The 57,671-nt window shown below is 56.8% G+C and carries 52 protein-coding genes (2 of these 52 running past the window's edge); 28 read left to right on the plus strand and 24 right to left on the minus strand.

The features are described 5' to 3' along the window. Window positions 1-2,394: the 3' portion of a DNA mismatch repair protein MutS gene (mutS, locus tag EQV93_RS00805; RefSeq protein WP_240890718.1), read on the plus strand. The gene continues 186 nt to the left of window position 1, outside the view; only the last 2,394 of its 2,580 coding nucleotides appear in the window; its start codon lies off the left edge, out of view; its stop codon occupies window positions 2,392-2,394. A 129-nt stretch (window positions 2,395-2,523) separates the two neighbouring features. Beyond that, window positions 2,524-2,847 (plus strand): ferredoxin FdxA, encoded by a 324-nt coding sequence (fdxA, locus tag EQV93_RS00810; protein WP_122784713.1) that lies wholly within the window; start codon window positions 2,524-2,526, stop codon window positions 2,845-2,847. Window positions 2,848-2,945: 98 nt separating this feature from the next. Here the strand turns inward: fdxA and EQV93_RS00815 are convergent, their stop codons facing one another. The 3 genes from EQV93_RS00815 to EQV93_RS00825 form a co-directional block, all read right to left on the minus strand. Then, window positions 2,946-3,575 carry a CoA transferase subunit B gene (locus tag EQV93_RS00815; protein ID WP_122784714.1) on the minus strand — a complete coding sequence of 210 codons (630 nt, stop codon included), beginning with the start codon at window positions 3,573-3,575 and terminating at the stop codon, window positions 2,946-2,948. Window positions 3,576-3,577: 2 nt separating this feature from the next. Continuing rightward, window positions 3,578-4,276, minus strand: a complete 699-nt coding sequence (locus tag EQV93_RS00820; protein ID WP_122784715.1) for a CoA transferase subunit A — start codon at window positions 4,274-4,276, stop codon at window positions 3,578-3,580. Between the two features lie 390 nt (window positions 4,277-4,666). Beyond that, complete coding sequence (locus EQV93_RS00825; RefSeq protein ID WP_122784716.1) at window positions 4,667-5,299, minus strand: TetR family transcriptional regulator; 633 nt, start codon at window positions 5,297-5,299, stop codon at window positions 4,667-4,669. 265 nt (window positions 5,300-5,564) lie between these two features. Here EQV93_RS00825 and EQV93_RS00830 point away from each other — a divergent pair, with 265 nt between their 5' ends. From EQV93_RS00830 to EQV93_RS00840, 3 genes are read left to right on the plus strand one after another with little or no spacing between them, the layout of a single operon-like run. After that, window positions 5,565-6,716, plus strand: coding sequence for an efflux RND transporter periplasmic adaptor subunit (locus EQV93_RS00830; protein WP_240890719.1), 1,152 nt, complete (start codon window positions 5,565-5,567; stop codon window positions 6,714-6,716). A gap of 3 nt (window positions 6,717-6,719) precedes the next feature. Next, on the plus strand, window positions 6,720-9,875 hold the full coding sequence (locus EQV93_RS00835) for an efflux RND transporter permease subunit (RefSeq protein WP_122784718.1): 3,156 nt from the start codon (window positions 6,720-6,722) through the stop codon (window positions 9,873-9,875). Then, a complete protein-coding gene (locus EQV93_RS00840; protein ID WP_122784719.1) occupies window positions 9,872-11,323 on the plus strand; it encodes an AdeC/AdeK/OprM family multidrug efflux complex outer membrane factor in 1,452 nt (483 codons plus the stop codon). The genes EQV93_RS00835 and EQV93_RS00840 overlap by 4 nt, the downstream gene beginning before the upstream one ends. A 208-nt stretch (window positions 11,324-11,531) precedes the next feature. Here the strand turns inward: EQV93_RS00840 and pcaC are convergent, their stop codons facing one another. The 8 genes from pcaC to pcaR form a co-directional block, all read right to left on the minus strand. Beyond that, a complete protein-coding gene (gene pcaC / locus EQV93_RS00845) occupies window positions 11,532-11,924 on the minus strand; it encodes a 4-carboxymuconolactone decarboxylase (RefSeq protein ID WP_122784720.1) in 393 nt (130 codons plus the stop codon). Window positions 11,925-11,934: 10 nt separating this feature from the next. After that, entirely contained in the window at window positions 11,935-12,735 is an 801-nt protein-coding gene (gene pcaD / locus EQV93_RS00850) for a 3-oxoadipate enol-lactonase (protein WP_240890720.1), read from the minus strand. 13 nt (window positions 12,736-12,748) lie between these two features. Beyond that, entirely contained in the window at window positions 12,749-14,113 is a 1,365-nt protein-coding gene (locus tag EQV93_RS00855) for a 3-carboxy-cis,cis-muconate cycloisomerase (protein ID WP_240890721.1), read from the minus strand. Between the two features lie 47 nt (window positions 14,114-14,160). Next, on the minus strand, window positions 14,161-15,453 hold the full coding sequence (locus EQV93_RS00860; RefSeq protein ID WP_122784723.1) for an MFS family transporter: 1,293 nt from the start codon (window positions 15,451-15,453) through the stop codon (window positions 14,161-14,163). 119 nt (window positions 15,454-15,572) lie between these two features. Then, window positions 15,573-16,778, minus strand: coding sequence for a 3-oxoadipyl-CoA thiolase (gene pcaF / locus EQV93_RS00865; protein WP_240890722.1), 1,206 nt, complete (start codon window positions 16,776-16,778; stop codon window positions 15,573-15,575). Further along, window positions 16,775-17,557, minus strand: coding sequence for a CoA-transferase subunit beta (locus EQV93_RS00870; protein ID WP_208727498.1), 783 nt, complete (start codon window positions 17,555-17,557; stop codon window positions 16,775-16,777). Before EQV93_RS00870 ends, pcaF begins: the two co-directional genes overlap by 4 nt. Further along, window positions 17,554-18,411, minus strand: coding sequence for a CoA transferase subunit A (locus tag EQV93_RS00875; RefSeq protein ID WP_122784726.1), 858 nt, complete (start codon window positions 18,409-18,411; stop codon window positions 17,554-17,556). The genes EQV93_RS00870 and EQV93_RS00875 overlap by 4 nt, the downstream gene beginning before the upstream one ends. Window positions 18,412-18,608: 197 nt before the next feature. Continuing rightward, window positions 18,609-19,451, minus strand: coding sequence for a pca regulon transcriptional regulator PcaR (gene pcaR, locus EQV93_RS00880; RefSeq protein ID WP_240890723.1), 843 nt, complete (start codon window positions 19,449-19,451; stop codon window positions 18,609-18,611). Window positions 19,452-20,107: 656 nt separating this feature from the next. Here pcaR and EQV93_RS00885 point away from each other — a divergent pair. Together EQV93_RS00885 and EQV93_RS00890 are read left to right on the plus strand one after the other, a co-directional pair. Further along, the gene (locus tag EQV93_RS00885; RefSeq protein ID WP_122784728.1) at window positions 20,108-20,311 is read left to right on the plus strand and encodes a hypothetical protein; all 204 of its coding nucleotides are present in this window, start codon (window positions 20,108-20,110) and stop codon (window positions 20,309-20,311) included. A 339-nt stretch (window positions 20,312-20,650) separates the two neighbouring features. Further along, a complete protein-coding gene (locus EQV93_RS00890; RefSeq protein WP_122784729.1) occupies window positions 20,651-22,123 on the plus strand; it encodes an inorganic phosphate transporter in 1,473 nt (490 codons plus the stop codon). 224 nt (window positions 22,124-22,347) lie between these two features. On the opposite strand, the gene ccoM is transcribed toward EQV93_RS00890, so the two are convergent. From ccoM to EQV93_RS00900, 3 genes are all read right to left on the minus strand, one after another. Beyond that, window positions 22,348-22,458, minus strand: coding sequence for a cytochrome c oxidase subunit CcoM (gene ccoM / locus EQV93_RS22440; protein ID WP_280116024.1), 111 nt, complete (start codon window positions 22,456-22,458; stop codon window positions 22,348-22,350). A 143-nt stretch (window positions 22,459-22,601) separates the two neighbouring features. Next, complete coding sequence (locus EQV93_RS00895) at window positions 22,602-22,763, minus strand: hypothetical protein (RefSeq protein ID WP_122784730.1); 162 nt, start codon at window positions 22,761-22,763, stop codon at window positions 22,602-22,604. A 78-nt stretch (window positions 22,764-22,841) separates the two neighbouring features. Then, window positions 22,842-23,159 carry an aspartate-semialdehyde dehydrogenase gene (locus EQV93_RS00900; RefSeq protein WP_240890724.1) on the minus strand — a complete coding sequence of 106 codons (318 nt, stop codon included), beginning with the start codon at window positions 23,157-23,159 and terminating at the stop codon, window positions 22,842-22,844. Between the two features lie 129 nt (window positions 23,160-23,288). Between EQV93_RS00900 and rapA the strand changes: the two genes are divergently transcribed. Beyond that, entirely contained in the window at window positions 23,289-26,135 is a 2,847-nt protein-coding gene (gene rapA / locus EQV93_RS00905) for an RNA polymerase-associated protein RapA (protein WP_122784732.1), read from the plus strand. Window positions 26,136-26,317: 182 nt separating this feature from the next. Here the strand turns inward: rapA and EQV93_RS00910 are convergent, their stop codons facing one another. After that, entirely contained in the window at window positions 26,318-26,623 is a 306-nt protein-coding gene (locus tag EQV93_RS00910; RefSeq protein ID WP_122784733.1) for a DUF2288 domain-containing protein, read from the minus strand. 356 nt (window positions 26,624-26,979) lie between these two features. Between EQV93_RS00910 and EQV93_RS00915 the strand changes: the two genes are divergently transcribed. The 9 genes from EQV93_RS00915 (at window position 26,980) to nhaA (ending at window position 36,679) form a co-directional block, all read left to right on the plus strand. Beyond that, entirely contained in the window at window positions 26,980-28,107 is a 1,128-nt protein-coding gene (locus EQV93_RS00915) for a branched-chain amino acid ABC transporter substrate-binding protein (RefSeq protein WP_240890890.1), read from the plus strand. Between the two features lie 249 nt (window positions 28,108-28,356). Further along, the gene (gene livH, locus EQV93_RS00920; protein ID WP_003443109.1) at window positions 28,357-29,280 is read left to right on the plus strand and encodes a high-affinity branched-chain amino acid ABC transporter permease LivH; all 924 of its coding nucleotides are present in this window, start codon (window positions 28,357-28,359) and stop codon (window positions 29,278-29,280) included. Beyond that, a complete protein-coding gene (locus tag EQV93_RS00925) occupies window positions 29,277-30,533 on the plus strand; it encodes a high-affinity branched-chain amino acid ABC transporter permease LivM (RefSeq protein ID WP_240890725.1) in 1,257 nt (418 codons plus the stop codon). The genes livH and EQV93_RS00925 overlap by 4 nt, the downstream gene beginning before the upstream one ends. Further along, entirely contained in the window at window positions 30,530-31,297 is a 768-nt protein-coding gene (gene livG / locus EQV93_RS00930; RefSeq protein WP_122784736.1) for a high-affinity branched-chain amino acid ABC transporter ATP-binding protein LivG, read from the plus strand. Before EQV93_RS00925 ends, livG begins: the two co-directional genes overlap by 4 nt. Beyond that, complete coding sequence (locus EQV93_RS00935) at window positions 31,298-31,999, plus strand: ABC transporter ATP-binding protein (RefSeq protein ID WP_122784737.1); 702 nt, start codon at window positions 31,298-31,300, stop codon at window positions 31,997-31,999. It abuts the gene before it with no gap. Between the two features lie 135 nt (window positions 32,000-32,134). Continuing rightward, window positions 32,135-32,734: a short chain dehydrogenase gene (locus EQV93_RS00940; RefSeq protein ID WP_122784738.1), complete on the plus strand. Its 600-nt coding sequence runs from the start codon at window positions 32,135-32,137 to the stop codon at window positions 32,732-32,734. A gap of 71 nt (window positions 32,735-32,805) precedes the next feature. Next, window positions 32,806-33,477, plus strand: coding sequence for a COG3650 family protein (locus EQV93_RS00945; protein ID WP_411172350.1), 672 nt, complete (start codon window positions 32,806-32,808; stop codon window positions 33,475-33,477). 109 nt (window positions 33,478-33,586) lie between these two features. Continuing rightward, the gene (locus EQV93_RS00950) at window positions 33,587-35,197 is read left to right on the plus strand and encodes an NAD(P)/FAD-dependent oxidoreductase (protein WP_122784740.1); all 1,611 of its coding nucleotides are present in this window, start codon (window positions 33,587-33,589) and stop codon (window positions 35,195-35,197) included. 300 nt (window positions 35,198-35,497) lie between these two features. Next, complete coding sequence (gene nhaA / locus EQV93_RS00955; RefSeq protein WP_122784741.1) at window positions 35,498-36,679, plus strand: Na+/H+ antiporter NhaA; 1,182 nt, start codon at window positions 35,498-35,500, stop codon at window positions 36,677-36,679. 78 nt (window positions 36,680-36,757) lie between these two features. Here the strand turns inward: nhaA and EQV93_RS00960 are convergent, their stop codons facing one another. The 7 genes from EQV93_RS00960 to dinG form a co-directional block, all read right to left on the minus strand. Then, complete coding sequence (locus EQV93_RS00960; RefSeq protein ID WP_122784742.1) at window positions 36,758-37,222, minus strand: glycine zipper 2TM domain-containing protein; 465 nt, start codon at window positions 37,220-37,222, stop codon at window positions 36,758-36,760. A 194-nt stretch (window positions 37,223-37,416) separates the two neighbouring features. Then, window positions 37,417-38,064 carry a pyridoxamine 5'-phosphate oxidase gene (gene pdxH, locus EQV93_RS00965; protein ID WP_146384073.1) on the minus strand — a complete coding sequence of 216 codons (648 nt, stop codon included), beginning with the start codon at window positions 38,062-38,064 and terminating at the stop codon, window positions 37,417-37,419. 23 nt (window positions 38,065-38,087) lie between these two features. Continuing rightward, window positions 38,088-39,089 (minus strand): OmpA family protein, encoded by a 1,002-nt coding sequence (locus tag EQV93_RS00970; RefSeq protein ID WP_122784744.1) that lies wholly within the window; start codon window positions 39,087-39,089, stop codon window positions 38,088-38,090. A 108-nt stretch (window positions 39,090-39,197) separates the two neighbouring features. Further along, entirely contained in the window at window positions 39,198-40,343 is a 1,146-nt protein-coding gene (locus EQV93_RS00975) for a serine hydrolase domain-containing protein (RefSeq protein ID WP_240890726.1), read from the minus strand. Window positions 40,344-40,575: 232 nt separating this feature from the next. Continuing rightward, window positions 40,576-41,721, minus strand: a complete 1,146-nt coding sequence (locus EQV93_RS00980) for a serine hydrolase domain-containing protein (protein WP_240890727.1) — start codon at window positions 41,719-41,721, stop codon at window positions 40,576-40,578. A gap of 113 nt (window positions 41,722-41,834) precedes the next feature. Beyond that, window positions 41,835-44,186 carry a beta-galactosidase gene (locus EQV93_RS00985; RefSeq protein ID WP_122784747.1) on the minus strand — a complete coding sequence of 784 codons (2,352 nt, stop codon included), beginning with the start codon at window positions 44,184-44,186 and terminating at the stop codon, window positions 41,835-41,837. 98 nt (window positions 44,187-44,284) lie between these two features. Beyond that, a complete protein-coding gene (gene dinG, locus EQV93_RS00990; RefSeq protein ID WP_122784748.1) occupies window positions 44,285-46,429 on the minus strand; it encodes an ATP-dependent DNA helicase DinG in 2,145 nt (714 codons plus the stop codon). A gap of 98 nt (window positions 46,430-46,527) precedes the next feature. Here dinG and EQV93_RS00995 point away from each other — a divergent pair, with 98 nt between their 5' ends. Beyond that, window positions 46,528-46,992 (plus strand): CopD family protein, encoded by a 465-nt coding sequence (locus EQV93_RS00995; protein ID WP_122784749.1) that lies wholly within the window; start codon window positions 46,528-46,530, stop codon window positions 46,990-46,992. A 42-nt stretch (window positions 46,993-47,034) separates the two neighbouring features. On the opposite strand, the gene EQV93_RS01000 is transcribed toward EQV93_RS00995, so the two are convergent. Next, window positions 47,035-47,793 (minus strand): collagen-like protein, encoded by a 759-nt coding sequence (locus EQV93_RS01000; RefSeq protein WP_122784750.1) that lies wholly within the window; start codon window positions 47,791-47,793, stop codon window positions 47,035-47,037. Beyond that, on the minus strand, window positions 47,786-48,064 hold the full coding sequence (locus EQV93_RS01005; RefSeq protein WP_122784751.1) for a DUF1145 domain-containing protein: 279 nt from the start codon (window positions 48,062-48,064) through the stop codon (window positions 47,786-47,788). The genes EQV93_RS01000 and EQV93_RS01005 overlap by 8 nt, the downstream gene beginning before the upstream one ends. A 228-nt stretch (window positions 48,065-48,292) precedes the next feature. Here EQV93_RS01005 and EQV93_RS01010 point away from each other — a divergent pair, with 228 nt between their 5' ends. From EQV93_RS01010 to EQV93_RS01055, 10 genes are all read left to right on the plus strand, one after another. Beyond that, a complete protein-coding gene (locus tag EQV93_RS01010) occupies window positions 48,293-48,790 on the plus strand; it encodes a DUF6231 family protein (protein ID WP_122784752.1) in 498 nt (165 codons plus the stop codon). Between the two features lie 4 nt (window positions 48,791-48,794). Continuing rightward, window positions 48,795-49,271 carry a YchJ family protein gene (locus EQV93_RS01015; protein WP_122784753.1) on the plus strand — a complete coding sequence of 159 codons (477 nt, stop codon included), beginning with the start codon at window positions 48,795-48,797 and terminating at the stop codon, window positions 49,269-49,271. A gap of 29 nt (window positions 49,272-49,300) precedes the next feature. After that, entirely contained in the window at window positions 49,301-49,786 is a 486-nt protein-coding gene (locus tag EQV93_RS01020) for an LEA type 2 family protein (protein ID WP_199750880.1), read from the plus strand. A gap of 7 nt (window positions 49,787-49,793) precedes the next feature. Then, the gene (locus EQV93_RS01025; RefSeq protein WP_122784755.1) at window positions 49,794-50,006 is read left to right on the plus strand and encodes an SEC-C metal-binding domain-containing protein; all 213 of its coding nucleotides are present in this window, start codon (window positions 49,794-49,796) and stop codon (window positions 50,004-50,006) included. Between the two features lie 173 nt (window positions 50,007-50,179). Further along, window positions 50,180-50,821 carry a glutathione binding-like protein gene (locus EQV93_RS01030; protein WP_122784756.1) on the plus strand — a complete coding sequence of 214 codons (642 nt, stop codon included), beginning with the start codon at window positions 50,180-50,182 and terminating at the stop codon, window positions 50,819-50,821. A 244-nt stretch (window positions 50,822-51,065) separates the two neighbouring features. Further along, window positions 51,066-53,528 (plus strand): penicillin acylase family protein, encoded by a 2,463-nt coding sequence (locus EQV93_RS01035; protein ID WP_240890728.1) that lies wholly within the window; start codon window positions 51,066-51,068, stop codon window positions 53,526-53,528. Between the two features lie 202 nt (window positions 53,529-53,730). After that, window positions 53,731-54,750, plus strand: coding sequence for a ligase-associated DNA damage response exonuclease (locus tag EQV93_RS01040; protein ID WP_122784758.1), 1,020 nt, complete (start codon window positions 53,731-53,733; stop codon window positions 54,748-54,750). Continuing rightward, window positions 54,747-56,405, plus strand: coding sequence for an ATP-dependent DNA ligase (locus EQV93_RS01045; RefSeq protein WP_240890729.1), 1,659 nt, complete (start codon window positions 54,747-54,749; stop codon window positions 56,403-56,405). Before EQV93_RS01040 ends, EQV93_RS01045 begins: the two co-directional genes overlap by 4 nt. Before the next feature lie 196 nt (window positions 56,406-56,601). Next, entirely contained in the window at window positions 56,602-57,384 is a 783-nt protein-coding gene (locus EQV93_RS01050) for an ABC transporter substrate-binding protein (RefSeq protein ID WP_122784760.1), read from the plus strand. Between the two features lie 57 nt (window positions 57,385-57,441). After that, window positions 57,442-57,671, plus strand: the 5' portion of a protein-coding gene (locus EQV93_RS01055) for an ABC transporter permease (RefSeq protein WP_122784761.1). It continues 499 nt past the right edge of the window; only the first 230 of its 729 coding nucleotides appear in the window; it begins with the start codon at window positions 57,442-57,444; the stop codon falls past the right edge of the window.

The raw sequence follows: 57,671 nt of genomic DNA on the forward strand, positions 1-57,671 counted from the left end.
GCCGGGCAGGCTATCCCCATGTGCGGGATTCCTTACCATGCAGCTGAAGGTTATTTGGCCAAGCTGGTAAAACTTGGCGAGTCGGTGGTCATTTGTGAGCAGGTGGGCGACCCGGCAACCAGTAAAGGGCCGGTCGATCGTCAAGTGGTGCGCATCATCACACCGGGCACGGTCAGCGACGAAGCGTTGATGGATGAACGCCGCGACAACCTGATTGCCGCCGTACTGGGCGACGAGCGCTTGTTTGGACTCGCGGTGCTGGACATCACCAGTGGCAACTTCTCGGTACTGGAGATCAAAGGCTGGGAGAACCTGCTGGCCGAACTGGAGCGTATTAACCCGGTTGAGCTGATGATCCCGGATGATTGGCCACAAGGTTTACCAGCAGAAAAGCGCCGCGGTGTACGTCGCCGCGCGCCGTGGGATTTCGAGCGCGACTCCGCCTTTAAAAGTCTGTGCCAGCAGTTCTCGACCCAAGACCTCAAAGGCTTTGGTTGCGAGAATCTGACACTGGCTATCGGCGCCGCCGGTTGCTTGCTCAGCTATGCCAAGGAAACTCAGCGTACCGCCCTGCCCCATTTGCGCAGCCTGCGCCACGAACGTCTTGATGACACCGTGGTGCTCGATGGTGCCAGCCGACGCAACCTGGAACTGGACACCAACCTGGCGGGGGGGCGCGACAACACGTTGCAATCGGTGGTTGACCGCTGCCAGACGTCGATGGGCAGCCGCTTGCTGACCCGCTGGTTGAATCGTCCGCTGCGCGACTTGAGTGTTCTGCTCGCGCGTCAGTCGTCGATTACGTGCCTGCTCGATGGCTATCGCTTTGAAAAGCTCCAACCACAGCTGAAAGAAATTGGCGACCTGGAACGTATTCTGGCCCGAATCGGTTTGCGTAACGCCCGCCCGCGAGATCTGGCCCGGCTACGCGATGCCTTGACGGCCCTGCCCGAGCTGCAGGATGCGATGATTGGCCTCGAAGCCCCGCATTTGCAGCAACTGGCCCGCATCACCAGCACCTATCCGGAGCTGGCTGCCCTTCTTGAAAAAGCCATCAACGACAACCCGCCTGCCGTCATCCGTGATGGCGGTGTACTCAAGACCGGCTATGACGCCGAGCTTGATGAACTGCAATCATTGAGCGAGAACGCCGGCCAGTTCCTGATTGATCTCGAAGCCCGCGAAAAAGCCCGTACGGGCCTCGCCAACCTCAAGGTCGGTTACAACCGGGTTCATGGCTACTTTATTGAGTTGCCCAGCAAACAGGCCGAACAAGCCCCGGCAGATTACATTCGACGCCAGACGCTTAAGGGGGCCGAGCGCTTTATCACGCCGGAGCTAAAAGCTTTCGAAGATAGGGCCCTGTCTGCCAAAAGTCGCGCATTGGCTCGCGAGAAGATGCTCTATGAAGCCTTGCTCGAAACCTTGATCGGTGAGCTGCCACCCCTGCAAGACACCGCTGCCGCGCTGGCCGAACTGGACGTACTGAGCAATCTGGCGGAGCGTGCGCTAAATCTCGACTTGAACTGTCCGCGCTTTGTTGACGAGCCGTGCATGCGCATCAACCAGGGGCGACACCCGGTGGTTGAACAAGTGCTGACCACGCCGTTTGTGGCCAACGATCTGGCGCTGGATGACAACACCCGCATGCTGGTGATCACCGGCCCGAACATGGGCGGTAAATCGACCTACATGCGTCAGACCGCGTTGATCGTTCTACTTGCGCACATTGGTAGTTTTGTACCAGCGGCCAGTTGTGAACTATCACTCGTTGATCGCATCTTTACCCGCATAGGCTCCAGCGATGACTTGGCCGGCGGACGCTCGACCTTCATGGTTGAAATGAGTGAGACCGCGAACATTCTGCACAATGCTACCGACCGCAGCCTGGTTCTGATGGACGAAGTGGGTCGAGGCACAAGCACCTTTGACGGCCTGTCGCTGGCCTGGGCTGCCGCTGAACGGTTGGCTCAACTGCGGGCTTATACTTTGTTCGCCACTCACTACTTCGAGCTGACGGTACTGCCCGAGAGTGAACCATTGGTCGCCAACGTGCACTTGAGTGCAACCGAGCACAACGAGCGCATCGTATTTCTGCACCACGTGCTGCCGGGGCCAGCCAGCCAAAGTTATGGTTTGGCCGTGGCGCAGCTGGCAGGCGTCCCTACGCCTGTTATCGCCCGTGCACGCGAGCATTTGAGCCGCCTGGAGACCACCAGCCTGCCGCACGAATTGCCAAAACCAACCCCCGGCAAGAAGGCCGCGCCCCAACAAAGTGATTTGTTTGCCAGCCTGCCTCACCCGGTTCTGGATGATCTTTCCAAGCTGGATCTGGACAATCTCACACCGCGTAAAGCACTTGATTTGCTCTACACATTAAAGACACGCCTTTAAAAGCTGCTAGAATCGCGCGCGGTTCGGGATGCTACTGACCTTTTAGCCTGTTCAGTAGATATCACTCCCGAACCCTGCGAGCCCGAACTGGAAGGGCTTCGCTGCCGCCGCCTGAGGAGAAAATTAGAAATGACCTTCGTCGTCACCGACAACTGCATCAAGTGCAAGTACACCGACTGCGTAGAAGTCTGTCCGGTGGACTGCTTTTACGAAGGCCCGAACTTCCTGGTGATTCACCCGGATGAGTGCATTGATTGCGCGCTTTGTGAGCCTGAATGCCCAGCTCAGGCCATCTTCTCTGAAGATGAGATTCCTGCTGGCATGGAGAATTTCATTCAGTTGAATGTCGAGCTGGCTGAAATCTGGCCAAACATCACTGAGCGTAAAGACCCTCTGCCGGACGCGGCCGAGTGGGATGGCAAGCCAGGTAAGATTGCCGACCTGGAACGCTGATTGATGCTGTAGCTAAAAAGCCCCGTCTCGTATGAGCCGGGGCTTTTTGCGTTTTAACGTAGTGAATCGTCTACGGCCAAGGCTCGTAAGCCTCAAGGTTAAGCGCTGATGGTGCAACCTGTGGCGTCTTGAAGCTGCTCACGGGTCACGCCTGTTGCCAGCTCTACCAGTTTCAGACCGTGCTCGGTGACGTCGAGCACCCCCAGATCGGTAATGATCCGGTCAACCACGCCTACACCGGTCAGGGGTAAATCGCACGATTTGAGCAGTTTATGGGCACCCCCCTTGGCTGTGTGCTCCATCAACACGACCACACGTTTGACACCGGCCACCAAGTCCATCGCGCCGCCCATGCCTTTCACCATCTTGCCGGGGATCATCCAGTTGGCCAGATCGCCTTTCTCGGAGACTTGCATCGCCCCCAGAATGGAAAGATTGATGTGCCCTCCACGGATCATGGCGAATGAATCAGCGCTGTTGAAAAAACTGCTGCCGGGCAAGGTGGTGATGGTTTGCTTGCCTGCGTTGATCAGGTCGGCGTCCACTTCATCTTCGGTCGGGAACGGGCCAATACCGAGCAACCCATTCTCACTCTGTAGCCAGACATCCATGCCCTCAGGTATGTAGTTGGCAACCAGCGTCGGCAAGCCGATACCCAGATTGACGTAAAAACCATCCTGTAATTCTTGGGCGGCGCGGTGCGCCATTTCTTCACGAGTCCAGGCCATGATCAGGCGCTCCGCACAGTGCGTTGTTCGATGCGTTTTTCCGGGGTGGCATTAAGGATCAGCCTCTGTACGTAAATACCCGGTAAATGCACGTGATCCGGGTCGATCTCGCCAATCTCAACGATTTCTTCCACTTCGACCACACACACCTTGGCCGCCATGGCCGCCAAGGGGTTGAAGTTACGTGCGGTTTTGTTGAACAGCAGATTGCCGGATTTATCAGCCTTCCACGCTTTGACCAGGGCGACGTCGGCCCGCAACGAGCGCTCCATAACGTACCACTCACCATCGAATTCACGCGTTTCCTTGCCTTCAGCCACCAGCGTCCCGTAACCCGTTTTGGTGTAAAACGCCGGTATGCCGGCCCCACCCGCCCGAAGCTTTTCCGCCAGGGTGCCTTGGGGGGTGAATTCAAGCTCTAACTCGCCTGCCAGAAACTGACGCTCGAACTCTTTGTTCTCACCGACGTACGAAGAAATCATTTTGCGAATCTGACGGGTCGTCAGCAGTTGCCCCAAACCAAAACCATCGACGCCCGCATTGTTACTGATCACGGTCAGATCACGCTTGCCGGTATCACGCAGGGCTGCAATCAAGGCCTCAGGGATGCCACACAACCCAAAACCTCCAACAGCCAGGGTCATGCCGTCCTCGACAAGCCCCTGCAAAGCGGATTCAGCACTCGAGTAAATCTTGTTCACTTGTTATTCCTCGAATTTGCCGCGACGCTCTCGGCATATCGCAGCCTGTTTGCTTAAGCTCAGGGCAGTCAAATTGACCGCCATGCTGAACTCTGGCGGCTCTGGCCCAAGGCCAAAGCGTTATCCGAGTGTAGGGATACGCACGCAACAACTCTAGGGGCTGTTCCCGTTTCATTGCAGCGGCAACAAGGCTCAAGCAAAAGGTGGCTAGATACAGAACTGCAGAGACCTTAACCATGCGGTAACAATTGACCTACAAAATACTTAGCTGGCTACCTTTAAACCCGCGACCTAGACGTATATAAAGACCGCTGGGAATCAAACTGCATCGTTTGGGAAATCTTCCTACGCATATGCTTCGTTCCGACTAGACTCTGATCGAATTTGGCATCAATTGCGTAGGCTCAGGCTCAAGCTGATCATTTCGATGCCGGCATCAACCCAGGCCTCAGCGTCCTTGTGCAGCTCGAAGCTGTCGGGAACCAGTAGCCATTGACCAAGAACTCCGTCGATATAGGCATGCAGACAAATAGCCGCGCGACGAGCATCAAGGTTTTTGGGGAGTTGATTGCGATGGATTGCATTATTCAGTGTGAGCTCAATTCGGCTATTACAGTCGACCATCGCCACTTGGCGTTGACGACGCAAATCGCACATTTCGTCAGTGAATTCACATTTATGGAACAAAATCTCATTGATGCGCCGGGTTTTAGGGTCAATGGCAATCTGGCGAAACAAATGGACCAGCAGCTTGCGCATGCACCCAAGCGGATCAAGCTCATCCTGACTTTCGCTGGCTTTGGCCAGCTCTTCCAGCGGCTCGTGCAAGCTGTCCAGCATGGCTTGAACAAGATCAGCCTTGTTGCTGAAATGCCAGTAAATGGCGCCTCGGGTAACGCCCGCCAACGCGGCGATATCGGCCAGTGTCGTGCGTGCGACACCCCGTGTGTAAAAGGCCTGCTCAGCTGCTTCGAGGATCGCACTGCGCGTTTCCTGAGCTTCTTCTTTGGTACGACGCACCATGGCAATAAAAACCTCAATCAGGAGGATCTGGACGGTTGCACTCAGGCGCCCAAATCAACATCGGGTGGCGTTTGTTATGCCTTATCCCGGCCTACTTCACGCTCTAAAAAGGACTCTGTAGCGTACTTTGCAAAGGAGTCACGCTATTTACAAACAGACACGAATGTAAGTATATTCCTTAGCAAGCTACTTATCCACCCGGAACAGCTTTCTATACCCTTCCACTATTCTTGTGCGCTTTCGCGTGCCTGACCCGAGGATCTTCATGCAATTCAAGCCAGCTGTTACCGCTCTGGTTGCTGCCATCGCCCTAGCTTCGCTTATTAGCGGATGTAAAAAGGAAGAGGCAGCACCTGCCCCGCAAATCCCTCAGGTCGGCGTCGTGACGCTGAAAACCCAGCCATTTGCCCTGACTACCGATCTACCAGGCCGAACAGCTTCTTATCGCTCGGCAGAAGTTCGACCGCAGGTAAACGGGATCATTCTTAAGCGCTACTTCAAGGAAGGCAGCGACGTCAAAGAAGGTCAACAGCTGTATCAAATCGATCCAGCTATCTACCAAAGCAATGTCTTGAGCGCCAAGGCAACGCTACAATCGGCCAAATCACTGGCTGACCGTTACAAGCAATTGGTCGCAGAGCAAGCTGTAAGCCGTCAGGAATACGACAACGCCGAGTCGGCCCGCCTTGAGGCTGAAGCCGCACTCAATACCGCCATGGTGAACTTGCGTTACACCAAAGTACTGGCGCCGCTGACAGGCCGTATTGGTCGTTCTCTGTTTACTGAGGGCGCTCTGGTTACCAGCGGTCAAGCCAACGCACTGGCGGTGATCACTCAACTGGACCCGATCTATGTTGACGTGACCCAGTCCTCTGTCGAAATGCTTGAATTGCGCCGTGACCTGGCTGATGGCCGCTTGAAATCCGCGGGTGCCAACGCTGCCAAAGTTAAATTGACCCTGCCCGACGGCAGCCAGTACTCAGAAGAAGGCCGTCTGGAATTCTCTGAAGTGTCAGTGGACGAAACCACCGGTTCCGTTACCCTGCGCGCCGTATTCCCGAACCCGAAAGATATTCTGCTACCGGGCATGTTTGTTCATGCGCAACTGGAAGCCGGTATCAACAGCGATGCCATTCTGGCACCGCAAATCGGTGTGACTCACAACTCCAAAGGCCAGCCGACGGCACTGATCGTTGGCCCGGACAACAAAGTTGAGCTGCGCGTACTGCAAGCGACCCGCACCGTCGGCAGCGACTGGTTGGTGGAAGACGGCTTGAAAGCAGGTGATCGCCTGATTACTGACGGCCTGCAATACGTCAAGCCAGGTGTCGAAGTGAAAATCATGGACAAGTCTCAAAGCGCATCCCCGGCATCTGCCCCGGCAACAGAAAAAGCTGCGGGCACTAAAGGGGAATAAACCATGTCGAATTTTTTCATCGACCGTCCAATTTTCGCCTGGGTAATTGCCCTGGTGATGATGCTGGTTGGGGGGCTGTCGATCCTCAAGCTACCGATCAACCAGTACCCGAGCATTGCACCACCGGCTATCTCGATTTCCGTGACCTACCCGGGCGCTTCGGCGCAAACCGTTCAGGACACGGTGGTTCAAGTGATCGAGCAGCAGTTGAACGGCATCGATCATTTGCGTTATGTCTCCTCGGAAAGTAACTCCGACGGCAGCATGACCATTACCGCGACCTTCAACCAGGGTACTGACCCTGATACCGCGCAGGTTCAGGTACAAAACAAGCTCAACCTGGCGACACCGCTGCTGCCGCAAGAAGTTCAGCAGCAAGGTATCCGCGTGACCAAGGCAGTGAAAAACTTCCTCATGGTCGTTGGCGTGGTGTCCACTGATGGCACGATGAACAAGGACGACTTGTCCAACTACATCGTTTCCAACATGCAGGACCCTATCTCCCGTACCGAAGGTGTGGGCGACTTCCAGGTGTTCGGTTCCCAGTACGCCATGCGTATCTGGCTCGACCCGGCCAAGTTGAACAAGTACAACCTGACCCCGGTTAGCGTCAAATCGGCCATTACCGCACAGAACGTGCAGGTGTCCTCCGGACAACTGGGTGGTCTGCCTGCTGTCAAAGGCCAGGAACTCAACGCCACCATTATCGGCAAGACGCGTCTGCAGACCGCCGAAGAATTCAAGAAAATCCTGCTCAAGGTCAACACGGACGGTTCTCAGGTTCGCCTGAGTGATGTGGCCGATGTGGCACTGGGGGGCGAGAACTACAGCGTCAGCGCTCAGTACAACGGCAAACCGTCTTCCGGTCTGGCAATCAAGCTGGCCACCGACGCCAACGCACTGAACACCGCCAAGGCGGTCCGCCAAACCATCGCAGATCTGCAACCCTTCTTCCCGCCTGGCATGGAAGTGGTTTACCCGTATGACACCACACCCGTGATCTCTGCCTCCATCGAAGGGGTTGTTGAAACACTGGTTGAAGCGGTTGTACTGGTGTTTTTGGTGATGTTCCTGTTCCTGCAAAACTTCCGCGCCACCATCATCACTACGATGACTGTTCCGGTGGTATTGCTGGGTACGTTCGGGATCCTCGCTGCGGCAGGCTTCAGCATTAACACGCTGACCATGTTTGGCTTGGTACTTGCCATTGGCTTGCTGGTGGACGATGCCATTGTGGTGGTCGAAAACGTCGAGCGGGTCATGGCCGAAGAGGGATTATCGCCCAAAGAAGCCACCAAAAAGTCCATGGGCCAGATTCAGGGCGCACTGGTCGGTATCGCCCTTGTACTGTCGGCCGTATTGCTGCCAATGGCGTTCTTCGGCGGCTCTACCGGTGTGATCTACCGTCAGTTCTCGATCACCATCGTATCGGCCATGGCGCTGTCGGTAATGGTCGCATTGATCTTTACCCCAGCCTTGTGTGCCACGATTCTCAAACCGATTGCCAAAGGCGATCACGGCGAGAACAAGCGCGGATTCTTCGGCTGGTTCAACCGCACGTTCGACAGCGGCGTCAAACGCTACGAAAACAGCGTCGGCAGCATCCTGCGCCACAAAGCTCCATACCTTCTGGCCTACGTATTGATTGTAGTGGGCATGGTCTTCCTGTTTACGCGTATCCCTACTTCCTTCCTTCCAGAAGAAGATCAGGGCGTGTTGTTTGCCCAAGTTCAGACACCACCTGGAACGACTGCTGAGCGTACACAAGACGTCATCGACAGGATGCGTGAATACCTGCTCAAAGATGAGGCTTCGTCCGTATCGTCAGTCTTTACGGTAAACGGCTTCAACTTTGCAGGTCGCGGTCAAAGCTCTGGCCTGGCATTTATCATGCTCAAGCCGTGGAGCGAGCGTGGCCCTGAAGACAGCGTATTTGCCTTGGCAGCACGGGCACAGAAGCACTTCGCCACGTTCCGCGATGCGATGGTGTTCGCCTTTGCTCCCCCGGCAGTAATGGAGTTGGGTAACGCCACCGGTTTTGACGTTTATCTGCAAGACCGGGCCGGTATCGGTCATGACAAACTGATGCAAGCGCGTAACCAGTTCCTCGGTATGGCCGCGCAGAGCAAGATCCTGTCCGGCGTACGTCCGAACGGTTTGAACGACGAACCTCAGTACAAACTGATCATCGATGATGAAGCAGCACGCGCTCAGGGGGTCAGCCTGTCAGACATCAACGACACGCTGTCTATCGGATTGGGTGCCAGTTACGTCAACGACTTTATCGACCGTGGACGGGTGAAGAAGGTGTTCTTGCAAGGCAATGAGACCTCGCGCATGAACCCCGAAGACCTGAAAAAGTGGTACGTCACAAACGATCAGGGAACGATGGTGCCCTTCTCGGCCTTCGCCCGCGGCGAATGGACCTACGGCGCACCCAAGCTGTCGCGTTACAACGGTGTAGAAGCCATGGAGATTCTGGGTGCTCCCGCTCCGGGCTACAGCAGCGGCGAGGCGATGGCAGAAGTTGAAGCACTGGCCAAGAAGCTGCCAGCAGGCGTCGGTATTGCCTGGACGGGGCTGTCTTACGAGGAGCGTCTGTCCGGTTCGCAAGCACCTGCACTGTACGCAATCTCCTTGCTGATGGTCTTCCTGTGCCTTGCAGCCTTGTATGAAAGCTGGTCGATTCCGATTGCGGTCATGTTGGTGGTGCCGCTGGGGATTATCGGTGCATTGCTGGCTACCAGCCTGCGTGGTTTGTCCAACGACGTGTACTTCCAGGTGGGGCTGTTAACCACCATCGGTCTGGCAGCGAAAAACGCCATTCTGATTGTCGAGTTTGCCAAGGAGCTGCACGAACAGGGCCGAACCTTGACGGAGGCCGCGATTGAGGCGTGCCGTATGCGTCTGCGTCCGATCATCATGACCTCGCTGGCCTTTATCCTCGGGGTGGTGCCACTGGCCATTTCCAATGGTGCAGGTTCGGGCAGCCAGCATGCCATCGGTACCGGCGTAATCGGTGGTATGTTGAGCGCTACCATTCTGGCCATCTTCTGGGTGCCTCTGTTCTTCGTAGCCGTGTCCTCCGTCGGCAACCGCGCCGAAGGTAAAAAGAAAGTGGACCTGACTAAAACTCCAAATAAAGAGGCTGGCCAATGAGCAAGTCGCTTCTCGCAGTAGCTATCGCCGCGTTTACGCTGGGCGGCTGCTCGTTGATCCCGGATTACCAGCGCCCTGAAGCGCCGGTAGCCGCGCAGTACCCTAAAGGCCCGGCTTACTCACCTGCGGAGTCGGCCAACCAGGCCGCCGCCGAACAAGGCTGGCGTCAGTTTTTCCATGACCCTGCCCTGCAACAGCTGATTCAAACGGCCTTGGTCAACAACCGCGACCTTCGGGTCGCAGCGTTGAACATCGACGCGTATGCAGCGCAATACCGTATCCAGCGTGCCGATCTGTTTCCGGCGGTCAATGCGGATGCCAGCGGCAGTCGTCAACGCACCCCGGCGCGCATGTCGCAAACCGGAGAGTCGGGCATCACCAGCCAGTACTCGGCGACCCTTGGGGTCAGTGCCTACGAACTGGACCTGTTCGGCCGAGTCCGCAGCCTCAGTGAACAAGCGCTCCAGAACTACTTTGCAACCGAAGAAGCGCGACGCACCACCCAGATCAGTCTGGTGGCCAGTGTCGCCAATGCCTACATGACCTGGCAGGCTGACAAAGAACTGCTGAAGCTCACTGAAGACACGCTGAAAAACTTCAACGAGAGCTACAAGCTGACCTTGCGCAGCAACGAAGTGGGTGTGGCCTCGGCACTGGATGTGAGCCAGTTGCGGACCTCTGTCGAAAACGCCAAGGTGCAACTGGCACGCTATACCCGTCAGGTCGCTCAGGATCAGAACAGTCTGGTTCTACTGTTAGGTACATCGTTACCGGACAACCTGCCGGCAGCCAAACCGCTGGCCGTCGACCTGTTGAATGAAGTCCCGGCAGGCTTGCCGTCAGACTTGTTGCAACGTCGTCCGGACATCCTTGAAGCCGAGCATAAGCTGTTGGCCGCCAACGCCAACATCGGGGCCGCACGTGCAGCGTTCTTCCCTAGCATCAGCCTCACAGCCAATGCCGGGACCTTGAGCCCTGACTTGTCAGGATTGTTCAAGGGCGGTTCGGGTACGTGGCTGTTCTCGCCGCAAATCACCCTGCCGATCTTTAACGCAGGGGCTTTGCGCGCAAGCCTGGACTACTCGAAAATCCAGAAAGAGATCACTGTTTCTCAGTATGAGAAAACGATCCAGACGGCGTTTCAGGAAGTCTCTGACGGGCTCGCATCCCGCGAGACCTACAAACAGCAGTTGGAGGCTCAAAGCCAATTCGTCAATGCCAACCAGGATTACTATCGCTTGGCAGAGCGTCGTTATCGCATCGGCATCGACAGCAACCTGACCTTCCTTGATGCTCAGCGCTCGTTGTTCAGCGCGCAGCAATCCTTGATCACTGATCGCCTGTCGCAGCTGACCAGTGAGGTCAATCTGTACAAGGCACTGGGTGGTGGCTGGTACGAACAGACCGGGCAAAACCGTCCAATTTCGGACGAGCCGCCCAAGGCTTGATGCATACCGGTTAAACAACAAACCCGCCTTTTGGCGGGTTTGTTGTTTAATGCGGCGAAGGCGCCTGTAGTCGCTGACGATGGCTGCGATCGAGCGCAAAGCGTTCGCACAATCGGGCACCTCGGCGTGCCAGGTTTTACGGCGGCTTTGCCGCCGATCGCAGCCTTCGTTCCTCGTCAGCGGCTACGGGGTATCAAAACGCTTTGAATCAGCCGCGCGACTCAACACCCAGTTCATCCCACACCGACTCAGCCAGATGGAACGTTGCATTGGCCGCCGGGATGCCGCAGTAAATGGCACTCTGCATCAACACTTCCTTGATCTCGGCACGGGTCACCCCATTATTGGCGGCCGCCCGCAGGTGTAACTTCAATTCTTCACTGCGGTTCATACCAATCAGCATGGCAATGGTAATCAGGCTGCGGGTATGGCGCGGCAGGCCCGGGCGAGTCCAGATATCACCCCAGGCATGGCGGGTGATCATTTCCTGAAATTCGCTGTTGAATTCGGTCAGGGCATTGAGACTGCGATCCACATGGGCATCGCCAAGCACTTCGCGGCGCACGCTCATGCCTTCGTCGTAACGTTGTTTCTCGTCCACAAAACGCTCCTTAAACCGACTTCTCAACTAACAGAAAATCCAGTACTCGCCGGCTGAAAGCATCACCAGCCTGCGCGTTGGACAGGTGAGCGGCATGGAACTCGGCATACTGCGCGCCCTGTACATGTTCCTGAATGAAACGGCTGCCCGAAGGCGGAGTGACCGCGTCTTCAGTGCCGGCAATCACCAGCATGGGAACCGTGATTGAGCCTAACTGGTCACGAAAATCAGCATCGCGCACCGCTGCGCAATTGGCGGCGTAGCCCTGTGGCGAGGTGGCGGCCAGCATATCGGTAATGCGCTTGGCTTGCTGGGGGTTGGCCTGGGCAAAGTCTGGGGTGAACCAGCGGGCAATTGACGCATCACGCAGACCGGCCATGGCCGCTGCACCTTCACGCAGCACCATTTCAATACGCGGGTTCCACACGGCCGGCTCGCCGATCTTGGCGGCGGTATTGCACACCACTAATTTATTTAGGCGAGACCCGGCATTGATGCCCAACCATTGACCGATCAATCCCCCCATCGACAAGCCGCAAAAATGAGCACGCTCGATTTTCAGCGCATCCAGCAAGGCCAACACATCAGCGCCCAGTTGAGCAATGGTGTACGGACCTTTGGTCACCAGTGACTGGCCATGACCACGGGTGTCGTAGCGCAGTACCTGAAAATGCTCGGTAAACGCAGGCATCTGCGTGTCCCACATGCCCAGATCCGTGCCCAGCGAGTTGGACAAGACCAGCACCGGCGCACCTTGCGGGCCGTCCAGCTGGTAATTGAGTTCACCTTCAGCAAGTTGTACACGTCCCACGCAGTGCTCCTTCTTATGATTCAAGTGCAAAATGTTCAGCCCGCGCGCGCTCAACCCACGTCGTCGCCTGACCAAGGTAATAAGCCGGATCAAGCAGGCGATCCAGTTCGTGTGACGACAGTTGGGCGCACACTTGAGGCTCTTCGCCCAGTACCGCGCGCAAGTGGCGATGCTCGGCGACGGCCCGCTTGCAACATGTCTCCAGCAAGTGATGGGCTGTTTCACGCCCAACGCGCTGAGCCAGCACACTGCTGACCGCCTCAGCGAGCACTAAACCATGGGTCAGATCAAGGTTGCTGGCCATGCGCTCGGCATCCACTTCCAGCCCTTGCGCAATCGTGAGCGCTTGAGCCAGTGCCCCGGACACCAGGCAACAAATCTCGGGCAGGGTTTCCCATTCGGCGTGCCACAGCCCCAGGCTGCGCTCATGCTCTTGCGGCATGGCGCTGAACAAGATGCTCAGCAAACCCGGCACACGTGTGGCGGCACTGATCAACACCGCCGAACCCACAGGGTTGCGCTTGTGCGGCATGGTTGAAGAGCCGCCCTTACCCGGTGCCGAGGGTTCGAATACTTCAGCGGCTTCGGTCTGCATCAATAAACTGATGTCACGGCCAACTTTGCCGAGACCGCCCGCAATCAGACCCAAAACCGCGCCGAACTCCACCAAACGGTCACGCTGGGTGTGCCAGGGCTGTTCGGGTAGCTGCAAGTGAAGCTCTTCGGCCAACGCGTGTGCCACGGGCAATGCTTGATCACCCAGTGAAGCGAGGGTGCCCGAAGCTCCGCCAAATTGCAGGCACAGCAAGCGGGGTTTCAATTCACCCAGACGCTGACGGTTACGGCTCACCGCCCCCAGCCAACTGCCTATTTTCATGCCCAAGGTGACAGGCGTGGCCTGCTGAAGCCAGGTACGACCGGCGAGCGGCGTAGTGGCATAACGCAGGGCTAACTCGGCCAGCACATCGCCCAGCCGACGCAGATCCTGATCAATCAAGGCGAGGGCTGATCGCAGTTGCAACACCAACCCGGTATCCATCACATCCTGACTGGTAGCGCCCAGATGCACATAGCGTTCTGCCTCTGGCGCGGCGATGGCTATCTGTTTGCCCAAGGCTTTGACCAAAGGAATTGCCGAGTTCCCCGCTGTGGCAATTGCCTGCCCCAAGGCTTCGAAGTCATACAAGCTGGCTCGGCATGCCACGTGAATTGGCATCACCGCGCACTGAGGGATCAGCCCGACCCGCGCCTGAGCACGCGCCAGTGCCGCTTCAAAATCCAGCATGGCCTGAACCCGACCATGATCACTGAACACGTCGCCCATGGCCTTGGCCGTGAAGTACGCATCGAACAGTTGGTGACTCTTGCACTCGCTCATAAACCCTTCCTGGAAGGCGCGCGCCCTTCAAAGACGCGCGCGGTGCTTCATAGGTCGTGGTGCAGGTACTTGGGTTGCTTGGGCAAGCGGAAGCTGAACAGAAAAGCGATGGCCATCATGGCCGTCACATACCAGTAAAAGGTGTTTTCCATGCCCATCGACTTGAGCCCCAGCGCCACGTACTCCGCTGACCCGCCAAAAATGGCATTGGCTACGGCGTAAGCCAGACCGACACCCAGCGCCCGCACTTGAGGCGGGAACATTTCAGCCTTAACCAATCCGCTGATCGAGGTGTAAAAGCTGACAATCGCCAGCGCCAGCGTGATGAGCACAAACGCCAAAAACGGACTGGAGATGGTTTTCAATGTCATCAGGATCGGCACCGTGCACAGTGTGCCCAGCGCGCCAAACCACAGCATCGACTGGCGGCGGCCAATCTTGTCCGCCAACATGCCGAACACCGGCTGCATGCACATATAAAGGAACAGAGCGCCGGTCATGATGTAGCTGGCGGTTTTGGCATGCATACCGGCCGTGTTCACCAGGTACTTCTGCATATACGTTGTAAAGGTGTAGAAAATCAGCGAACCACCTGCGGTGTAACCCAGCACGGTAATAAACGCGGCTTTATGGTCGCGGAACAAGGCTCTGATACTGCCAGCGTCCTTATCCTGTCGCGTTTCAGCACTGGTGGTTTCCTTCAGGGAGCGACGCAGCATCAACGAGATCAGCGCCGCCAGGGCTCCGATCACGAACGGCACGCGCCAGCCCCAGGCACGCAACTCGTCTTCCGACAGAAATTGCTGAAGGATCACTACCACCAATACGGCCAGCAGTTGCCCGCCGATCAGGGTGACGTACTGGAAGGACGCAAAAAAGCCACGCTGACCTTTGAGGGCCACTTCGCTCATATAGGTCGCCGTGGTGCCGTACTCACCGCCCACCGACAGCCCCTGGAACAGCCTCGCTACCAGTAGCAACGCCGGCGCCCAGGCGCCGATTGAGGCATAGGTCGGCAAGAAGGCAATCACCAGTGAACCGGCGCACATCATCAGCACCGATATCATCATTGAGTTCTTGCGGCCGTGTTTGTCGGCCACGCGGCCGAAAATCCAGCCGCCGATAGGACGCATCAAAAAGCCAGCTGCGAATACCCCGGCCGTGTTCAGCAATTGAACCGTCGGGTCATCGGATGGGAAGAAAGCAGGCGCAAAGTAGATCGCGCAAAAGGCATAAACGTAGAAGTCGAACCATTCGACGAGGTTGCCGGAAGAAGCACCGACAATCGCAAAAATCCTTTTTCTGCGTTCCTCTCCTGTGTAGTGAGTGGCTGTTGTCATGTTTTTTATACTCATCAGGGTTTAGTTGCTTACCGACATACCTTGCAACATGTAACGCCTTAATCACAATAAGCCGAACGATTGAATGAACAATCGCCCGGCTTTTTCACATCACGCTGTCAGACTCGTTCAATCGCCAATGCCAGACCTTGGCCGACGCCGACACACATGGTCGCCAGACCTTTTTTGCCGCCGGTTTTCTCCAGCTGATGCAATGCGGTCATCACAATACGCGCCCCGCTCATCCCCAATGGATGACCCAAGGCAATCGCCCCGCCATTGGGATTAACCTGCGGCGCATCGTCTGCCAGCCCCAGCTCGCGCAACACTGCAAGCCCTTGGCTGGCAAAGGCTTCATTGAGTTCGATCACGTCAAAGTCACTGACGGCCACACCCAGGCGCTCAACCAGCTTGCGCACCGCAGGCACCGGGCCGATACCCATGACCCGAGGTGCGACGCCGGCACTGGCCATGCCCAGCACACGCGCCCGAGCCGTCAGGCCGTGACGTTTAACCGCCTCGGCGGAAGCCAGAATCAAGGCTGCCGCGCCATCATTGACACCCGAAGCGTTGCCCGCGGTGACGGTTTTATCCGGGCCGTTTACCGGCTTGAGCTTGCTGAGTGTTGCCAGAGTCGTGTCGGCACGGGGGTGCTCATCGTGCTCAACCACGGTCTCGCCTTTTTTATGGGCGATGCGTACCGGCACGATTTCCTCCGCGAAGTAGCCTGCTGCCTGGGCTGCCGCAGTGCGCTGCTGGCTGCGCAAGGCAAACGCATCCTGATCGGCGCGTGAGATACCGTAGTCGTCGGCCACGTTATCAGCCGTCTGTGGCATGGCATCCACGCCGTATTGAGCTTTCATCAACGGGTTGATGAAGCGCCAGCCAATCGTGGTGTCTTCCAGCTTCATTTTGCGCGAAAACGCTGCATCCGCCTTGCCCATGACGAAGGGTGCGCGAGACATGGACTCGACACCGCCAGCAATCGCCAGCTCCATCTCGCCGCTGGCAATGGCCCGGAAAGCCGTGCCAATGGCATCCATGCCTGAAGCGCACAAGCGGTTGAGGGTCACCCCAGGAATTGTCTCCGGCAGACCGGCCAGCAAGGCGGCCATGCGCGCCACATTGCGATTGTCTTCACCGGCCTGATTGGCACAACCGAAGAACACCTCGTCGACTTCAGCCCACTGCACGCTAGGGTTGCGCTCCATCAGCGCCTTGATCGGTATGGCGGCCAGATCATCAGCACGCACCGTTGCCAAACCACCGCCAAAACGCCCAATAGGGGTGCGAATTGCGTCGCAAATAAAGACCTCGCGCATCACGCTTCTCCTGGCGTTTGGCCGTGGGCCAGGGCAGTACGTGCTTCCAGATCACGCAGGGCTTTAAGCTCCACTTCGGTAGGCACAGGGGTCTGCTCAACGTTATCGGCAAAACGAATAGCCCAACCCGTCGCGCCAATTACCTGCTCGCGGGTCACGCCTGGGTGCAGGGCAGTCACTACAAATTCGTGGGTTTGGGCTTCCGGCTCCATGATGCACAGGTCAGTAATGATGCCCACTGGCCCAGCGCCCGGTAGGCCCAGACGCTTGCGTGAATCACCGCCCTCGCCATGCCCCACAGAAGTAATGAAGTCCAGACGCTCAACAAACGAGCGCGCCGACTGCTTGAGGATAATCAGCACGCTTTTCGCTGAGCCGGCGATCTCCGGCGCTCCACCGGCCCCCGGCAGGCGAACTTTTGGCTGGTGATAATCACCTACTACGGTGGTGTTGATATTGCCAAAGCGGTCGACTTGAGCCGCGCCCAAAAAGCCTACGTCAACGCGGCCGCCTTGCAGCCAATAGCGAAAAATCTCACTAGTGGAGACAACAGTGTCTGCCGTTTCAGCCAGCTCCCCATCGCCAATCGACAGCGGCAGCACGTTCGGTTTGGCGCCAATCGGGCCAGATTCATAAATCAGCACCACGTCAGGCGACGAGGTCAGACGCGCCAGATTAGCGGCTTTGGAAGGTAGACCGATGCCGACAAAGCAGACCGAGCCGTTTTTCAGGCGACGAGCAGCAGCAACGGTCATCATTTCATTGGTGGAGTACGTCATTATTTTGCCTCCGAAGCGCGCGCCAATTTGGCTTGGAATTCGCTGAAATTGGCAGTGCCACGAATGAACTCGTTAATCCACGCGGTAAACGTTTCGCGGTCACGGGCAATTGGGTCCCACGCCTGGTAAAAGCGGTTATCACGCTCGGTGTAGCCGTGGGCATAGGACGGATGGGCGCCGCCAGGCACATGGCACACTGCGCTCAAGGCCCAGGTCGGCAACACGCAGGCGTTCATGGGCGCTTGCAGATCGTCGACGATTTCTTCAACGGTCACGATGCAGCGTTTGGCAGCCAGTGCGGCTTCTTTCTGAACGCCCAAAATCCCCCACAACAGCACATTGCCTTTGCGGTCAGCCTTTTGTGCATGAATGACCGTAACGTCCGGGCGCACCGACGGCACCGCTGCCAGCACTTCGCCTGTGAACGGGCAAGTGACGGTTTTGATCAGCGGGTTAACTTTGGGCAGGTCTGAACCGGCATAGGCTCGCAGCACGGCGAATGGTAAGCCCGAAGCCCCTGCCACGTAGGCATTGGCCAGATCGGCGTGGCTGTGTTCTTCAATTTCCAATGGCTGCGGCCACTGTTTTTCGACGGCATCGCGCAAACGGTGCAATGAACCCACGCCAGGATTGCCCCCCCATGAAAAAATCAATTTGCGCGCACACCCGGCACCGATCAACTGGTCGTAAATCAGGTCAGGCGTCATGCGTACCAGAGTAAGGTCTTTCTTGCCCTGACGAATGATTTCATGACCTGCAGCAGTCGGAATCAAATGGGTAAAACCTTCGAGGGCAACGGTATCGCCATCGCCCACAAATTGTTTCACGGCGTCGTGCAGTGAAATGATGTCTGCCATGAGGGGTAGCTCCCGTTTCTTGTTGGCCACTTGCAGTAGAGAAAGGCGCGCCGAGGCGACACCGTATGCTCAGCAGGTTAAGCCGCCGTCACGGGCCAAAACAATCCGATAATCGACTATGTGTTCGTTTATCGAACACATAGTTAGTGTGCTGGCTAATGGAATGGGGGGGGGGGGAGGAATGTGTTCGCTGCACCTTAGGTGAACAGCTGGGCACTCAATTCACGGCTAGAGCTGAGCATGATGGGCAGAAAGCGCTGTTCAAGCTCCGTACGTGTTACCCGTCCGGCATGGGTGCTGACGTTCAACGCGGCCAGAACCTGCCCCGAAGCGTCGTAGACCGGCACGGCAATAGAACGCAGCCCCTGCTCCAGCTCTTGATCGACAATGCACCAGCCCTGCTCTCGCACTTTCTGCAAGCATTCAAGCAGCGCCTGGGGCGTGTGAACGGTGCGACTGGTTTTAGCCTGAAATTCACCATTGGCCAAATATTCATGCAGCGTTACATCGTCCAGCGCGGCCAGCAATATTCGGCCCATGGAGGTGCAATAGGCCGGTAGGCGCCCGCCCACTGAAAGGTCTACTGAGATCAAACGTTGCGTAGTCGCCGAACGGGCGATGTACAAGATGTCGTCACCCTCAAGGGTCGCCATGTTGCACGCCTCGTGCAACTGCTCGCTCATGCGGTCCAGATAGGGCTGGGCTGAAACCGCCAGCGGTGTTGATGACAAGTAGGCATGACCTAGCGTCAACACTTTGGGCAACAAGGAATAGGTACGACCGTCCGTTGTGGCATAACCCAACTTGATCAGCGTGTATAAGCATCGACGTACCGCAGCTCGCGGAATCTCGGTACGGTGGCTGATCTGCGCAATCGTCAAATGCCGTTTGCGCTCTTGAAAGGCTTGCACCACAGCCAGGCCACGTGCCAACGACGCCATAAAATCAGGGTCACCGGTGAACGCCTGGATTCGCTTTGCAGGAGACGCCACGATAGGCGGAGCGATAGAGGAAGTGGACGTGCGCATTTGATCATTCATTCCTAACCCCTGCGTTGACTATTGGTTGCAATGACAGGCTTGCTTGAGCCAAAAACCTGTAGGGCGCACGCTAAGTTGGGCGATTATCGAACCTTCGTCCGATAATCGCAATCTGCTTTCCTGCCGCCATCTGTATGTCGCTCCCTCCGGGTATTGAACACTTACATACAGACGAGAAGCTCAGTCGAAACTCTCTTTTATTAAGCGCGCGTTTTAAATCCGTTCAGGGAAGACACTAATATCCGCGTATACTTCACTGGCTCGCCCATTATTAACCGGATGGCGAAGCGCTTAGTTAATCGTGCCGCTTCTGTTACACGTCGATCATCTGGAAGTTGACGTAAACGAAGTTATTCAGCGATAGTAGCGCCATCCCTTGAGCCTTTATGGCCAGCAGCATCATGAGTGCAAGAGCTCAGGCACACTGATACGGATTGGATCCAATCTACTCCCGAGCTTCTTGCCCCCGCGGGTGGAACATTAAAGTGTCCCCTGCGCACGGTGCCACTGTTAATTGATACCGTAGGAATGGACACGATGTTTGCCGCTAAAGTTGCTGGCAGGTAGTTTCTAAAGACGAGTTTAATTAACTCATCTTCCCGGCTCTAATACACGATGGTCTAATCCATTTAACCACTACTCAATTAGGTAACACTGTGACGACGAAAGACGAACTGCGCGCAGAACTTGAGCGTCAGGAACAACGTTACAAGGAAGTCTACGGCGGCGAAATAACGACCTACGCCGCGCAACCTGAGCCCGAGCGCAAACCCTGGAAAAAACGCGCCAGCCTGCTCGATCAGGCTTTCAGCCAGGAAATCCAAAAAATTGAAAAAGAGCTCAAATCCGAGGAATCGTGAGCCTCGGATTGAGCTCCCCGAGCCTTGCTCGATGCCCTGCGTTTATGATCACGAATGTGTCCGTTTGCTGCGTTGAAGCTGGAACCTACCCCAGCCGAACGTCTGATATGAGATATTTCATACAGCAGAATCAGACTCAACCAGAAGCGTTAGCCACTCATTCGTGATCGCTTATAGCCTTTGTTTTCAGGGGCTTGTAGCGCTTTTTCTGTTTTCAAAACCCGCTGTGTCTTACAAGATTTTTCATTTATAGATGTTACCAACCAGCAGCTAGTGCATTGATTCACGGGGTTTTCTGGCATAATTCCGCCCCCTTTATGTCCGTGTCAGAAAACCTTCATGATCGATTTACTAAGCGCATTGGATGCCTGGGTTCTTGTCAGCCTCTTCTTCGCCCTAGCCTTTGTTCTCGCGTTTGAGTTCATTAATGGCTTTCATGACACCGCGAATGCGGTAGCGACCGTCATCTACACCAAAGCCATGCCGCCTCATCTGGCGGTGTTCTTCTCCGGTGTGTTCAACTTTCTCGGCGTTCTGCTGGGCGGTGTAGGCGTGGCTTATGCCATCGTCCACCTGCTGCCCGTTGAGCTTCTGGTGAATGTGAATACCGGACACGGCCTGGCTATGGTGTTCTCGCTGCTCGCTGCTGCCATTACCTGGAACCTGGGCACCTGGTATTTCGGGATTCCAGCGTCGAGCTCCCACACCTTGATCGGTTCGATCCTCGGTGTAGGCCTGGCCAATGCCTTGATCACGGGTATTCCTGTGAGTGAAGGCGTGAACTGGCAGAAGGCGATCGACATTGGCGCCTCGCTGGTCTTCTCGCCACTCGCCGGTTTTCTGATTGCAGCTCTGCTGTTGATCGGCCTGAAGTGGTGGCGTCCTAATTCCAAGATGCACAAGACCCCGGAACAGCGCCGCAAGATGGATGACAAAAAGCATCCACCTTTCTGGAACCGTCTGGTGCTGGTGATCAGCGCCATGACCGTAAGCTTTGTTCACGGCTCCAACGATGGTCAGAAAGGCATTGGCCTGATCATGCTGGTATTGATTGGTATCGTCCCGAGTGTCTTTGTGTTGGACCTCAACAGTACGACCTATCAAATTGAGCGAACTCGCGATGCCACCTTGCATCTGAGCCAGTTCTACCAGCGCAACAACGCCACCCTGAGTGAATTCCTGGCACTGGGCAAAAGTGCTAAAGGCGACTTGCCAGAGCAGTTCAGCTGCAACCCGCAGCAAACCGAGCCGACCATTGCGGCGTTGCTGGGTTCATTGAAAGGCGTGGCTGACTATCACTCGATCCCGGCTGAAAAGCGCATCGAAATTCGTCGCTACCTGCTGTGCCTGGACGACACCGCCAAGAAAGTCAGCAAATTGCCAGTGCTTGATAACCGCGAGAAAGCGGACCTCGAAAAACTACGCAAAGACCTGACGGCCACCACGGAATACGCCCCGTTCTGGGTGATTCTGGCGGTTGCGCTGGCATTGGGCCTGGGCACCATGGTCGGCTGGAGACGTGTGGTTAAAACCATCGGTGAGAAAATCGGCAAGCAGGGCATGACCTATGCCCAAGGCATGTCGGCGCAAATCACTACCACCCTTGCCATTGGCCTGGCTAACGTCTACTCGCTGCCAGTATCGACGACGCACATTTTGTCGTCGGGTGTAGCGGGTACGATGGTCGCGAATAAAAGCGGCCTGCAAGGCGGTACGATCAAGACCATCCTGATGGCGTGGGTACTGACGTTACCCGCTACCATTGCACTGTCTGCAGCGCTGTTCTGGCTGGCTTCCAAAGCACTCGCCTGATAACCGCCTGGCAACATGAGAAGGCACGCCCCTCAGGGTCGTGCCTTTTTTTATGCCAAAGAATCCTCACCCCAGCCCTCTCCCGCTGGGAGAGGGCTGGGGTGAGGGTGAGCTGCGCCGCCCTCCCCTGCATGGTGATCATGGGTAGTGTTCTTCGGGCAAAAAAATAGGCGACCGAAGTCGCCCAAAATGCCTTGCGTGCTCATACCCCAAAAAAACTCGCGCTACTTGCGCTTGCGAGAGTCCTTCCAGATAAAAATGCCCAGACCCGCAAAAAACACCATCATGAGTCCCACCGTAAGTACCCCGGCGATAACAACGTTATCGAGAAACATGACGGCCTCCTGCGTGTCTGTCTGTGTGTTGAAGCTAGATTAACCACACACGCAGGTGCAGACCTTGACCGGGATCAATAATGATCCACGATCGGAGTCACTTAAACGGGAGGGTTGACACAGATCATCTAAATCGCCGGACTTCAGCGCTTTTTGGATTTTTTCTTGGGCTTTTTCTTGACGGCTGACAAAGGCATCGCCTGCTCGAAAGCCAAGCGTACTTCGTTCAACTTCTTTTCTTTGAGGTCATGCACTCGCTTGGCGCGCTCGGCACCCAAGTCGACCAGCGTGTTGTCTTGGCTCATGGCGCTATAAGGTCACTGTCTGTGTGTGTTATGGGCCAATAATGCGACGGCCTCATCCCCATGACCAGTAAAAACAGCTCAGACTTTGATATCCACCCACACGCCCTGACGCTGCAACCCATCTACAGCAGGCAGATCAACCACATCGCTTTCTTCGCCCGACTCGTCGTGCGGCAACGAGGCCTCAGCTTCACCGCGGCGCTTGTCGTGTTGACGCTGCTGTTCTTCACGCAGCAACAACGCGGCCCGCTCACGGTCGCCCTCACTCAGGTTGATCGTGCTGTCTGCCGACGAAGGCTGGGCAGGCACTACGGGTGGAATGTCCGGCCGCGGGCGCACCGGATCCTGTTGCGACGTCACGGGTACAACGCTCAAAGGCAAGATCGGTGGCAGCATGCAGGTGTTCTCCTTAACCGCTTATCGAATACTCATTCGGTTGCTGATCAGCTTTTTGTGAGAGACCTTTGGACTGAGGCCCCTGCTGCGTTAATATACTCGGCTTTTTCAAAGCGGGAGTCAGGCAGCATGGCGCAGCAGTATCAACCGGGGCAACGCTGGATTAGTGACAGCGAAGCAGAGCTAGGTTTAGGCACCGTTCTGGCACAGGACGGTCGCTTGTTGACCGTGCTCTATCCGGCCACTGGCGAAACCCGCCAATATTCGCTGCGCAACGCACCGCTGACGCGGGTTCGTTTTTCGCCGGGTGACACCATCATCCACTTCGAAGGCTGGAAAATGACCGTGCGCGAAGTCGAAGATGTCGACGGCTTGATGGTCTATCACGGGCTCAACGAGCAAAACGAGCCGGTCACCCTGCCAGAAACGCAGCTGTCTAACTTTATCCAGTTCCGCCTGGCCAGCGACCGCCTGTTCGCAGGTCAGATCGACCCGCTATCCTGGTTCTCACTGCGTTATCACACCCTGGAGCACACCAGCCGCCAACTGCAATCGCCGTTGTGGGGCCTGGGTGGCGTACGTGCGCAGCCTATCGCGCATCAATTGCACATTGCCCGCGAAGTGGCCGACCGAATCGCTCCACGCGTATTGCTGGCGGATGAAGTAGGCCTGGGTAAAACCATTGAAGCCGGTCTGGTGATTCATCGCCAACTGCTCAGTGGCCGCGCCAACCGTGTACTGATCGTCGTCCCGGAAAACCTCCAGCATCAATGGCTGGTCGAGATGCGCCGTCGCTTCAACCTTGAAGTTGCGCTGTTTGATGAAGAACGTTTCATTGAAAGCGACGCCAGCAATCCGTTTGAAGACTGCCAACTGGCCTTGGTCGCTCTTGAATGGCTGGTTGACGATCCTAAAGCGCAGGCCGCCCTCTTTGATGCCGACTGGGACCTGTTGGTGGTCGATGAGGCTCACCACCTAGTGTGGCACGAAGATCAAGTCAGCCCTGAATACGGTCTGGTGGAGCAACTCGCCGGCGTCATCCCGGGCGTGCTGCTGCTGACCGCAACACCGGAACAACTGGGTCAGGACAGCCACTTCGCCCGTCTGCGCCTGCTTGACCCCAATCGTTTTCACGATTTGGCCGCCTTCCGCGCCGAGAGCGAAAACTATCGCCCGGTCGCTCAAGCCGTACAAGAACTGTTGGATAAAGGCCGTCTTTCGCCACAGGCTCACGACACCATTCACAATTTCCTCGGCGCTCAGGGCGATGCCTTGCTGGCAGCCGTCAACGAAGGTGACAGCGAGGCCAGCGCCCGCCTGGTTCGCGAGCTGCTCGACCGTCACGGCACCGGCCGCGTCCTGTTCCGTAACACCCGCGCCGCGATTCAGGGCTTCCCTGAGCGCAAACTGCATGCGTATCCGCTGCCATGCCCGGACGAATACCTTGAGCTGCCGCTGGGCGAACACGCCGAGCTGTACCCCGAGGTCAGCTTTCAGGCCCAGCCGGACGCCACTGATGAACAACGCTGGTGGAACTTCGACCCGCGTGTTGAGTGGCTGATCGACACCCTGAAAATGCTCAAACGCACCAAAGTGCTGGTGATTTGTGCCCACGCCGAGACGGCCATGGATCTGGAGGACGCCCTGCGCGTGCGCTCCGGCATTCCAGCCACCGTCTTCCACGAAGGCATGAACATTCTTGAGCGCGACCGTGCGGCCGCCTACTTCGCTGATGAAGAGTTCGGGGCTCAAGTGCTGATCTGCTCTGAAATCGGCAGTGAAGGTCGCAACTTCCAGTTTGCCCACCACCTGGTATTGTTCGATCTGCCGTCACACCCTGACTTGCTTGAGCAACGCATTGGGCGTCTGGACCGTATCGGCCAGAAGCACGTCATTGAGTTGCATGTGCCGTACCTTGAGACCAGCCCGCAACAGCGCCTGTTCCAGTGGTACCACGAAGCGCTGAATGCCTTCCTCAACACCTGCCCGACCGGTAACGCACTGCAACATACGTTCGGTCCTCGGCTGTTGCCATTACTGGAAGCTGCTGACGATGAAGAGTGGCAAGCGCTGATCGATGAAGCACGCACTGAACGCGAGCGCCTCGAACAGGAGCTGCACACCGGTCGTGACCGCCTGCTGGAGTTGAACTCCGGGGGTTCGGGTGAAGGCGAAGCACTGGTTGAAGCGATTCTTGAGCAAGACGATCAATTCACCTTGCCGATTTACATGGAAACGCTGTTTAACGCCTTTGGTATCGACAGCGAAGACCACTCGGAAAATGCCCTGATCCTCAAACCGAGCGAGAAAATGCTCGACGCCAGCTTCCCGCTGGGCGATGACGAAGGGGTGACCATCACCTACGACCGTAACCTGGCGCTGTCCCGCGAAGACATGCAATTCATCACCTGGGAACACCCGATGGTGCAAGGCGCGATGGATCTCGTAAGGTCTGGGTCCATGGGCAACACGGCTGTCGCGCTGATCAAAAACAAGGCGCTGAAACCCGGCACTGTGCTGCTTGAGCTGATCTACGTGAGCGAAGTCGTTGCGCCTCGGTCACTGCAACTGGGCCGTTACTTGCCGCCAGCAGCACTGCGTTGCCTGCTGGATGCCAATGGCAATGATCTGTCGTCGCGTGTGGCCTTTGACACCCTGAACGAGCAACTGGAAAGCGTTCCACGCGCCAGCGCCAACAAGTTCATTCAGGCTCAGCGCGACACCCTGACACCGAAGATCAACGCCGGTGAAGCCAAGATCGCGCCCCGTCACGCCGAGCGCGTCGCCGAAGCCAAACGCCGCCTGGCTGCCGACACCGAAGAAGAACTGGCCCGCCTGACAGCCTTGCAAGCGGTCAACCCGAGCGTACGTGACAGCGAACTGGTTGCCTTGCGCAAACAACGCGAACAAAGCCTGGCAATGCTTGAAAAAGCAGCCTTGCGTCTTGAAGCCATTCGAGTACTGGTCGCAGGCTAATCGACCATCAGCGCCACAAGCCCTCTGCCCAGCGGTAGAGGGCTTGTAACGCTTCAAACGCCGCAGCGCTGACTGTAGCGATTATCTACGGCAATTAGCCACTACCCTGAAACAGGTTACTTCCCTACCCGTTCCTGCCCCGTCAATGAACGAACAGGTACGCACCGCAATGGTGCGCCAACCTATTGCTGCGCCCTTTCCTGGACCATTACCCAAGGCGAAACCACCACGGCCCAGAGCTGCGGGTCGCGCTCAAGCACGTCTAGCGCCTGCTCTCCCGTCATTCTCCCAAGCAGGCCAGATGCCATCCAGGCCGAGACTTTCGCTGCATCATCCTGAGTCACGGCCTGCGCTGCTTCGATCAAGTCCAGACCCGGCTCAACCCACAACAGGTCCCCTTTGGCGAAGAACGGCTGTAAGGCGTTCCATTCAATAGTTGAAGTCTCGCCAAGCAGCTTGGCATAGAGGGTGCTAGGTTCTTGCGTCATGGGTTCCACCAGGTAAAAAAATCGGCGTAATGATAGCGCCGCTGACCCGGTAGAAAAACCCGAATAAAGGCGCAGAGCGACGAAAGCACAAAGGCGCAGAAATGCCTGAATTAGCTGGCAACATCCTGATAACAATGATCAGCAAAATTCGCCGCATTTCTGTCTCTTTCTTTCGTTTAAGCGACATTCCCTGTTTTTTCCACCTGCAGCCTGCTATTCAAGCGCAGAACCGGCGCTCTACACTGTACCGGTACAGTTGCAGGGGGGATTGACCGGGAAATTCGCGCAGAAGAATACCCGGTCCGGCTGCCTTGGCTTCCAGGACTATAAAAATTACAACATAGAGTGGAGCACCAATAGAGATGGCTACTAAGCACATTACTAAACTGTTTGCCGCAATGGTTCTGGCCGGGGTTGCCAGCCATTCATTTGCCGCAGACACCATCAAGATCGGTATTGCCGGCCCTAAAACCGGCCCTGTTACCCAGTACGGTGACATGCAGTTCATGGGTGCCAACCAAGCCATTGAAGACATCAATGCCAAAGGTGGCGTGAATGGCAAGATGCTTGAGGCCAAAGAGTACGACGACGCGTGCGACCCGAAACAAGCGGTTGCAGTGGCCAACAAAGTGGTCAACGACGGCGTTAAATTTGTAGTCGGCCACCTGTGCTCCAGCTCCACTCAGCCTGCGTCGGATATCTACGAAGATGAAGGCGTGATCATGATCACGCCAGCTGCCACATCTCCTGAAATCACTTCGCGTGGTTACAAATTGGTGTTCCGCACCATTGGCCTGGACAGCGCCCAAGGTCCAGCTGCCGGTAACTACATCGCTGACCACGTAAAACCTAAAGTCGTCGCGGTGGTACACGATAAACAGCAATACGGTGAAGGCATCGCCACGGCTGTTAAACAAACCCTGGAAAGCAAAGGCGTCAAGGTTGCTGTCTTTGAAGGCATCAATGCCGGTGACAAGGACTTCGCCTCCCTGATCGCCAAACTCAAGCAAGCTGACGTAGATTTCGTGTATTACGGCGGTTACCACCCAGAGCTAGGCTTGATTCTGCGTCAGGCTCAAGAAAAAGGCCTGAAAGCCAAGTTCATGGGGCCTGAAGGTGTGGGTAACGACTCCATCTCGCAAATCGCCCAAGGTGCGTCCGAGGGCTTGCTGGTAACCCTGCCTAAAGCGTTCGATACAGACCCTGCCAACGCCGCGCTGGTTAAGGCGTTTAAAGACAAAAAGCAAGATCCGACCGGTCCATTCGTGTTCCCGTCTTACTCCGCGGTTGACGTCATCGTTGGCGGTATCAAAGCAGCCAACAGCGAAGACCCGGCCAAAGTGGCCGAGGCTATCCACGCTGGCACTTTCAAAACCCCTACTGGCGATCTGTCCTTTGACGACAAAGGCGATTTGAAAGACTTCAAATTCGTCGTCTACGAATGGCACTTCGGCAAACCTAAAACCGAAGCAACCCCTCAGTAAGGGCTGATCGCTGATCTGACCACAAAGCCCACTGCGCGAGCGGTGGGTTTTGTTTTACCGATCATTGTTTGACGCACATGGGGCCGCGCTTTCGTGATCCGAAGACTCGCCCACCTGAAAATCTTTAAAACCGTCACCAGCGGTTCGCTGGCAAATGACCTGTGTCCGAAGTGGGTGAAATCCCATGCAACACAGGCCGGAAAATGACTCCACCAGTGAAATGCGTCTCAGGTTTTTAGGAGCTTTGTAATGCCTGACATCTATCACTTCTTCCAAATGCTGGTTAACGGCCTCAACGTTGGCAGCACGTATGCCCTGATCGCCATCGGCTACACGATGGTTTACGGCATCATTGGAATGATCAACTTCGCCCATGGCGAGGTGTACATGATTGGTTCCTATATCGCGTTTATTGCCATCGCCGGCCTGACCATGATGGGTCTGGACAGCGTGCCATTACTGCTGACCGGGGCGTTTATCGCCAGCATCGTGGTCACCAGTGCCTATGGCTACAGCATTGAACGGGTGGCTTACCGTCCTCTACGGGGCAGCAATCGCCTCATCCCGTTGATTTCTGCCATCGGTATGTCGATCTTCCTGCAAAACATGGTGCTTCTGTCTCAAGACTCAAAAGACAAATCGATCCCTAACCTGATTCCCGGCGGTTTCACCTTTGGCCCGGGCGGTGCAAGTGAAGTCGTTGTCTCATACATGCAAATCGTCGTTTTCGTGGTCACGCTTCTGGCCATGCTCGGCCTGACCCTGTTTATCTCCCGTTCACGCTTGGGCCGCGCCTGCCGTGCCTGCGCCGAAGACATGAAGATGGCCAACCTGCTGGGCATCAATACCAACAACGTCATTGCCCTGACCTTTGTCATTGGCGCGGCGTTGGCTGCCGTTGCAGCCGTTCTGATCAGCGTGCAATACGGCGTGATCAACCCCGGCTCCGGCTTCCTGGTAGGGCTGAAAGCCTTTACCGCTGCGGTTTTAGGCGGAATAGGCAGCATTCCCGGCGCGATGTTGGGTGGTTTGGTTCTCGGTGTAGCCGAAGCCTTTGGTGCCGATATTTTTGGCGACCAGTACAAAGACGTAGTGGCCTTCGGCTTGCTCGTATTGGTACTGCTGTTTCGTCCGACCGGCATTCTGGGACGTCCGGAGATTGAAAAAGTATGACTAGGCATCTTAAATCGGCGCTGTTCAGCGCCCTGTTGGTCTGGGCAGTGGCCTACCCGATACTCGGTCTGAAACTGACTATCGTCGGGGTCAATATCGAAGTTCACAACACCAGCGCCTTCACACTCAGCGTCATCGCCATCTGCTCGTTGCTATTGTTCCTGCGCGTGCTGTTCAGCGATCAACTGAGTGCCGCCTGGAAATCCTCACCCAACATGCCCAAGGTCCCAGGCAAAGCGACCAACTTCCTGACCCTGCCCAGCACCCAGCGCTGGATCATTCTCGCACTGGTCGTCCTGGCATTGATCTGGCCGTTCTACGGATCACGCGGCGCTGTAGACATCGCCACCCTGATCCTGATCTACGTGATGCTGGGCCTGGGCCTTAACATCGTGGTCGGTTTGGCTGGCCTGCTCGACCTCGGCTACGTGGGCTTCTACGCGGTGGGCGCTTACACCTACGCGCTGCTCTCGCACTACTTGGGCTTCAGCTTTTGGGTCTGCCTGCCATTGGCCGGCTTGACGGCCGCTACCTTCGGCTTCCTGCTCGGGTTCCCGGTACTGCGTTTACGCGGCGACTACCTGGCAATCGTCACCCTGGGTTTTGGCGAGATCATTCGCTTGTTCCTGCGTAACCTGACGGACATCACCGGCGGGCCAAACGGCATCAGCAACATTCCGAAACCGACTCTTTTCGGCCTGAGCTTCGACCGCACAGCCGCCGAGGGCATGCAGACGTTTCACGAATATTTCGGCATTCCCTATAACTCGATCAACAAAGTGATCTTCCTGTACCTGATCGCACTGGTGTTGGTACTGATCGTTCTGTTCGTGATCAACCGCTTGCTGCGCATGCCTATCGGCCGCGCCTGGGAAGCGCTGCGTGAAGACGAAATTGCCTGCCGTGCACTGGGCTTGAATCCGACCATCATCAAACTGTCGGCTTTCACCCTGGGCGCCACTTTTGCCGGTTTTGCAGGCAGCTTCTTCGCCGCACGCCAAGGCCTGGTGACGCCAGAATCTTTCACCTTCCTCGAGTCGGCGATTATTTTGGCCATCGTGGTATTGGGTGGCATGGGTTCACAATTGGGAGTGATTCTGGCCGCCGTGGTGATGATCCTGCTGCCCGAATTGATGCGAGACTTCAGTGAGTACCGGATGCTGCTGTTCGGAGCATTGATGGTGCTGATGATGATCTGGCGTCCGCAAGGCCTGCTACCCATGCAACGTCCTCACCTGGAGCTGCGAAAATGAGCCGCGAGATTCTGAAAGTCAGCGGCCTGAGCATGCGCTTTGGCGGCTTGTTGGCGGTGAATGGGGTATCCCTGACCGTCCAGGAAAAACAGGTGGTTTCCATGATCGGCCCTAACGGCGCCGGCAAAACCACGGTATTCAATTGCCTGACCGGTTTTTACAAACCCTCGGCAGGTACCATCTTGCTGGACGATCAGCCTATCCAGGGCCTGCCCGGGCATGAAATCGCGGCAAAAGGCGTGGTGCGCACCTTCCAGAACGTGCGCCTGTTCAAGGACATGACCGCCGTTGAGAACCTGCTGATAGCTCAGCATCGCCACCTCAACACTAACTTCTTCGCCGGGCTGTTCAAAACCCCCGGGTTCCGCAAGAGCGAACGCGAGGCCATGGAGTACGCCGCCTATTGGCTGGACAAGGTCAACTTGACCGAGTTTGCCAATCGCCCGGCGGGCACCCTCGCCTACGGGCAACAACGTCGGCTGGAAATCGCCCGCTGCATGATGACCCGCCCGCGCATCCTGATGCTCGACGAACCGGCCGCGGGTTTGAACCCCAAGGAAACCGAAGACTTGAAGGCGCTCATCAGCGTATTACGCAATGAGCACAACGCCACGGTGCTACTGATCGAGCACGACATGAAACTGGTCATGAGCATTTCTGACCATATCGTCGTGATCAATCAGGGCAAACCGCTGGCTGACGGTACACCGGAGCAGATCCGCGATAACCCGGACGTGATCAAAGCCTATTTGGGGGAAGCGTAAATGCTTAAGTTCGAAAACGTTTCGACCTTCTACGGCAAGATTCAGGCGCTACACAACGTCAATGTCGAAGTGCGCCAGGGCGAAATCGTGACACTGATCGGTGCCAACGGCGCGGGCAAATCGACATTGATGATGACCTTATGCGGCTCACCTCAAGCCCATAGCGGCAGCATTCGCTACCTCGGCGAAGAACTGGTGGGGCTGAGCTCGGCACAAATCATGCGCAAGAGCATCGCTGTGGTGCCTGAAGGTCGCCGGGTATTTGCTCGCCTGACCGTCGAAGAAAACCTCGCCATGGGTGGTTTTTTCACCGAGAAACACGACTATCAGGAGCAAATGGATAAGGTTTTGCACTTGTTCCCGCGCCTTAAAGAACGTTTTACCCAGCGCGGCGGTACCATGTCCGGTGGTGAGCAACAAATGCTTGCGATTGGCCGGGCGCTGATGAGCAAACCAAAACTGTTGCTCCTGGACGAACCTTCCTTGGGGCTGGCACCCATCATCATCCAGCAGATTTTCGACATCATCGAACAGCTGCGTGATGAAGGTGTGACGGTGTTCCTCGTGGAGCAAAACGCTAACCAGGCGCTGAAAATCGCTGACCGCGCCTACGTGCTCGAAAACGGCCGGGTGGTCATGCAAGGCACAGGCGAGCAATTGCTAAACGATCCAAAAGTGCGTGACGCTTACTTGGGTGGCTAACCCCTTACGCCCGTAAAAAACGGCCCTCACGGGCCGTTTTTTTTGCACTGCTGCGCACCGGAGTGCTGCACGAGGGCTTCCGCTGAAAACGACTACTAGACTCAACGCACACCTCATCATCGAAGGAACATCGCAATGAAGATATTGTTGATCGGCGCTAACGGTACCCTGGGCTCAGCGATTGATCGCGAACTGTCAGCGCGTCACGAAATCGTGCGCATCGGCCGTAAAAGCGGCGATTTTCAGGTTGATATCAGCAACAGTGCTTCCATTCGCGCACTGTTCGAGCAAACCGGACACTTCGATGCATTGATCTGCGCCGCGGGTAACGTCAAATTTGCAGCACTGAGCGATATGGGTGAAGAAGACTTCGCGCTGGGCTTGCAGGACAAATTAATGGGCCAGGTCAACTTGCTGCAGATTGGTCGTGAATTCGCCAATGACGGTGCCTCGTTCACCTTCACCAGCGGCGTGATCAATCGCGAACCGATCCGCACCGGAAGCAGCGCTGCCATGGTTAATGCCGCAGTGGACGGTTTTGTAAAAGCCGCTGCAATTGAGCTACCACGCGGGTTGCGGGTCAACTCAGTGAGTCCGACTGTACTGATTGAGGCGATGGATAAATACGCACCGTATTTCCGCGGATTCAAGCCTGTAGCAGCCGCTGAGGCAGCACTGGCTTACGCCAAAAGTGTAGAGGGCTTACAGACGGGGCAAACGTATCAAGTGGGGTAGTCGTAAAATATCCCCCTTGTGATGCCCGATCAGCCTGAGTAACGTGGCGGCACTAGTCAGGAGTCCTAATGATGCGTGCTGTCCGCCCTTTTGTTTTACTCGCCCTGTTACCCGTGTTTGCCGGCTGCCAACTGTTCAACAGCAAACCCGTTGACAGCAACGCCGGCCTGACCCGCCTACAAGGCGAACTGGTGTCGGCCAATGACCAACTTATTTTTCAACCCTGCGTCGGCCAACAACGCTATGTGGTGCGCGACGGCACTAACACCACTCTGATTCAAGACGCCACCAATATGCCCAACCTGCCAGGCAAGCTGTTCGCTGACATCCGTGGCAGCTTTACCTCGGCTAAAACTCCCGGAACTGAAGGCGAGGTGCAGTTACAACAGTTGTATCGCCTGGAACGCAGCAACACCGCCTGCAAAGATCCCAACTTCAAACAACTGACCGTGCACGCCAATGGCAATGGCCCTGCATGGGAAGTGCAAGCGAGCGGCAAAGGCATGATCATCAAGCGTGACGGCCAGCCCGATCTCGCGCTGCCCTACGTCGAAGAGCAAGTGGGCGAGGGTCGCTTCTCGCTCTCTACCGAAGCCAACCATCAACGTATCGAGCTGTGGGTCGCCCCGCAACGCTGCACCGACAGCGCCAATGGGAGCGTGCAGCACCTGGGCGCAGAGCTGCGAATCAACGGTCAGGTACAGCGTGGCTGTGGCTACTTCGGTGGGGCCCGTAACGACTAACCGACGATTGTGACCTCATAGTGCTGACTGTTAAGGGGCCAAGCAGCTTATAATCGCCGGTTCGCATAAGGCTGCCGGGGTTTACCCGGCCCCGATACTGGACACTGTCATGTTACGAATCACCGAACTCAAGTTGCCGATCGACCATCCCGAAGAAGACCTGCGCCCTGCCATCCTGCAGCGCCTGGGCATCGCCAGTGATGACCTGCTCGATTTCACCTTGTTCAAGCGCAGCTACGATGCGCGCAAAAAATCGTCCGAACTGTGCTTTATCTACACCATTGATTTGAGTGTGCGTGATGAAGCGCCGCTGCTGATCAAGTTTGCCGACGACCGTAACGTCAATCCAGCACCCGATGTCAGCTACAAAGTCGTCGGTCAGGCCCCTCAGGACTTGAATGAACGCCCGATTGTCGTAGGCTTTGGACCGTGCGGTATCTTTGCTGGCCTGCTACTGGCACAGATGGGCTTCAAACCGATCATTCTTGAGCGCGGCACCGAAGTGCGTCAGCGCACCAAAGATACTTGGGGCCTGTGGCGTAAAAACGTCCTCAACCCGGAATCAAACGTACAGTTTGGTGAAGGCGGCGCGGGCACGTTCTCGGACGGCAAGCTCTACAGCCAAATCAAAGACCCGAAACACCACGGCCGCAAAGTGCTGCACGAGTTCGTCAAAGCCGGTGCTCCTGACGAAATTCTTTACGTCAGCAAACCGCATATCGGTACATTCCGTCTGACCGGCGTCGTTGAGAACATGCGTCAGCAAATCGAAGCGCTGGGCGGCGAAGTTCGCTTCCAGCAGCGTGTGACTGATGTGCTGATCGATAACGGCCAACTGACTGGTGTGGTCCTGGCCGATGGCGAACAGTTGAACTCACGGCATGTGATCATGGCTCTGGGCCACAGCGCCCGTGACACCTTCCGCATGCTCCACGAGCGCGGCGTGTATATGGAAGCCAAGCCGTTCTCGGTGGGCTTCCGTATCGAACACCCGCAATCCTTGATCGATAGTGCGCGCCTGGGCAAGTACGCCGGTCACCCTAAACTCGGTGCTGCCGACTACAAACTGGTGCACCACGCCAAAAACGGTCGTTCGGTTTACAGCTTCTGCATGTGCCCGGGCGGCACTGTGGTTGCCGCTACCAGCGAACCGGGCCGCGTTGTGACTAACGGCATGAGCCAATACTCACGTAACGAACGCAATGCTAACTCGGGCATCGTTGTCGGCATTACACCTGAGGATTACCCGGGTGGACCATTGGCGGGTATCGAGTTGCAAGAACGCCTGGAGTCTCACGCGTATGTGCTGGGCGGCAGCAATTATGAAGCGCCAGCCCAGTTGGTCGGCGACTTTATCGCCGGTAGACCCTCTACCGCATTGGGCAGCGTTGAGCCGTCCTACAAGCCGGGGGTGTCTCTGGGGGATTTGGCCCTGGCATTGCCGGACTTTGCCATCGAAGCCATCCGCGAAGCATTGCCAGCCTTCGAGAAGCAGATCAAAGGCTTCTCAATGCATGACGCGATTTTGACCGGGATTGAAACCCGTACCTCGTCACCGTTGCGCATGACCCGTGATGCGTCGATGCAAAGCCTCAACGTCAAAGGGTTGTTCCCGGCCGGTGAAGGCGCAGGCTATGCCGGCGGTATTCTGTCGGCTGGCGTTGATGGCATCCGCATTGCCGAAGCAGTGGCTCGGGATATTTTGGGTATCGAAGCCTAATACACTTTCGCACCCGGTCGCAGCTGCCAAAGGCTGCGTCCGGCTGCGAAGCTATCGTAAATCCTGGCTTCACGATAGTTTCTCCATCGCACGCTACCTCGTTCGAACGCCAGCGGATACGGACTTCTGCGTCGTGTAGACAGGCTGTTTTTCGTCTCACTTTGTCACACAACTGCTAGGCTCTTCGTCGATAGGTAATCTTCCGGCTGCTTATAATAAAAACGAATATAGTTTTTGTTTTAACTGCTAAGAAGTCGGGTTAGGGTGTCGCACCTTATAACTATTTGATGGAGAGCCACCTTGCCTCTGCGTAGCACTTTCACTCGTTTTTTTCAGTTGGAAGCTGCCAGCGGCTTGTTGTTGATTGCCGCAGCGGCTCTGGCTTTGATCATCAACAATTCGCCGCTTTCTCACTACTACACCGCCTTTCTGGATGTCCCGGTAGCGGTTCAGATCGGCGCCCTGCAAATTGCCAAACCCTCATTGCTGTGGATCAACGATGGCCTGATGGCCCTGTTTTTCCTGCTGATCGGCCTTGAAGTCAAACGCGAATTGCTGGAAGGCCAACTGTCCAAGCCCTCACAAGTCGTGCTTCCCGGCGGTGCCGCCATTGGCGGGATGGTCGTACCTGCACTGATTTACTGGTTCATCAACAAAGACTTCCCCGACGCACTCGATGGCTGGGCCATTCCGATGGCCACCGACATCGCCTTCGCCCTGGGTGTGTTGGCACTGCTCGGCAAACGCGTACCGGTGTCGTTGAAGCTTTTTCTGATGACGCTGGCAATCATTGATGATCTGGGCGCAATCATTGTGATCGCCGTGTTCTACTCCAGCGAATTGTCGGGTGTATCGCTGATGTTGGCCGCCGCCTGTCTTGTGGCCTTGATCGCGATGAACCGAATGGGTGTGGTGAAAATAGCCCCGTACATGATCATCGGCCTGATTCTCTGGGTCTGCGTACTGAAAAGCGGCGTGCATGCCACGCTGGCAGGTGTGACGCTGGCATTCTGCATACCGCTGCGTACCAAAAACTCCGAGCCCTCCCCTCTGATGGGCATTGAGCATGCGTTGCACCCTTGGGTGGCCTATGCGATTTTGCCTTTATTTGCCTTCGCCAATGCGGGCGTCTCGCTGACCGGTGTCAACCTGCACAGTTTCACCCACCACGTACCTCTGGGTATTGCCGCCGGTTTGCTGATCGGTAAAACAGTGGGGGTATTTGGCTTTACCTGGATTGCGATCAAAACCGGCATGGCCGCATTACCTAATGGCGCGAATTGGGGCCAGGTGTTTGGCGTCGCTATTCTCTGCGGCATCGGCTTTACCATGAGCTTGTTTGTAGGCTCACTGGCATTCGTACCGGGCAGCAGCGATTACGTCGGTATGGACCGCATGGGCATCCTGACCGGCTCCATTCTGGCCGCACTTATCGGCTATGCCGTGACGGCAGCCTTTAGTCGCAAGCAGCCAGCACTCTGAATCCAGAACGCTGAGCACAATAAAAAACCCCGACCCATGCAAATGGGTCGGGGTTTTTTATTGAACGGCCCTTAAGGCTTACTGGGTAACGCGGCTTGTACCGTCAACGGTCATGATGCGAACGCGCTCGCCGGTACGGAACACTTGGTTAGGCTCTACCTGCTGCACATAAGCACGGGTGCTGCCGTCGTCTTCACGGACGGTAATTTCAACACCTTGGGTCTTGGTCAAACCCGACTCAGCGGCCGAGCCCAACAGGCCACCCGCTACTGCACCGATCACTGCGGTCACAATGCTGCCACGGCCGCCGCCAATGGCGCTGCCGCCGACACCACCGATAACGGCACCTGTTGCCGCACCGATTGGGGTTTTGGTGCCCTCGATCTGTACAGGACGCAGGGCAACGATAGTGCCCATGCGCACGGTTTGAACACGACGCGCTTCATCGCGCGAATAGGAATCGCCCGTCAGGTTCGAGGTGCAGCCGCCCAACAAGACCGTCATGGTCGAAAATGCAGCAATTAGCAGTACGGACTTACGCATAGGTTCAACTCCAAAAGAACAGGGATTCATTAAAACTCCGCAGCCGGGTGCCTGTCACCGCACAGTACGGATAACGGGGTATTCATTCAGCGCCAGTACAGCCAAATCAACACCAACCGTCGTTGCAAGCCACATTCAAGGGTAGCCCGTTGCAAGGTTTTTTTCCTGTGCACAGACCTTATTACTCAAAGCGTTCAGGGGGCCAGTCGCTCGCGGCCCCAGTCAGCACCCTGACGCAAATAGTTGAGTCGATCATGCAAACGGCTCGGACGGCCCTGCCAGAACTCAATGCGCTCAGGGATCAGGCGGTAGCCCCCCCAGTGCTCAGGGCAATGGGGCTGTGTATCACTAAAGCGCGCCTGCGTGGCCTTGAGCAGCTCGTTTAGCTCCTCGCGATCAGCAATGACCTGACTTTGCGGTGATGCCCACGCCCCGATCCGGCTGCCCAAAGGGCGAACCTGGTAGTAGGCGTCGGACTCCTGAGACGAAACCTTTTCGACCCGCCCTTCGATGCGTACCTGACGCTCCAGGGTTGGCCAGAAAAAAGTCATGGCCGCAAAAGGATGAGCAGCCAATTGCTGCCCCTTCGCGCTGGTGTAGTTGGTAAAGAAGGTAAAACCCAACTCATCCAGGCCTTTGAGCAGGAGCACCCGACAATGCGGGCGCCCCTGAGCATCTACCGTTGCCAGTGTCATGGCATTGGCTTCGACCGGCGCTTGCTCAGTGCTGACTGCGTCACTGAACCATTGACGAAACAGTGCAAAAGGCTCGTCGGGTGCTTGCGCTTCGACCAGTCCGTCTCGGGTGTAATCTCGGCGCATATCTGCCAGCGCTTGGGTCATGAGGCGCTCCTTGGCCAAGCGAATCAGTTCTTGGCTTGATCGTTGGTAGCTACCTTTTTAGCCGCTGCTGTTTTAGCCACGACTGCCTTTTTGGCGGGAGCTGGCTTAACAGCTTTTTTAGCCGGAGCGGCTTTCTTGGCCACGGTGGCCTTTTTCGCCGGAGCAGCGGCTGCCTTTTTAGCTGCGGAAGCCGAAACGGCTGGTTGCACGGCGGCCAACTGTTCAGCGGTCAAAGCTGGCTGAGCGTATTTGCTGACCAGTGCGACCATAGTGGCTTGCGGCGTCATCAGGATTTCAACGCGACGGTTCAAGGCACGGCCTTCATTGCTGTCGTTCGCCGCACGCGGCATGACCGAACCCATACCACGAAGCGTCAGACGATTACCCTGCAAACCACTCATACGAAAGATGGCCGCCACTGACTTGGCGCGGTCCAGACTCAGCTTGGTATTGCTGGCCATGGCGCCAGTTGAGTCAGCATGACCGAGCACTAATACGGCGGTTTTAGGATCGCCTTCAACCACCTTGGCGACACGGGTAAACGGGCCAAGCATCGACGGCATCAACAAGTCCGGGCGCGTTGCCTTGAACGAGCTGTCAGCCGAGGCCACTACCACTAACAGGTTTTCGCGACGCTCCAACTGCAGGTCGGTGCCTTTGATAGCAGTACGCAGACGGGGTTCGTACTCATCAAGCCAGGCCTGAGTGATTTTCGGGTCTGGCATCGGGATCACGCCAATAGGCGCCGCTTGGGTTTCTTTAGCGTCGCTATCGAACGGCCACCACCATTTTTTGGCGGAGGTCGTGGCAGCAGCAGGTGCGGCAATGACCGCGACCTTAGGTTTTTCCACCGCAGGTGTGGCCTTTTTATCAGAGGCGTCTGCTGTCTTATCGGTCGATGTCGACGACTCTGACGAGCCAAACTGCCACCATTTCTGGCCGCCGTCGGCATTATTCTGTGGAGTTTGTGCGCAACCAGTAATAGCCAGGCAAAGTGCCAAGGCGAGGGTCTTATTAGATGACATTGAATATCCACACAATGAATTGATGAAAAAAGGCTATATGCCCACTAAAAAAACGTATTAAACGGATAAAAGCTACAGCGATCCGACCTACGGACTACAAATACACCGTTACAGACACGCGGCCAATACCTTGACCAGCTTTTGCGCCCTCGGGTCCATTAATACATAAGGTCCCAAGGTGTTAGTTACAAATCCGAATGTCACTTCTCGCTCCGGATCAGCAAATCCTATCGACCCCCCTGCGCCGGGGTGACCAAACGCCTTTGGCCCCAGCCCGAACGTAGCGTTCGGTACATTCGGTTGATCCAGCATGCAACCCAGCCCGAATCGTGTCTGGGTCAGCAAGGTTTTATCCTCGCCAATGCTGTGTTCGCGGGTCAGTTGCTCCAGCATTTCGGCTTCAAGCAAACGGCCATCAAGCAAACCGCTATAAAAGCCGGCCAAGCTGCGGGCATTGCCATGACCATTAGCCGCGGGTTGCTCCATACGGCGCCACTCCGGCGTATTGGTGCTGGTCATGATAGAAGGTGGATTGGCAAATGCTCGCGTAGTCATGGAATTTGGCTCGCGCATCATCGTCATCAACATACGTTTCGACACCTCATCCCCCTCATTGCCCTTGCTGCGGGCAACATGGGCGACCCGGTAAAACTCGTCGTCTGCCAGCCCCACATGGAAATCCAGCCCCAACGGCTTGGCCGTGCGGGCAACGATCGACTGGCCAGCACTGCGACCGTCCGCGCGCCGAATCAACTCGCCCAGCAACCAGCCATAGGTAATCGCGGCATAACCGTGGCCCTCACCCGGCGTCCACCAGGGTTCTTCGGCGGCTAGCGCATCTACCATGGTCTGCCAGTCATACAAAGCTTCGCGTGGCAGCATTTGGCGTATCGCCGGCAAACCGGCCCGATGGCTCAGCAACTGGCGCAGCGTGATGGCCTGCTTACCGGATGCCGCAAATTCGGGCCAGTAACGGGCAACGGGTACATCCAGCTCCAGTTTGCCTTCTTCGACCAATTGCAGCGCCGTGACTGCCGTAAAAGGTTTGGTGCACGAAAACAGATTGGCAATGGTGTCGGTGTGCCAGGGTTGATGACCGTCTTTGTCGGCAGTCCCCGCCCACACGTCCAGCACTGTTTCACCGGCTATCTGGACACACAAGGCAGCACCGCGCTCTTGCGGATCATTAAACAGATCAGCAAATGCCTCGCGAACTGTTTCAAACTGAAGGTCGTGAAAACCTTGAATCTGCACCACCTACCTCCTGGATCAAGCATGGCTGTCAATGGCGTGCATTGTTCCAGCCCCGGTCAAATTTTGAAACAGAGCAAAGGTCTCAACCGCACAAATTTTGTGCGTTAGGCAGACTTCCACGACCGTATCAGCGGCGGAGTGGATTTTTTGTGAAAATGGCGAGGGTTATGCGGGATCAATCGCGGTTCTTCAGAACCCTCTCCAAACGAAAGAGGGTTCTGAAAAGTGAAGCTCAGAGTGCGGCGTAAACCCGGGTTGCCAGCTCTCTGGCCCGTGGGTCCATCAAGACGTGGCTGCCCATCGTCGTAGTGACAAACCCGAAGGTCACGTCGCGTTCCGGATCAGCGAAGCTGACAGGGCCACCCAGCCCTACATGGCCAAACGTATTGGGGCCCATGCAGTTAGACGCTGCGGGGTCGGCTGGCTGCTCCTTCATGCAGCCCAGGCCATAGCGCATAGGTCTCAAGAGCGTGCGGTCCATGCTGTTGCTGTGTTCGCGGGTGAATTCACTCAGTAACTCCGATCCGATCAATTGACCGGCCAACAGCGCACTGTAGAAACCCGCCAGGCCATGGGCCGTACCGTGCCCATTCACGCCAGGCTGGCGATAACGCCACCATTGAGGATCGTGAGTGACTTTTGGACCAATCCCCGGATTGGTAAAGGCAAGCGTGGCCACGTGCTCGGGTTCATTGACAATGACCTCGCGCAGATCAAGTGCATATTGATCACCGACTCGTCCTTCGGCGCGATCGAAATGTGCAATACGATGAAAATGCTCGTCAGCCACCCCCATGTGCACTTCCAGCTCATAAGGCTGTGAGATGTTTTCTGCGATAAACGTACAAGGGTCCCGCCCATCCACCCGCCGAATCAGCTCACCGATAATCCAGCCATAGGTCAGGGCGCCATAGCCCAGATCAGTCCCTGGCTGCCACCACACAGGTTCGGCCGCCATTATTTCCACCATGTCATCCCACTCAAACATGATGGGCGTGCGATTCGGCAGCCGCAGGGCGGGAATGCCCGAGGTGTGTGACATCACCTGCCGCAAGGTGATGCGCTCTTTGCCGCCTTGAGCGAACTCTGGCCAGTAGCGGGCAATTGGGGCGTCCAGCTCCAGCTTGCCCTCTTCCACCAGCATCAAGGCAGCCACTGCCGTAAACGGTTTTATGGCGCAATACGTATTAACCAGTGTGTCGCGACCCCAAGGTTTTTGACCCTCCAGATCCGCCACACCCGCCCACAAATCGACCACTGTTTCGCCGCCGACCTGCACACACAGTCCTGCCCCACGCTCCTGCGGGTCGTCGAAGATTGACTCAAACGCCTGCTGAACGGCTTCGAACCCACTTGCACATCTTCCTTTAGCTTCCATCTCGAAGACTCCATTCAGTTGGAACGGATGACCTTAGTTTTTAAATGGAATTAATAAAGAAGCTAACCCTTGATGAGCGACGAAATGCATCGCCACTCATCCGGTTCAGATGATCAGTGGCCTTTACCCGAGTGACCGCCCGCATGCCCTGTGCCAGAGCGTTCGCCATTACCTTCCTGCGGCGTTTGGCGAGCGGCTTTGACTGCGTGTTCGGCATCCACTTGCGCCTTGGCGGCTTCATCGCCCAATTGGTCGAGGGCTTGAAGGTTGGTTTTGCGAACACTTTCAACAAAGCCGGTAAAGGGCAGGTCAGTGATGCCGATCATGCCAAAGTGACCGTTCTCGCCATCAAGCAGGCGGCCTGTCACAGGCTGGTCCAAATACTGGAACCAGTGCACACCGACAATCGAAGGGTCGGCCACGGCCTGTTTGATGAATTTCGCGTACGCAGGCCCACGGGCCTCTTCGTTGGCGACCTCTGTTACACCCCCCCAGAACGGGCCACGGTCACGCGAGCCGAAGTTGAACTCGGTAATCATTACCGGCTTGTTCAATTCGCGCAGTTTGGCGAAGTCATAGCCGTCCTGAGGTTGCAGGGTATAAAAGTTGAAACTCAACACATCGCAGTACTGAGCGCACGAAGCCACTGCTTCCGGAGTACTGACCGAAAACCTCCCGCCGAGCAGCAAATGATTGGGCGCATGCCATTTCAGAGAGTCCGAGATGGTTTTGAAATACGTATCGGCGAAGACCTTTTGGAAATACTGATAGTCCGCCTCGATTTCCGGATGTTCGGGATTGGGCATGGGGGCCTCGAAACCCGGGTCTTCCATCAATTCCCAGGCAGGGATATCAACGCCCCAGGCTTTTGACAGGCCTTGCTGGTTACGATACTTGTCACGCAACTGCTTGAGGAACGCTCGCTTGGCAGGCACATCAGTGGTCAAGCGCAAGGTGCCGAAAGCGAGGGCATAACGCGACTTTGGATCAGCTCCGGGGCCAGCCCACGCCAGTTCGTTATCGGCAAAGTAGCCAATCAGCCACGGGTCATCACGGTGATCGCGGGCAGCAATGGCCACCGCACGCTCTGTGGCCATGGCAAAACGCGGGTCGAACGGGTCAGGCATGCCACCCCACCAGTCGGTGCCGGTACTGATGCTGGCATAATCGCCAACAATCGACAGCGGCAAGGTATAAGGCACGCGGTCGTTGAGGCCCAGTGCCGGGTCACTCCAGTTACCGATGGTGTTAAAGCCCCAGGCCTGCAAGCGATCCAGGGTATGGGTTTGCCAGCGCTTGGCATCAAACGCTTCAGGCGCACACGGAATAACAGGTTCTGCGCCGGGCTGTGTTTTGCCGGCTACGCAGGGCTCACCGTAAATACGTTGCAGGTTGGCCCCATAGAAGTTGTACCAGCGACCGGCGTTGAACCCACGGCCCTGCGAGGCACCGTTGCCGTTGTTGTTGTTCGAAGAACCGTAATAACCCGCCAGCGGTGCATCGCCTTTGGGCAGGTCAGTAAACATCCACTCGCGGCCAGCGATGTACGTCTGACTGTCGTTGGCGGTAACCGCATTAAGCCCCAGCGAGAAAAACGGGTGCCCCTCAGGCGTCACCAGATTCCAGCGACCATTGCGCTTTTCAGTGTGGAAGAAACCGGTGGCCTCAAACGCCGGACCTTTCAGCCAGCCGCCGTATTTATCAACATCGGTACGGTTGGCCAACCATCCCTTGAGTTGCTGCTGTTCTTTGGCGGCAGCGGCTTTGAGTTGTTCGTCATTGGCCACACGCTCCGGCCACTTGGCCCGGGTCGACTGGCCGTAACCATCGACAATTGAGCCGTAGACCGACTGGATGACACCCTCGCCGTCCTGAACACCGAAGCGCTCCAGCAAGATGCTTTGCGCGGCTTTGGGTTGCGGGATCGACAACGTCACTGAAGCCACTTGGCTGCGATCAATCTGGCCCTGGCTGCTGGCCAGCAGAATACGCTGCCCGTCGAGGGTCATTGGCATCGGCGGGCCTGCACGCATTCCCTGGCTATGCGGCGTATTGGCCTGCAATGGCAGCAGCAGTGTTTGCGCAGGACCTGGGGGCAAATCGACACGACTGGTGAGGGTCTTGCCGTCCGAACTCTTGACGGTGATATCGAGGGTCAGAGCCCAGTTCATCGCATTCTGGATACGCAGAGTCATCATGCCCGACTGCGACCAGTCCCAGACTCCGGTCTGCGGGGATAACCGCAAGTTGGGCGCGTCTGCCGGACTGAACGTCACGCGGCGCAGCACTTCGCCTTCGGCCGTTTGCTCCGCATTGTATTGCGGCAAGGTCGCATCTTCGGTCGCCACCTGCACCACATCGGCAGGGCGAACGAAATTGAACAGGGTTTGTTGACTGGTAGGCGCTGCCAACAGCGGCGTCGTGACCAGCAGCGCAAAAACAGCAGAGAGCGAGCGGCGAATCATATGGATCAGGTTCTCCCTAACGGCCGAAAGTCGGCCTGTGAGGTTTCGAATGTCACAGCATAGACGACAGCAAAGCCGGCCATTGAGCCGGCCTGCACTTATGAAATTTCACGACGAAAAGGCGGCAGGGCATTGAGGATTGCTTTGCCATAGCGCTGAGTCACCAGCCGACGATCCAGCAAGGTGATGGTGCCGCGGTCCTGCTCAGTACGCAGTAAACGACCACACGCCTGTACCAATTTGAGCGAGGCATCAGGCACCGAAATTTCCATGAACGGGTTACCGCCCCGGGCTTCGATCCACTCAGCCAAAGCGGCTTCGACGGGGTCATCAGGCACCGAGAACGGAATTTTGGCGATGACCACGTGTTCGCAGTACGCGCCGGGCAAATCCACCCCTTCGGCAAAACTGGCCAGCCCGAACAACACGCTGGAATCGCCGCCGTCCACTCGCGCCTTGTGCTTGTTAAGGGTTTCCTGTTTTGACAGGTTGCCTTGAATGAACACTTGTTTGCGCCAGTCGCGCTCCAGGCCGTCGAAGACGTCCTGCATTTGTTTGCGCGAGGAGAACAGCACCAGCGTGCCCCGCGAGCCCTCAACCAGGCCGGGCAAGTCACGAATGATTGCCGCCGTATGTGCCACGGCATCGCGCGGGTCGGCTTTGAGGTCAGGTACGCGCAAGACTCCGGCATCTGCGTGATGAAACGGGCTTGGCACCACCGCCGTGACCGCGGCTTTGGGCAGCCCGGCGCGCATGCGAAAACGGTCAAATGTGCCCAGCGCAGTCAATGTCGCCGACGTCACCAGCGCGCCGTAGGCGACGTTCCACAGGTTGCGGCGAAGCATTTCGGCGGCAAGAATCGGGCTGGCATTCACCTCTATATCAAACAGCGAGCCGCTCTCGGCCAGCGTTAGCCAGCGTGCCATGGGAGGGCTGTCTTCAGGATCTTCGGTGGTGAAAGCCGTCCACAGTTCCCAATTGCCCTGAGCACGGGACAACAGACTGCCGAACAGCGGGTACCACTCTTCGGCCTGATTGCTGGTGATACCAATATTGACCTCACCATCCATGCCGTCCTTGAGAATCTCGGTCAGACGAGTGAACAGATCGGTAAGGCGCGAAAAGCCTTTTTTAAGTTCGATGCCCATTTCACGCAAGTGATCAGGAATGAGCCCCCCAACGAAACGGTGGCGCGGACGCTCACGGCCCTCGGGCTCGTCACCGGTCTTGAAGTCGGCGATTTGCTCGCAGGCGCTAAACATGAACTGTTGCTGGCCCTTGATCTCTTTCGCCAGCTCCGGCACCTGCTCAAGCAAACGCCCCAAATCACCCGGCAACGGGTGTTGAGCCAGCAGTTTGGTCAGGTTTTTGGCGGTTTGCTCCAACCAGTCGGCCGTTGAGCGCAAGCGGGTGTAATGAGCGAAATGTCCGATGGCCTTGTCAGGCAAATGATGGCCTTCATCGAACACATACAGCGTGTCCCGTGGGTCGGGCAGCACCGCGCCGCCGCCCAGCGCCAGATCGGCCAGCACCATGTCGTGGTTGGTGACGATCACATCCACCTTGCTCATGCCTTCGCGCGCCTTGTAAAAGGCGCACTGACCGAAGTTGGGGCAATGACGGTTGGTGCACTGACTGTGATCAGTGGTCAGGCGCGCCCAGTCCTGGTCTTCCAGGGCTTGGGGCCAGCTGTCACGGTCGCCATCCCACTTATTGCCGGCGAGCTTTTCGATCATGCTGGTAAACAGCTTTTGGCTGGCTTCATCGACTTCAATCTTGAAGCCTTCTTCTTCAAACAACTGCGCCGTTGCGGTCTGTGCGTGACCTTCTTGCAGCAGCATGTCGAGTTTGGACAGGCACATATAGCGCCCGCGCCCCTTGGCCAGCGCGAAGCTGAAATTCAGCCCGCTGTTACGCATCAAGTCGGGGAGGTCTTTGTAGACAATTTGCTCTTGCAGCGCGACAGTCGCCGTGGCGATCACCAGACGCTTGCCCGCTGCTTTGGCCGTGGGAATGGCCGCCAGACTATAAGCAACGGTTTTACCCGTGCCGGTGCCGGCCTCTACTGCAACCACGGCCGGGTCACCACTGCGGTGGCCTTCATCATCGGTGTCGATGTCGCCCAGCACTTTGGCCACTTCGGCGATCATCAAACGCTGGCCATAGCGCGGTTTGAGGCTCTTGGCTTCGAGAAAACGCGAGTATGCGCCCTGGATCTGGGATTTGAGTTCGGTACTAATCATGGTTCTTCGGGCGCAAGAAACGCTGGATAAATTTTCAGTGGTTCGAATGGCCGCTATCATACCCCGCTAATTCATCCTGCGCCGAACGGAGTACCCCAATGACAGCCTTTGCCCTCGCCTACAGCCTTCATTTATTGGCCGCCATGCTATGGGTGGGCGGCATGTTTTTCGCCTGGATGATCCTGCGCCCTGCTGCTGTAGCGGCCCTTGAGGGGCCTGCACGGCTGAAGCTGTGGGCAGAAGTGTTTCAGCGTTTTTTTGTGTGGGTGTGGGTGGCAGTGGTCATTTTGCCGATAAGCGGTGTGGGTCTGTTACAGATGCGGTTTAGCGGTTTTGAAACCGCGCCACGCTATGTACAGGTGATGATGGGTTTGTACATTGTGATGGTGGCGTTGTTTATTCGGGTTCAGTCATTGCAGGTGCCGGAGTTACGCCGGGCAGTTGAGGCTCAGGAGTGGGCGGCCGGTGCGGCGGTGATGGGCAAGATTCGGCGCTTGGTGGGGTGTAACTTGATAGTGGGAGTGGTGCTGGTAGCCATTGCGGCCGCACGCCCGATGTTTTGAGAAATGCAGCTGCAAGCTTGCCGCTTGCAGCTGGAGTTTCATCTACAACCGATTGATTGTTACCGCACCCGCACTGCCTACTTCGCCCGGCTGACCGGCCAAGCCTGGACGTCCCGGTTTGGCGCCATCGGTGCGGTAAACCACGCAGCCTTTGGATTTACCCCCCGCACCAGGCCGACCGGCTTCGCCCGGGTTACCGCCCGCCCCGCCGTCAACCCGAACGCTGACCCAGTCATCCGGGTAGTCGCGGGGCAATTCGAGACGCACGTGGGCACCCGCAGCACCTGCCTGCCCATCACCGCCATTGTCTCCGTTATGACCTTTGCCCGCAGAACCCCAAGTGCAACCCGGCTCCGAGCCGTTGCCACCATCAAGCCCCGCATAACCGGGCGCACCCTTGCCGCCACGCGCATCAATAATCAACTTGGGCGCTTGCAACGATTCAATCCGGACATTCAGATCACGGGCCGGGCGGGCTGGTTTTTCATAATTGCCAGCAGCGCCACGGGCGTTGATCTGGCTGCCCTCTTCCAGTTCAGCCTGAGCCACGCGCAATTCAATGGCAGTGTCGGCCGGCACGATGGTGATGCGTGCCTCTCGCCCCAGATGCAATTGGTCGATGCTGACCTGGGTCACACCCGCCGGGATCAGCAACGTGCCGTATTCAGCCACATCGAGTTTTTCCAGTTGCAGCACGCCCGTAGTGGCAGGCAAGCGCATGAAGGTATTGGGTTCAACCCTGACAACTTCAGCATGGGCAAAAGGGCTGCACAGGGCAGCCAACAGGCATAACTTACGCATGGCTGGGGTCTCGCTCGGTCGAAGGACGAAAAGTCTGTACGTGAAGAACGCCCAATAACAGGATGTACAGGCGGTCACGCCAAGGATGCGGACGATCCCGCAGGCTGCGATTGAATAAAAGTATTTCAAGCAAATGGGTGAGCAACAATAAGCTGCCCGCCAGATTAATCAGTAAATCAAAGGGGTTAATCAGCGGTTTGAAGACGTTGTAGAGCGCCACCCCCCAAAACAACACCATCAGTATTTTCCCCAACCCCCAAAGCACCTTCATACCCCTTGCCCTATATAAGTTTTTCTTTGACCGTACATTAACGGCTCGCAGGAGGGGGACGCCAGTAAACCGGACAAATTTATTCACTGACCGTTGATTCCGGTCTTGGAAGCCGCCATACGCCTCGAAAGTAAAGACACGCCGCCCGTTCTGCACACACCTGGCGATAGGCACTAGGCCGCAAGGCTTGAGCAGGCTAGTCTTGGTCGTTCTGATTGAGGACTTTCCATGACGTCTGGTTTTTCTACACGCACGCCCCAGCAAGCATTGGCGGCATTGCTTGATCGCTATGCGCCCCCACGCCTGCTGGTTGTCGGCGCCAGCGAGTTCCCGGCGCTGGCCGCGTTCAAGAACGCGCACCCGGATGCCGTTGTCTGCCATGCAAGACCGGGTGCTTTGCCCTCAAATCTGGCAGCACAACGCTTTGATTTGGCGCTGGTGCTCGATTGTCTGGAGCATTTGCCCAAACGCGAAGGACTGGAACTGTTGGGCGGTATTCGCAACCTTAACGCCAGCCGTATTGCTGTGCTGGCGGATCTGAACGCATGTGGCTGGGCAGAAACTGACTTTTTCGCCCTGGCCTTACAAAGCAGTGAACATTTCCAGCGCGATGAACAGGTACTGACGCTGTTCACTTACGACCTGCGCGAGTACAAGCAAGTCCCCGACTGGCTCAATGCAAGGTTTTGGGCCAATCCCGAGAATTTTGGCAAATATTGGTGGTAACCCCATGAGTACCTCTATTTGCCCGTGCGGCAGCGGTAATTCGCTCGACGCCTGCTGCGGGCAGTATCACGCCGGTCATCCGCCTCCCAGTGCCGAACTGTTGATGCGGTCACGCTACAGTGCCTACGTGCTGGGGCTGATTGACTATCTTGTTGGGACGACGTTGCCCGTGCAGCAAGCAGGGCTTGATCGCCAGTCCATTTCCCAGTGGAGCGCGCAAAGCACGTGGCTGGGTCTGGAGGTTGAAAACAGCGAAGTGTTCGGCGGCCAACCGGAACACGCGTTTGTGACCTTTACTGCACGGTGGCATGACGCCAACGGCGAGCACAGCCATCGCGAACGCTCTTCATTTGTGCAATGTGCTGGTCGTTGGTATTTCATCGACCCGACCGTGCCGCTTAAAGTCGGACGCAATGACGCTTGCCCGTGTGCCAGCGGACTCAAATTCAAAAAATGTTGCGCCGGTTTTTTCAACCAGTAATCGGGTGAAAACCTGATCAGGAGTAGCGAATGGATTCTCGAACTCGAATAACTCGAACCCTCTTGTTGATGATGGTTCTGACACTCTCGGGTTGTGCCTCCTGGTTTGGTTCCGGTGACAAAGACCCACAAGTGCAGTTGGTTCGCGTCGAACTGGTCAAGGCCAAGGTGCTAGAACAACGCTTCAAGTTGCACTTCAGGGTCGATAACCCCAATGACTCGACGTTGACCGTGCGCGGTATCCGATATGCGGTGTACCTGGGGCCGATAAAACTCAGCGAAGGTGAATACAGCCAGTGGTTCAGCGTGGAGCCCAACAGCCACGCCCAGTTTGTGGTGCCGATCCGGACCAACCTGTGGCCCCATGTGCGGACCTTGGTCAAATTGCTTGAAACACCCGAGCAAGCCATCCCCTATCGTCTCGAAGGCACACTTGAAACAGGCCTGTTCTTCGGTAACGACGTGCACGTGATGCGTAAAGGCGAGATAATCGCCGCCGATTTTATTCCAGAGTGATTCAGTAATGACCCAACAACCCCACGTTCATGGCCCAGACTGCAACCACGATCATGATCACCATGATCATGCCCATGACCACGACAACGGTCACGTACATGGCCCTCACTGTGGCCATGCGCCTCAAGAACCTGTGCGCAACGAGCTGAAAGACGTTGGCCGCAACGACCCGTGCCCTTGTGGCAGCAACAAGAAATTCAAAAAATGCCACGGCGCCTGATCGTTTAAAGCGCCCGGCACACGCCGCACCTGCCTTGGGCATGTGCGGCGTGTGTGTTTTTGCAAACATGAAAATTCCCACAAACACCTTCAACCGATGCGCCATAGGGAGTAAAACAGAGAGCCCGCAGTGAATTGCAAAGGCTGCGTGAACCTTCCTTTCTGGAGCTCTTCATGATCGATCTTTATTACTGGACCACCCCCAATGGGCACAAAGTCTCGTTATTTCTTGAAGAAGCCGGTCTGCCCTACACGATTCATCCGATCAATATCGGCAAGAACGAACAGTTCGCCCCGGACTTTCTGAAGATTTCCCCGAATAACCGCATCCCGGCAATTGTCGATCAGGCGCCAGCCGATGGCGGCGGCCCTCTCTCCCTCTTTGAATCAGGCGCCATCCTGCTCTATCTCGCAGAGAAAACCGGACGCTTCCTGCCTAAGGACCTGCGTGGACGGCAAATGGCCTTGCAATGGCTGTTTTGGCAAATGGGTGGCCTTGGCCCGATGGCCGGGCAAAACCATCACTTCAATCGCTTCGCCCCCGAAAAAATCCCCTACGCGATAAAGCGTTACGTCGACGAAACCACGCGCCTGTACGGAGTGCTGAACAAGCAATTGGAAGGCCGCCAGTTCGTAGCGGGAGACGAGTACAGCATCGCTGACATGGCCATTTATCCGTGGATTGTGCCGCACACCTGGCAAGGTCAGAACCTTGACGACTTCCCGCACCTGAAAGTGTGGTTTGAGCGCATCCAAGAGCGCCCAGCGACTGTACGGGCCTATGCGCTGGTCGAAAAAATCAACCCGCCGCACTAAACCACATCTGTAGCCGCTGATGAGCAGCGCGAAGCGATCGTAAACCTGACCACTGTGATGCGCCTGACACACTGAAGTGAATGGTTTTACGACTGCGATGCAGCCGGACGCAGTCTCGCGCTGCTCGCCAGCTGCTACAGGTTTTTGCATTATCAATCAGCCACCAAGATAGCGCTTGCGCAGTGTCATCGGCCTCACTAACGTAGCGCCTTTCGACGACACTACCCCCCGCAGGAGCTTTGCCATGGCCTCGCCAGCCCTTTTTCGTTTTTTACCCCGGTTCGGCGCTGCCGCGGCAATAGGCACCTTGCTGGGTCTGGCCGGTTGTCAGAGCCAAAATAATGCAGGCGAGAGTCTGGTTCCCACCTCTGGCACACAGCCACTTAAAGGGCTGGCACAAAACGTATCGGTTCGGCGCAACAGCCAAGGCATGCCGCTGATTGAAAGCAGCAGTTTCCATGACGCCTTGTTCACCCTGGGTTACGTACACGCCAGCGACCGTATCAGCCAGATGGTGCGCCTGCGCCTGATGGCTCAAGGCCGATTGGCGGAACTCAATGGCAGCGACGCACTGCCCGCCGACCGCCTGATGCGCAGTATCAATCTGAAAGCCAATGCCGATGAACTCTATAGAAGCGCGTCCCCGCGCCTCAAAAAGTTCTTCGAAGTATACGCGCGCGGAGTCAACGCCTACCTGTTCCGCTACCGCGACAAGCTCCCGGCCGATCTGGCTCAGGCCGGCTATAAAGCCGAGTACTGGAAGCCCGAAGACAGTGCGCTGATTTTCAGTTTGTTGAGCTTCGGCATGTCGACCAACCTGCAAGAAGAGCTGAACTCGCTCGCACTCGCGCAAACAGTCGGCACTGACAAACTGGCCTGGCTAACCCCCACCTATCCAGGTGAAGCCTTGCCTGCAGCCGAAGCCGACAAACTCAAAGGTCTCGACCTTGGCCGCCAGTTACAAGGTTTGAGCGGTGTGAACCAAGCCCTTGAGCAGGTCACACAACTGAGCCTGCCCGGCGTCACGGCGTCCAGTGACTGGGCCATCGGCCCCCAACGCAGCCGTAGCGGCAAAAGCTTGCTGGCCAACGACATTCACCAGCCCATCGGCGTACCGTCAGCCTGGAGTTACGTGCAAATCCGCGCGCCTAAATACCAGGCAGCAGGCGCCACGATCGCCGGCCTGCCCACCTTGTTTGCCGGGTTCAACGGCAAGGTTGCCTGGGGCATGAGCATGGCCATGGGCGATAACCAGGATGTGTTTCTGGAAAAACTCAAACGCCAGGGCAACACGCTTTATTACCTGGCAAACGGCAAATGGCTACCGGCCAAAGCACGCACCGAAACCTTTTTCATCAAGGGTCAGCGCCCAGTCCGCGAAACGATTTATGTCACCCGCCACGGGCCATTGCTCAACAGTGCATTGGGCACACCGACAGCACTGAATAGCGGCCTGGGTCTTGCCCTGCAAACCCCGGAAGTGAAAGGCGATAAAACCCTGGATGCGTTCTTCGACCTGTCCCGCGCCCAGAACAGTGAAAAAGCGTCTGACGCCAGCCGAGAAATCCGCGCTGTCGCGCTCAATCTTCTGTATGCCGATGCCAGCCACATTGGCTGGCAAGTCACCGGGCTATATCCAAACCGCCAGGAAGGCATCGGGCTGCTACCGTCGCCGGGCTGGGACAGCCGCTATGACTGGAATGGTTACGCCGACGCGATGCTTCACCCCTACGATCAGGATCCGACTCAGGGCTGGCTGGGCACGGCCAACCAACGCACGGCGGCGTTTGGTTACGGCATGCAGTTGTCCAATTCGTGGCTGTCGCCGGAGCGCAGCGAACGTCTTGCGCAATTGGCTGGCAGTGGCAAGCAGGACGCTCGCAGCATGATTGCGATGCAATACGACCAGACCACCCTGTTTGCAGCCAAGCTCAAAGCCATGTTCAGTGCACCCGGCATGGCCCAGCCATTGAAACAGGCCATTGCGGCCTTGCCTGCGGCAGATCAAAGCAAAGCCCACGAAGCCCTGACCCGCTTGATGGCCTTTGACGGCAAACTCAGCGCCACCTCAGCCGATGCCGCGTTGTACGAGCTGTTCTTGCAAACCAGCACCCAACAGATTTTTCAGGATGAACTGGGCCCTGAAAACAGCGCAGGCTGGAACGCCTTTATCGCCAATGGCGGCCAATCGTATTCCGCTCAGGCCGATCACTTGCTGGGCCGCGAAGACAGCCCGTTCTGGGATGACACCCGCACCCCGCAAAAAGAGGACAAGCCCGCGATACTGGCCCGCAGCCTTGTCGGCGCAATCAACACGGGCGATAGCCTGATGGGCAGCGATCACAAGGCTTGGCAGTGGGGCAAGCTGCATCATTACCTGTGGCGCAACACCACGGGTCAGACTGTTCGCGGGCCGATAGCGGCAGGCGGCGACCACACCACGCTCAATATGGCGGCTTACAACGTAGGAGCAAACTCCTTCGAAACGACCCTCATACCGGCGATGCGCATGATCGTCGACTTTGGTCAGATTGAACCGATGATGGCTCAAAACAGCACCGGCCAATCCAGCAACCCGGCCAGCCCGCACTACCTGGATGGCATTGATCCGTGGCTGAAGGGCCAATACATCAGTTTCCCGATGCAGCCGCAAAATTTCGACAGGGTGTACGGCAAAACCCGCCTGACACTGGTGCCGGGTAAATGAACCAACCCGGATAAACCGTAACAGTTGACGAGTAATGCGGGGCTACGATCGGCGGCGCAGCCGTCGTAACCCCTTATATCTGGTGCATCGTCGAATGCAGCCTCGCATTACTCGACAGCGGCTACAGGCGTTGCACTTCGGGATCGAACTTCCCGCCCTGCCCAGCGCTCTCAATTAACAAGCCCTCTGCCCCGGCATGCTTATGGACCTTGTTATCGCTCGCCCCGAAGGGTTGTATTGCCCGCCCGGTGATTTCTACATCGACCCATGGCGTGCCGTGGAGCGGTCAGTGATCACTCACGGCCATGGCGACCACGCCCGTACGGGCAATTCTCATTATCTAGCCGCAGAACCCGGCGCTGGAATTCTGCGCGCGCGACTGGGGCAGGACATTAACCTGCAAACCCTCGCGTATGGCGAAACGCTCAAACATCAGGGTGTCACCCTCAGCTTTCATCCAGCCGGTCATGTGTTGGGTTCCGCCCAGGTTCGGCTTGAGTACGAGGGCGAGGTGTGGGTCGCGTCGGGGGATTACAAAGTCGAACCCGATGGCACCTGCGCACCGTTCGAACCTGTGCGCTGTCACACCTTCATCACGGAGTCGACCTTTGGCCTGCCGATTTACCGCTGGCAGCCTCAAGCCGAGATATTTGCCGAAATTAATCACTGGTGGCGCGCCAATCAGCAACAGGGCAAAGCCAGCGTGCTGTTCTGTTATGCGTTCGGCAAAGCACAACGCATCTTGCACGGGATAGATTCAACCCTCGGCCCCATCGTCGCCCACGGTTCAGTCGAGCCGCTGAACCGCGTCTATCGCGACGCAGGCATTTTCATCCCGCCGACGCTGTATGCCGGCGACATAAAGAAAAACGACCCGCTGCTTCGTCAGGCGTTGATTCTGGCGCCGCCGTCTGCGGGCGGCAGCACCTGGATGCGCCGGTTTGGCGATTACAGCGACGCGTTTGCCAGCGGCTGGATGCGCCTGCGAGGACCTCGTCGGCGCCGGGGCGTAGACCGTGGCTTTGTGCTTTCCGACCATGCTGACTGGCCGGGTTTGTTGTGGGCGATTGAGCAAACCGGCGCCGAGCGGGTGATGGTGACCCACGGATCAGTGGCAACGCTGGTGCGCTACCTGAGCGACAAAGGCCTCAACGCTCAGGGCTTCAACACTGAGTACGGGGACGACGAAGAGGCGATGCCAGAACCGGAGCCTGCCCCATGAAAGCCTTTGCGCAGTTATACAGTGAGCTGGATGCCACAACGTCCAGCAATGCCAAGCTGGCCGCGTTGCAAGGCTACTTCAGCCAGGCTCAACCCAGTGACGCGGCGTGGGCCGTGTATTTCCTGGCCGGTGGGCGGCCACGGCAATTGGTACCCAGCCGGGTTTTACGTGAAATCGGCATGCAATTGGCGAACTTACCCGAGTGGTTGTTTGAAGAGAGCTATCAAGCGGTCGGGGACCTGGCTGAAACCTTGTCCCTGTTGCTCCCTGAAAACCGCCACACTAGCGAAGCCGGATTGGCCGAGTGGGTTGAACAGCAATTGCTGCCCTTGCGCGGTCAATCGCCAGCAGACTTGGCGCAGCGATTACCGGAGTTATGGGCGCAACTGGATCAACAAAGCCTGATGGTGTGCATCAAGCTGATCACCGGCAACTTTCGGGTGGGCGTCTCCAAGTTACTGATCACCCGCGCCCTTGCTGCATTAGCCGGAGTCGACAGCAAACGCGTGGCTCAGCGTTTGGTGGGTTATACCGAACTCTCACGCACACCCACCGCGGCCGATTACCTCAAGCTGATCGCCATTGAGTCCGCTGACGAACACGCCCTGCGCGGGGGCCAGCCCTACCCTTTTTTCCTGGCTCACCCGCTGCAACTGCCAATAGAACAGTTCGACGCACAACTGGGACCATGCAGCGACTGGCAGGTGGAATGGAAGTGGGACGGCATCCGTGCCCAAATCGTCAAACGGGACGGACAGGTCTGGATATGGTCAAGAGGCGAAGAGCTGATCAGCGAACGCTTTCCGGAATTGCAGCGCATGGCTCTCGATTTGCCCGACGGCACGGTATTGGACGGTGAAATCGTTGTCTGGAAAGACTCTGCCGATGCTAAGACGCCGGCCGTCCAGCCTTTCGCCCTGCTGCAACAACGGATCGGCCGAAAAACCCTCAGCAAAAAAATACTCAACGATATTCCCGTCGTCGTGCTGGCCTATGACCTGCTGGAATGGCAAGGCGACGACTGGCGCCAACACACCCAACACCAACGCCGAGAGCAACTGGAGTCCGTGGTCAACACCAGCAGCGACCCGTGCTTGCGGCTGTCTCCTGTCCTGCAGGGCAAAGACTGGGCGGATCTGGCCCAACAGCGCCTCGCGTCACGCAGCCTCGGAGTTGAGGGCATGATGCTCAAGTCGCGCAACGCTCACTATGGCGTTGGGCGCACCAAGGAGGTGGGCGTGTGGTGGAAGTGGAAAGTCGACCCGTTCAGCGTTGATGCAGTATTGATTTACGCTCAGCGCGGCCATGGCCGGCGCGCCAGCCTGTACAGCGATTACACCTTTGCCGTATGGGACGGGCCCGCCGAAAAAGCCGACCGCCAACTAGTCCCGTTCGCCAAGGCATATTCCGGGCTGACCGATGAAGAAATGCGCAAAGTGGATGCGATTGTGCGCAAAACCACGGTCGAAAAATTCGGCCCGGTCAGCAGCGTCACGCCCAGCCTGGTGTTTGAATTGGGCTTTGAGGGAATCGCCCTGTCAAAACGCCATAAAAGCGGCATTGCCGTGCGTTTTCCGCGCATGCTGCGTTGGCGGCATGACAAGGGCATCCAGGACGCCGACAGCCTGGAAACACTCAGTGCCTTATTGAATTGAGGCGTTCGCCCTGTTTTGGCGCGCCCCCGTGTTCGTGCTCCAAAATGGACACTTACAACCCTAATTGACCCTTTTCAGCCCTTTTACCGACTGGCAATACGACTTTGGATCGGAAATTGCTACTGCGCCTCTGTCGTGGCTTTGCAGTAACAGTACTCACGCGCCATAAGCGCTCAATGGTTTTAGGGAATGAATAATGAAAAAAGTCTTTCTGGCCCTTTCTGCACTCACCTTATGCATGGCTGCGGGCACCGCGTTTGCCAAAGAGTACAAAGAGCTGCGCTTTGGTGTAGACCCTTCCTACGCCCCTTTTGAGTCCAAAGCTGCCGACGGCAGCCTGGTGGGTTTTGATATCGACTTGGGCAATGCCATCTGCGCGGAACTGAAAGTGAAGTGCAAATGGGTCGAATCCGATTTCGACGGAATGATTCCGGGGCTTAAAGCCAAAAAATTTGATGGCGTTATCTCGTCCATGACCGTCACCCCCGCCCGCGAAAAGGTCATCGATTTCTCCGATGAGCTGTTCTCCGGGCCGACCTCTCTCGTGTTCAAAAAAGGCTCGGGCCTGGACGCAACCCCCGAATCGCTCAAAGGCAAAACTGTCGGCTATGAGCAAGGCACCATTCAAGAAGCCTATGCCAAAGCGGTTCTGGACAAAGCCGGGGTTAAAACACAGGCCTATGCCAACCAGGACCAAGTGTACGCAGACCTGATCTCTGGCCGCCTGGACGCATCGATTCAAGACATGTTGCAAGCCGAGCTGGGCTTTTTGAAATCACCGCAAGGCGCCGGTTATGAAGTCAGCAAACCGGTAGACAGTGAACTGCTGCCCTCGAAGACAGCCATCGGTATCAATAAAGGTAACAAAGAGCTACAAGCCCTGCTGAACAAAGGTATCAAAGCGTTACATGACGACGGTACTTACAGCAAAATCCAGAAAAAACACTTCGGTGATTTGAACCTGTACAGCGGCAAGTAAAACCCCGGCGCCCACTGCCCAGTGGGCGCTTTACGACACGCCACAGGTTTGATTGTCATGGTCGATACTCTGCTGCAAAACCTTGGGCTTTCATCTCTCAGCCTTCAGGGCTTTGGCCCGCTGTTGCTGGAAGGCACGTGGATGACCCTCAAGTTATCGGTACTGTCGCTGGCAGTGAGCGTTCTGCTCGGCTTGCTGGGCGCCAGCGCCAAACTCTCCAGCCTTAAAGTGCTGCGCCTCCCCGCTCAGCTCTACACCACGTTGATTCGCGGCGTTCCCGACCTGGT

Origin of the sequence: Pseudomonas sp. TMW22091 (assembly GCF_022496705.1) — a bacterium.
Lineage (GTDB): Bacteria > Pseudomonadota > Gammaproteobacteria > Pseudomonadales > Pseudomonadaceae > Aquipseudomonas > Aquipseudomonas saxonica.

Bases quoted from the DNA above. Each gene is read 5' to 3' on its own strand.
- fdxA (WP_122784713.1), top strand. From the start codon at position 2,524: ATGACCTTCGTCGTCACCGACAACTGCATCAAGTGCAAGTACACCGAC.
- EQV93_RS00815 (WP_122784714.1), bottom strand. From the start codon at position 3,575: ATGGCCTGGACTCGTGAAGAAATGGCGCACCGCGCCGCCCAAGAATTA.
- EQV93_RS00825 (WP_122784716.1), bottom strand. From the start codon at position 5,299: ATGGTGCGTCGTACCAAAGAAGAAGCTCAGGAAACGCGCAGTGCGATC.
- EQV93_RS00830 (WP_240890719.1), top strand. From the start codon at position 5,565: ATGCAATTCAAGCCAGCTGTTACCGCTCTGGTTGCTGCCATCGCCCTA.
- EQV93_RS00835 (WP_122784718.1), top strand. From the start codon at position 6,720: ATGTCGAATTTTTTCATCGACCGTCCAATTTTCGCCTGGGTAATTGCC.
- EQV93_RS00840 (WP_122784719.1), top strand. From the start codon at position 9,872: ATGAGCAAGTCGCTTCTCGCAGTAGCTATCGCCGCGTTTACGCTGGGC.
- EQV93_RS00855 (WP_240890721.1), bottom strand. From the start codon at position 14,113: ATGAGCGAGTGCAAGAGTCACCAACTGTTCGATGCGTACTTCACGGCC.
- EQV93_RS00860 (WP_122784723.1), bottom strand. From the start codon at position 15,453: ATGACAACAGCCACTCACTACACAGGAGAGGAACGCAGAAAAAGGATT.
- EQV93_RS00875 (WP_122784726.1), bottom strand. From the start codon at position 18,411: ATGGCAGACATCATTTCACTGCACGACGCCGTGAAACAATTTGTGGGC.
- pcaR (WP_240890723.1), bottom strand. From the start codon at position 19,451: ATGAATGATCAAATGCGCACGTCCACTTCCTCTATCGCTCCGCCTATC.
- EQV93_RS00890 (WP_122784729.1), top strand. From the start codon at position 20,651: ATGATCGATTTACTAAGCGCATTGGATGCCTGGGTTCTTGTCAGCCTC.
- ccoM (WP_280116024.1), bottom strand. From the start codon at position 22,458: ATGTTTCTCGATAACGTTGTTATCGCCGGGGTACTTACGGTGGGACTC.
- EQV93_RS00895 (WP_122784730.1), bottom strand. From the start codon at position 22,763: ATGAGCCAAGACAACACGCTGGTCGACTTGGGTGCCGAGCGCGCCAAG.
- EQV93_RS00900 (WP_240890724.1), bottom strand. From the start codon at position 23,159: ATGCTGCCACCGATCTTGCCTTTGAGCGTTGTACCCGTGACGTCGCAA.
- rapA (WP_122784732.1), top strand. From the start codon at position 23,289: ATGGCGCAGCAGTATCAACCGGGGCAACGCTGGATTAGTGACAGCGAA.
- EQV93_RS00910 (WP_122784733.1), bottom strand. From the start codon at position 26,623: ATGACGCAAGAACCTAGCACCCTCTATGCCAAGCTGCTTGGCGAGACT.
- livH (WP_003443109.1), top strand. From the start codon at position 28,357: ATGCCTGACATCTATCACTTCTTCCAAATGCTGGTTAACGGCCTCAAC.
- EQV93_RS00925 (WP_240890725.1), top strand. From the start codon at position 29,277: ATGACTAGGCATCTTAAATCGGCGCTGTTCAGCGCCCTGTTGGTCTGG.
- livG (WP_122784736.1), top strand. From the start codon at position 30,530: ATGAGCCGCGAGATTCTGAAAGTCAGCGGCCTGAGCATGCGCTTTGGC.
- EQV93_RS00935 (WP_122784737.1), top strand. From the start codon at position 31,298: ATGCTTAAGTTCGAAAACGTTTCGACCTTCTACGGCAAGATTCAGGCG.
- EQV93_RS00940 (WP_122784738.1), top strand. From the start codon at position 32,135: ATGAAGATATTGTTGATCGGCGCTAACGGTACCCTGGGCTCAGCGATT.
- EQV93_RS00945 (WP_411172350.1), top strand. From the start codon at position 32,806: ATGCGTGCTGTCCGCCCTTTTGTTTTACTCGCCCTGTTACCCGTGTTT.
- EQV93_RS00950 (WP_122784740.1), top strand. From the start codon at position 33,587: ATGTTACGAATCACCGAACTCAAGTTGCCGATCGACCATCCCGAAGAA.
- EQV93_RS00960 (WP_122784742.1), bottom strand. From the start codon at position 37,222: ATGCGTAAGTCCGTACTGCTAATTGCTGCATTTTCGACCATGACGGTC.
- pdxH (WP_146384073.1), bottom strand. From the start codon at position 38,064: ATGACCCAAGCGCTGGCAGATATGCGCCGAGATTACACCCGAGACGGA.
- EQV93_RS00970 (WP_122784744.1), bottom strand. From the start codon at position 39,089: ATGTCATCTAATAAGACCCTCGCCTTGGCACTTTGCCTGGCTATTACT.
- EQV93_RS00980 (WP_240890727.1), bottom strand. From the start codon at position 41,721: ATGGAAGCTAAAGGAAGATGTGCAAGTGGGTTCGAAGCCGTTCAGCAG.
- EQV93_RS00985 (WP_122784747.1), bottom strand. From the start codon at position 44,186: ATGATTCGCCGCTCGCTCTCTGCTGTTTTTGCGCTGCTGGTCACGACG.
- dinG (WP_122784748.1), bottom strand. From the start codon at position 46,429: ATGATTAGTACCGAACTCAAATCCCAGATCCAGGGCGCATACTCGCGT.
- EQV93_RS00995 (WP_122784749.1), top strand. From the start codon at position 46,528: ATGACAGCCTTTGCCCTCGCCTACAGCCTTCATTTATTGGCCGCCATG.
- EQV93_RS01000 (WP_122784750.1), bottom strand. From the start codon at position 47,793: ATGCGTAAGTTATGCCTGTTGGCTGCCCTGTGCAGCCCTTTTGCCCAT.
- EQV93_RS01005 (WP_122784751.1), bottom strand. From the start codon at position 48,064: ATGAAGGTGCTTTGGGGGTTGGGGAAAATACTGATGGTGTTGTTTTGG.
- EQV93_RS01010 (WP_122784752.1), top strand. From the start codon at position 48,293: ATGACGTCTGGTTTTTCTACACGCACGCCCCAGCAAGCATTGGCGGCA.
- EQV93_RS01015 (WP_122784753.1), top strand. From the start codon at position 48,795: ATGAGTACCTCTATTTGCCCGTGCGGCAGCGGTAATTCGCTCGACGCC.
- EQV93_RS01020 (WP_199750880.1), top strand. From the start codon at position 49,301: ATGGATTCTCGAACTCGAATAACTCGAACCCTCTTGTTGATGATGGTT.
- EQV93_RS01025 (WP_122784755.1), top strand. From the start codon at position 49,794: ATGACCCAACAACCCCACGTTCATGGCCCAGACTGCAACCACGATCAT.
- EQV93_RS01030 (WP_122784756.1), top strand. From the start codon at position 50,180: ATGATCGATCTTTATTACTGGACCACCCCCAATGGGCACAAAGTCTCG.
- EQV93_RS01035 (WP_240890728.1), top strand. From the start codon at position 51,066: ATGGCCTCGCCAGCCCTTTTTCGTTTTTTACCCCGGTTCGGCGCTGCC.
- EQV93_RS01040 (WP_122784758.1), top strand. From the start codon at position 53,731: ATGGACCTTGTTATCGCTCGCCCCGAAGGGTTGTATTGCCCGCCCGGT.
- EQV93_RS01045 (WP_240890729.1), top strand. From the start codon at position 54,747: ATGAAAGCCTTTGCGCAGTTATACAGTGAGCTGGATGCCACAACGTCC.
- EQV93_RS01050 (WP_122784760.1), top strand. From the start codon at position 56,602: ATGAAAAAAGTCTTTCTGGCCCTTTCTGCACTCACCTTATGCATGGCT.